The organism is Micromonospora sp. NPDC049801, from assembly GCF_040656575.1.
Taxonomy (GTDB): Bacteria; Actinomycetota; Actinomycetes; order Mycobacteriales; family Micromonosporaceae; genus Micromonospora.
Genome location: NZ_JBFAMS010000008.1, coordinates 220,509 through 278,179, shown reverse-complemented (window position 1 = coordinate 278,179; position 57,671 = coordinate 220,509). Strand labels below are relative to the sequence as shown.

47 protein-coding genes and 1 tRNA gene are annotated in these 57,671 nt (G+C 72.0%); 21 read left to right on the top strand and 27 right to left on the bottom strand.

Going from position 1 to position 57,671, the window contains the following annotated elements:
• Nucleotides 1-97: 97 nt before the first annotated feature.
• The gene (gene uvrB / locus AB0I89_RS17500; RefSeq protein WP_357127231.1) at nt 98-2,206 is read right to left on the bottom strand and encodes an excinuclease ABC subunit UvrB; all 2,109 of its coding nucleotides are present in this window, start codon (nt 2,204-2,206) and stop codon (nt 98-100) included.
• Between the two features lie 314 nt (nt 2,207-2,520).
• Between uvrB and AB0I89_RS17495 the strand changes: the two genes are divergently transcribed.
• Nucleotides 2,521-4,146, top strand: a complete 1,626-nt coding sequence (locus AB0I89_RS17495; protein WP_357127228.1) for a hypothetical protein — start codon at nt 2,521-2,523, stop codon at nt 4,144-4,146.
• Between the two features lie 7 nt (nt 4,147-4,153).
• Here the strand turns inward: AB0I89_RS17495 and coaE are convergent, their stop codons facing one another.
• Both coaE and rpsA read right to left on the bottom strand, forming a co-directional pair.
• Nucleotides 4,154-5,338: a dephospho-CoA kinase gene (gene coaE, locus AB0I89_RS17490; protein ID WP_357127225.1), complete on the bottom strand. Its 1,185-nt coding sequence runs from the start codon at nt 5,336-5,338 to the stop codon at nt 4,154-4,156.
• 196 nt (nt 5,339-5,534) lie between these two features.
• Nucleotides 5,535-7,034, bottom strand: a complete 1,500-nt coding sequence (gene rpsA / locus AB0I89_RS17485) for a 30S ribosomal protein S1 (protein ID WP_357127222.1) — start codon at nt 7,032-7,034, stop codon at nt 5,535-5,537.
• Nucleotides 7,035-7,476: 442 nt separating this feature from the next.
• Between rpsA and AB0I89_RS17480 the strand changes: the two genes are divergently transcribed.
• The 4 genes from AB0I89_RS17480 (at nt 7,477) to AB0I89_RS17465 (ending at nt 9,516) form a co-directional block, all read left to right on the top strand.
• Complete coding sequence (locus AB0I89_RS17480; protein WP_357127219.1) at nt 7,477-8,283, top strand: class I SAM-dependent methyltransferase; 807 nt, start codon at nt 7,477-7,479, stop codon at nt 8,281-8,283.
• Nucleotides 8,284-8,385: 102 nt separating this feature from the next.
• Nucleotides 8,386-8,925, top strand: a complete 540-nt coding sequence (locus tag AB0I89_RS17475; RefSeq protein ID WP_357127216.1) for a Uma2 family endonuclease — start codon at nt 8,386-8,388, stop codon at nt 8,923-8,925.
• A 35-nt stretch (nt 8,926-8,960) separates the two neighbouring features.
• On the top strand, nt 8,961-9,179 hold the full coding sequence (locus tag AB0I89_RS17470) for a DUF2945 domain-containing protein (RefSeq protein WP_357127213.1): 219 nt from the start codon (nt 8,961-8,963) through the stop codon (nt 9,177-9,179).
• Nucleotides 9,166-9,516, top strand: a complete 351-nt coding sequence (locus AB0I89_RS17465; protein ID WP_357127210.1) for a DUF3140 domain-containing protein — start codon at nt 9,166-9,168, stop codon at nt 9,514-9,516. Before AB0I89_RS17470 ends, AB0I89_RS17465 begins: the two co-directional genes overlap by 14 nt.
• 351 nt (nt 9,517-9,867) lie before the next feature.
• Here the strand turns inward: AB0I89_RS17465 and polA are convergent, their stop codons facing one another.
• The 8 genes from polA to AB0I89_RS17425 form a co-directional block, all read right to left on the bottom strand.
• Nucleotides 9,868-12,567, bottom strand: coding sequence for a DNA polymerase I (polA, locus tag AB0I89_RS17460; RefSeq protein WP_357127207.1), 2,700 nt, complete (start codon nt 12,565-12,567; stop codon nt 9,868-9,870).
• Nucleotides 12,568-12,668: 101 nt separating this feature from the next.
• Nucleotides 12,669-13,379 carry an ABC transporter ATP-binding protein gene (locus AB0I89_RS17455; RefSeq protein WP_357127204.1) on the bottom strand — a complete coding sequence of 237 codons (711 nt, stop codon included), beginning with the start codon at nt 13,377-13,379 and terminating at the stop codon, nt 12,669-12,671.
• Nucleotides 13,369-14,289 carry an ABC transporter ATP-binding protein gene (locus AB0I89_RS17450; protein WP_357127201.1) on the bottom strand — a complete coding sequence of 307 codons (921 nt, stop codon included), beginning with the start codon at nt 14,287-14,289 and terminating at the stop codon, nt 13,369-13,371. Before AB0I89_RS17450 ends, AB0I89_RS17455 begins: the two co-directional genes overlap by 11 nt.
• A complete protein-coding gene (locus AB0I89_RS17445; protein WP_357127198.1) occupies nt 14,282-15,472 on the bottom strand; it encodes a branched-chain amino acid ABC transporter permease in 1,191 nt (396 codons plus the stop codon). Before AB0I89_RS17445 ends, AB0I89_RS17450 begins: the two co-directional genes overlap by 8 nt.
• Nucleotides 15,469-16,419 (bottom strand): branched-chain amino acid ABC transporter permease, encoded by a 951-nt coding sequence (locus tag AB0I89_RS17440; protein ID WP_357127195.1) that lies wholly within the window; start codon nt 16,417-16,419, stop codon nt 15,469-15,471. Before AB0I89_RS17440 ends, AB0I89_RS17445 begins: the two co-directional genes overlap by 4 nt.
• Nucleotides 16,420-16,530: 111 nt before the next feature.
• Entirely contained in the window at nt 16,531-17,697 is a 1,167-nt protein-coding gene (locus AB0I89_RS17435; RefSeq protein ID WP_357127192.1) for a branched-chain amino acid ABC transporter substrate-binding protein, read from the bottom strand.
• Between the two features lie 208 nt (nt 17,698-17,905).
• Entirely contained in the window at nt 17,906-19,087 is a 1,182-nt protein-coding gene (locus tag AB0I89_RS17430; RefSeq protein WP_357127189.1) for a hypothetical protein, read from the bottom strand.
• A gap of 50 nt (nt 19,088-19,137) precedes the next feature.
• Complete coding sequence (locus tag AB0I89_RS17425) at nt 19,138-19,761, bottom strand: response regulator (protein WP_355049623.1); 624 nt, start codon at nt 19,759-19,761, stop codon at nt 19,138-19,140.
• A 97-nt stretch (nt 19,762-19,858) separates the two neighbouring features.
• On the opposite strand from AB0I89_RS17425, the gene AB0I89_RS17420 reads away from it, so the two are divergent.
• A tRNA-Leu gene (locus tag AB0I89_RS17420) sits at nt 19,859-19,935 on the top strand.
• A gap of 31 nt (nt 19,936-19,966) precedes the next feature.
• A complete protein-coding gene (locus tag AB0I89_RS17415; RefSeq protein ID WP_357127185.1) occupies nt 19,967-20,716 on the top strand; it encodes a helix-turn-helix domain-containing protein in 750 nt (249 codons plus the stop codon).
• A 6-nt stretch (nt 20,717-20,722) separates the two neighbouring features.
• On the opposite strand, the gene AB0I89_RS17410 is transcribed toward AB0I89_RS17415, so the two are convergent.
• Complete coding sequence (locus AB0I89_RS17410) at nt 20,723-21,574, bottom strand: alpha/beta hydrolase (RefSeq protein ID WP_357127182.1); 852 nt, start codon at nt 21,572-21,574, stop codon at nt 20,723-20,725.
• Nucleotides 21,575-21,670: 96 nt separating this feature from the next.
• Between AB0I89_RS17410 and AB0I89_RS17405 the strand changes: the two genes are divergently transcribed.
• Nucleotides 21,671-22,339, top strand: coding sequence for an NAD-dependent epimerase/dehydratase family protein (locus AB0I89_RS17405; RefSeq protein WP_357127179.1), 669 nt, complete (start codon nt 21,671-21,673; stop codon nt 22,337-22,339).
• Here the strand turns inward: AB0I89_RS17405 and AB0I89_RS17400 are convergent, their stop codons facing one another.
• Entirely contained in the window at nt 22,340-23,518 is a 1,179-nt protein-coding gene (locus AB0I89_RS17400; RefSeq protein ID WP_357127176.1) for an aminotransferase class I/II-fold pyridoxal phosphate-dependent enzyme, read from the bottom strand.
• 83 nt (nt 23,519-23,601) lie between these two features.
• Here AB0I89_RS17400 and AB0I89_RS17395 point away from each other — a divergent pair, with 83 nt between their 5' ends.
• Entirely contained in the window at nt 23,602-24,081 is a 480-nt protein-coding gene (locus AB0I89_RS17395) for an Lrp/AsnC family transcriptional regulator (RefSeq protein WP_357127173.1), read from the top strand.
• Between the two features lie 33 nt (nt 24,082-24,114).
• On the top strand, nt 24,115-25,137 hold the full coding sequence (locus tag AB0I89_RS17390) for an LLM class flavin-dependent oxidoreductase (protein WP_357127170.1): 1,023 nt from the start codon (nt 24,115-24,117) through the stop codon (nt 25,135-25,137).
• A 199-nt stretch (nt 25,138-25,336) separates the two neighbouring features.
• Here AB0I89_RS17390 and AB0I89_RS17385 read toward each other — a convergent pair whose 3' ends face one another.
• A complete protein-coding gene (locus AB0I89_RS17385) occupies nt 25,337-27,637 on the bottom strand; it encodes a cellulose binding domain-containing protein (RefSeq protein ID WP_357127167.1) in 2,301 nt (766 codons plus the stop codon).
• A 240-nt stretch (nt 27,638-27,877) separates the two neighbouring features.
• On the opposite strand from AB0I89_RS17385, the gene AB0I89_RS17380 reads away from it, so the two are divergent.
• Complete coding sequence (locus AB0I89_RS17380) at nt 27,878-29,317, top strand: pyridoxal-dependent decarboxylase (protein ID WP_357127164.1); 1,440 nt, start codon at nt 27,878-27,880, stop codon at nt 29,315-29,317.
• A gap of 351 nt (nt 29,318-29,668) precedes the next feature.
• Here AB0I89_RS17380 and AB0I89_RS17375 read toward each other — a convergent pair whose 3' ends face one another.
• Nucleotides 29,669-30,679 carry a sulfite exporter TauE/SafE family protein gene (locus AB0I89_RS17375; protein WP_357127161.1) on the bottom strand — a complete coding sequence of 337 codons (1,011 nt, stop codon included), beginning with the start codon at nt 30,677-30,679 and terminating at the stop codon, nt 29,669-29,671.
• Nucleotides 30,680-30,811: 132 nt separating this feature from the next.
• On the bottom strand, nt 30,812-31,276 hold the full coding sequence (locus tag AB0I89_RS17370) for an Rrf2 family transcriptional regulator (RefSeq protein ID WP_030334362.1): 465 nt from the start codon (nt 31,274-31,276) through the stop codon (nt 30,812-30,814).
• 223 nt (nt 31,277-31,499) lie between these two features.
• Here AB0I89_RS17370 and AB0I89_RS17365 point away from each other — a divergent pair, with 223 nt between their 5' ends.
• Nucleotides 31,500-32,162, top strand: a complete 663-nt coding sequence (locus AB0I89_RS17365; RefSeq protein WP_357127158.1) for a YceI family protein — start codon at nt 31,500-31,502, stop codon at nt 32,160-32,162.
• Between the two features lie 9 nt (nt 32,163-32,171).
• Here the strand turns inward: AB0I89_RS17365 and AB0I89_RS17360 are convergent, their stop codons facing one another.
• The 3 genes from AB0I89_RS17360 to AB0I89_RS17350 all read right to left on the bottom strand — a co-directional run bounded on the left by AB0I89_RS17360 (nt 32,172) and on the right by AB0I89_RS17350 (nt 35,236).
• Nucleotides 32,172-33,056, bottom strand: coding sequence for an acyl-CoA thioesterase II (locus AB0I89_RS17360; RefSeq protein ID WP_357127156.1), 885 nt, complete (start codon nt 33,054-33,056; stop codon nt 32,172-32,174).
• Nucleotides 33,053-34,501, bottom strand: coding sequence for a pyruvate kinase (gene pyk / locus AB0I89_RS17355; protein ID WP_355049534.1), 1,449 nt, complete (start codon nt 34,499-34,501; stop codon nt 33,053-33,055). The genes AB0I89_RS17360 and pyk overlap by 4 nt, the downstream gene beginning before the upstream one ends.
• 369 nt (nt 34,502-34,870) lie before the next feature.
• Nucleotides 34,871-35,236 carry a YciI family protein gene (locus AB0I89_RS17350; protein WP_355049533.1) on the bottom strand — a complete coding sequence of 122 codons (366 nt, stop codon included), beginning with the start codon at nt 35,234-35,236 and terminating at the stop codon, nt 34,871-34,873.
• Between the two features lie 227 nt (nt 35,237-35,463).
• Here AB0I89_RS17350 and AB0I89_RS17345 point away from each other — a divergent pair, with 227 nt between their 5' ends.
• Nucleotides 35,464-35,778, top strand: a complete 315-nt coding sequence (locus tag AB0I89_RS17345) for a hypothetical protein (RefSeq protein WP_357127151.1) — start codon at nt 35,464-35,466, stop codon at nt 35,776-35,778.
• On the top strand, nt 35,775-36,233 hold the full coding sequence (locus AB0I89_RS17340; RefSeq protein ID WP_355049531.1) for a hypothetical protein: 459 nt from the start codon (nt 35,775-35,777) through the stop codon (nt 36,231-36,233). Before AB0I89_RS17345 ends, AB0I89_RS17340 begins: the two co-directional genes overlap by 4 nt.
• A 21-nt stretch (nt 36,234-36,254) precedes the next feature.
• Here the strand turns inward: AB0I89_RS17340 and AB0I89_RS17335 are convergent, their stop codons facing one another.
• On the bottom strand, nt 36,255-40,247 hold the full coding sequence (locus tag AB0I89_RS17335; RefSeq protein ID WP_357127147.1) for a CHAT domain-containing protein: 3,993 nt from the start codon (nt 40,245-40,247) through the stop codon (nt 36,255-36,257).
• 197 nt (nt 40,248-40,444) lie between these two features.
• Between AB0I89_RS17335 and AB0I89_RS17330 the strand changes: the two genes are divergently transcribed.
• A complete protein-coding gene (locus tag AB0I89_RS17330) occupies nt 40,445-41,317 on the top strand; it encodes an aldo/keto reductase (protein ID WP_357127143.1) in 873 nt (290 codons plus the stop codon).
• Nucleotides 41,318-41,341: 24 nt separating this feature from the next.
• Here AB0I89_RS17330 and AB0I89_RS17325 read toward each other — a convergent pair whose 3' ends face one another.
• The 3 genes from AB0I89_RS17325 to AB0I89_RS17315 form a co-directional block, all read right to left on the bottom strand.
• Nucleotides 41,342-41,734: a hypothetical protein gene (locus AB0I89_RS17325; RefSeq protein WP_357127140.1), complete on the bottom strand. Its 393-nt coding sequence runs from the start codon at nt 41,732-41,734 to the stop codon at nt 41,342-41,344.
• Between the two features lie 14 nt (nt 41,735-41,748).
• Complete coding sequence (locus tag AB0I89_RS17320) at nt 41,749-43,977, bottom strand: M48 family metalloprotease (protein WP_357127137.1); 2,229 nt, start codon at nt 43,975-43,977, stop codon at nt 41,749-41,751.
• A gap of 172 nt (nt 43,978-44,149) precedes the next feature.
• The gene (locus AB0I89_RS17315; RefSeq protein WP_357127134.1) at nt 44,150-44,923 is read right to left on the bottom strand and encodes an alpha/beta fold hydrolase; all 774 of its coding nucleotides are present in this window, start codon (nt 44,921-44,923) and stop codon (nt 44,150-44,152) included.
• 233 nt (nt 44,924-45,156) lie between these two features.
• On the opposite strand from AB0I89_RS17315, the gene AB0I89_RS17310 reads away from it, so the two are divergent.
• The gene (locus AB0I89_RS17310) at nt 45,157-46,518 is read left to right on the top strand and encodes a pentapeptide repeat-containing protein (RefSeq protein ID WP_357127130.1); all 1,362 of its coding nucleotides are present in this window, start codon (nt 45,157-45,159) and stop codon (nt 46,516-46,518) included.
• Nucleotides 46,519-46,524: 6 nt separating this feature from the next.
• On the opposite strand, the gene AB0I89_RS17305 is transcribed toward AB0I89_RS17310, so the two are convergent.
• Complete coding sequence (locus AB0I89_RS17305) at nt 46,525-47,103, bottom strand: helix-turn-helix domain-containing protein (RefSeq protein WP_357127127.1); 579 nt, start codon at nt 47,101-47,103, stop codon at nt 46,525-46,527.
• Between the two features lie 217 nt (nt 47,104-47,320).
• Here AB0I89_RS17305 and AB0I89_RS17300 point away from each other — a divergent pair, with 217 nt between their 5' ends.
• From AB0I89_RS17300 to AB0I89_RS17290, 3 genes are all read left to right on the top strand, one after another.
• Nucleotides 47,321-48,787: an MFS transporter gene (locus tag AB0I89_RS17300; protein WP_357127124.1), complete on the top strand. Its 1,467-nt coding sequence runs from the start codon at nt 47,321-47,323 to the stop codon at nt 48,785-48,787.
• Nucleotides 48,788-48,882: 95 nt separating this feature from the next.
• Complete coding sequence (locus AB0I89_RS17295) at nt 48,883-49,860, top strand: SEC-C domain-containing protein (protein WP_357127121.1); 978 nt, start codon at nt 48,883-48,885, stop codon at nt 49,858-49,860.
• Nucleotides 49,861-50,094: 234 nt separating this feature from the next.
• The gene (locus tag AB0I89_RS17290) at nt 50,095-50,505 is read left to right on the top strand and encodes a hypothetical protein (protein WP_357127118.1); all 411 of its coding nucleotides are present in this window, start codon (nt 50,095-50,097) and stop codon (nt 50,503-50,505) included.
• A 102-nt stretch (nt 50,506-50,607) separates the two neighbouring features.
• Here the strand turns inward: AB0I89_RS17290 and AB0I89_RS17285 are convergent, their stop codons facing one another.
• Nucleotides 50,608-50,871 (bottom strand): DUF6244 family protein, encoded by a 264-nt coding sequence (locus tag AB0I89_RS17285; protein ID WP_007462863.1) that lies wholly within the window; start codon nt 50,869-50,871, stop codon nt 50,608-50,610.
• Between the two features lie 268 nt (nt 50,872-51,139).
• Here AB0I89_RS17285 and AB0I89_RS17280 point away from each other — a divergent pair, with 268 nt between their 5' ends.
• Nucleotides 51,140-52,183, top strand: coding sequence for an aminoglycoside phosphotransferase family protein (locus AB0I89_RS17280; RefSeq protein ID WP_357127115.1), 1,044 nt, complete (start codon nt 51,140-51,142; stop codon nt 52,181-52,183).
• A gap of 26 nt (nt 52,184-52,209) precedes the next feature.
• On the opposite strand, the gene AB0I89_RS17275 is transcribed toward AB0I89_RS17280, so the two are convergent.
• Both AB0I89_RS17275 and AB0I89_RS17270 read right to left on the bottom strand, forming a co-directional pair.
• Entirely contained in the window at nt 52,210-53,175 is a 966-nt protein-coding gene (locus tag AB0I89_RS17275) for a hypothetical protein (RefSeq protein ID WP_357127112.1), read from the bottom strand.
• A gap of 2 nt (nt 53,176-53,177) precedes the next feature.
• Nucleotides 53,178-55,733 carry an FtsK/SpoIIIE domain-containing protein gene (locus AB0I89_RS17270; protein WP_357127109.1) on the bottom strand — a complete coding sequence of 852 codons (2,556 nt, stop codon included), beginning with the start codon at nt 55,731-55,733 and terminating at the stop codon, nt 53,178-53,180.
• A gap of 189 nt (nt 55,734-55,922) precedes the next feature.
• On the opposite strand from AB0I89_RS17270, the gene AB0I89_RS17265 reads away from it, so the two are divergent.
• Nucleotides 55,923-57,455: a M1 family metallopeptidase gene (locus AB0I89_RS17265; RefSeq protein ID WP_357127106.1), complete on the top strand. Its 1,533-nt coding sequence runs from the start codon at nt 55,923-55,925 to the stop codon at nt 57,453-57,455.
• Nucleotides 57,456-57,671 lie beyond the last annotated feature (216 nt).

The following is a 57,671-nucleotide window of genomic DNA, read 5'->3' as shown; positions in this document are numbered from 1 at the left end:
CCAACCGTGCCACACCCGCCCACACCAAGCGCCAACCGTGCCACACCCGCCCACGCCGCTCGTGACCGTGTCGGTCGTGCGTGGGCGGGCCCGGCTGTCACTTCACGCCGGCGGCGTCCATCCCGCGTAGCTCCTTCTTCAGGTCGGCGACCTCGTCGCGGATCCGCGCCGCCAGCTCGAACTGCAGCTCACGGGCGGCGGCCAGCATCTGGTCGTTGAGCTCCTGGATGAGCTGGGCGAGGTCGGCGCGGGCCATCCCCTCCCGCGACGTGGTGGCGGCGGTCGACCGGCTGCGACTGCGCGTCTCCTTGACCGGCGCCTTACCCCGGGAAAGCTGGCGGACCGCACCGCCGACCCGGGAGCTCTCGGTGTCCTCCGCCTCGCGGTAGATGTCGTCCAGGATGTCGTGGATCTTCTTGCGCAGCGGCTCCGGACTGATGCCGTGCGCCTCGTTGTGCGCGATCTGCTTGGCGCGACGCCGGTCGGTCTCGTCGATCGCCGCCGCCATCGACGGCGTGATCTTGTCGGCGTACATGTGCACCTGGCCCGAGACGTTACGGGCGGCCCGCCCGATGGTCTGGATCAGGGACCGGCCGCTGCGCAGGAAGCCCTCCTTGTCGGCGTCGAGGATCGCCACCAGTGACACCTCGGGCAGGTCCAGACCCTCACGGAGCAGGTTGATGCCGACCAGCACGTCGTACTCACCCTTGCGCAGCTCACGCAGCAGCTCGACCCGGCGCAGCGTGTCGACCTCGGAGTGCAGGTAGCGCACCCGGACGCCGTTCTCCAGCAGGTAGTCCGACAGGTCCTCGGCCATCTTCTTGGTCAGCGTCGTGACGAGCACCCGCTCGTCCCGGTCGGTCCGCAGCTTGATCTCGTGCATGAGGTCGTCGATCTGGCCCTTGGTCGGCTTGATCACGACCTCCGGATCGACCAGACCGGTGGGGCGGATGACCTGCTCGACGAACTCGCCCTGGGCCTGCTCCAACTCCCACGTGCCCGGGGTCGCGGAGAGGCAGACCATCTGGCCGACCCGCTCCAGGAACTCGTCGAACCGCAGCGGCCGGTTGTCGGCCGCGCTGGGCAGCCGGAACCCGTGGTCGATGAGCATCCGCTTACGGGAGGCGTCACCCTCGTACATGCTGCCGATCTGCGGGATCGTCACGTGCGACTCGTCGACCACGGTGAGGAAGTCGTCCGGGAAGTAGTCGAGCAGGCAGTGCGGTGGGCTGCCGGGCAGCCGCCCGTCCATGTGCATCGAGTAGTTCTCGATGCCGGAGCAGAAGCCCACCTGGCGCATCATCTCGATGTCGTACGTCGTGCGCATCCGCAGTCGCTGCGCCTCCAGCAGCTTGCCCTGGCGCTCCAGCTCGGCCAGCCGCTCGGCCAGCTCCGCCTCGATGTCGCGGATGGCCCGCTCCATCCGCTCCGGGCCCGCCGCGTAGTGCGTCGCCGGGAAGATCACCAACTGGTCGACCTCGCGGACCACGTCACCGGTCAGCGGGTTGAGGTAGTAGAGCTTCTCCACCTCGTCGCCGAACAGCTCGATGCGGACCGCCAACTCCTCGTACGCCGGGATGATCTCCAACGTGTCACCGCGGACCCGGAACGTGCCTCGCTGGAAGGCCATGTCGTTGCGCGTGTACTGGATGTCGACGAGCCGGCGCAGCAACTGGTCGCGGTCGAGATCCTGACCGACCTTCACCTTCACCGCCCGGTCCAGGTACTCCTCCGGGGTGCCCAGGCCGTAGATCGCCGAGACGGTGGCGACCACGATCACGTCACGCCGGGTGAGCAGCGACATCGTCGCCGAGTGCCGCAGTCGCTCGACCTCCTCGTTGATCGAGGAGTCCTTCTCGATGTAGGTGTCGGTCTGCGGGATGTACGCCTCGGGCTGGTAGTAGTCGTAGTACGACACGAAGTACTCGACCGCGTTGTGCGGCATCAGCTCGCTGAACTCCTTGGCGAGCTGCGCGCAGAGCGTCTTGTTCGGGGCGAGCACCAAAGTCGGGCGCTGCAGCCGCTCGATGAGCCACGCGGTGGTGGCGCTCTTGCCGGTGCCGGTCGCGCCGAGGAGCACCGAGGTCCGGTCGCCGCGCCGCACCCGGCGCTCAAGGTCGTCGATGGCGGCCGGCTGGTCGCCGGCCGGCTGGTAGTCGCTGACGACCTGGAAGCGGCCGTCGAGCCGAGGAATGTCGAGCGCCATGACATCAACGGTACGCCGAAGGTCCGACATGTTCGGCTGTCGCGCAGGGTACGTGATCGGCTTCAATATTCCCATTGTGTGGCCCATGTCACCGGGACTACCCTCTTCGTGTAGGCCGCTCGCGGCGGCCGACCGGGCCGGTGGCCAGGCCGTCACATCACGGCCGGCCGCCCCCGGCACAGCGGTCGCAGCACCCGGCTCGTCCGGCGTGCGCACCCGTGTGGTCGCGCTCACGGCGCAGACCGGCCGCCGCGAGCGCCCCTGCTCCGCACTCCGGGCTCGTCACCCGATGCCGTCCCACCCGTTTCACATCCGTGGACACCTCTGGAGCCCCGGCGCCCTCCCCCGACACCACCCGGGTCGGCATCCCGGACCGCAGGGCTCGGCACGGCGTCAGGGACGGCCGGCCCAGCCGTGCCGAGGTCAGGGACCGGAGCACCCCCGTCGGCGATACCGGCCGCGGCGTCGGGTCGGCCCGGGCCAGGCGACGCCGGCGTACGCTGCTGCTCCTGCTCGCCCTGACCGCCGTGACGTCGGCGTCGGCGCTGGTGCTCGGGCTGCTGAGTTGGGCGCCCGACCCACCCGCGCCGGCCCGGCCGCTGACCGTCGCCGAGGCCGAGCGGCTGGCCGCCATGCGGGTCACCAACCTGCGGGACCTGCGCGCCGGTGTGCGCGTCACCGCCGGCGAGGGCGCCGCCCGTACCGAGCTGGTGGGCTGGGTGGACTGGTCGCGTTCCCTGCTCTACCTGGACGTCGGCGGGCCGGGGGCGGGCGCCGACCGGGGCCTGGTGCAGAGCGCCGGCCCGGTCCTGGTGGTCCGGCCGGACCCGACGGCCGTACCCACCCCGGCCGCGCCTCCGCTGGTGCCGCCGACGGACCGCTGGCGGCTGCGTCACCTGACACCCGGCACGCGCCTGGCGTCGGTCCTCGACCTGCTCCTCGGCCTCGCGGCCGACCGCCCGGACCCGATCCCGACCGCCGGTGACGCGCGCTGGATCGCCCAGGAGGTGGTCACGGCCGGGACGCTGGACGTACTCCAGGCGTCGCTGGGCGCCGCGACGCCCACCGCCGCCAGCACCGCGGCACCGGCCAGCACCGGGGCACCGGCCAGCACCGCGGCAGCCGCCAGCACCGGGGCCGGCACGCCGGCGGCCGGCAGCCACGAGGCCCGGTACTGGCTCGACCGGGACGGCCGACTGCACAAGCTGGTGACACGTCTACCCGGCGTCGGGCCGCTCACGGTGCTCCTCGACCGGATCGACCGTCCCACGCTGCATCCGGTGGACGCGCTCGGCGGCCGACCCGGCCTGCCCCGGGCGCTCACGGAGGCCGAGCAGCGGAGGTGGAACGCGCTGCCGGCCCGGCTGCGCGGCCAGGGCGGCGCCACGCTGACGCTGGCCGCGCCGGTGGGCGTCGAGGTCAACCTGCGGGGCGCCGGTTGGCTGGGCTGGTCCGCCCGTACCGCCTACCTGGCGGTCGCCGACCTGGGCGTACCCGATCGCCGGACCCTCCTGCACCGCGACGCCGCCGGCCTGTCCCGTACCGACGTGCCCGCCGACGCCGGTGGCGGTGGCACGGCCGAGACGCCCGGTCGGCCGCCGTTCCCGGTCCCCGCCGGCACGTGGCGGACCACCCGGTCCGCCCGCGACGACCTGGACCTGCTGGTCGACGCCGCGGTGGCCGCCGCCGACCCGGCGGCCCGGCGTGGCGCCCCCGTGCGCCTCCGTGAGGACCTCGCCGACGGGCGGACGGTGGACGTCGTGGAGTTCCGCAGTGGCGCCGCGCGGCTGCGCTACTGGATCGACCGGGACGGGTTGCTGCGCCGGGTGGAGCTGCTCACCGGCCCCGGCGCGTGGGCACAGCTGGACCTCTCTCCCGCCGTGGTGCCCCGCCTCCCGCCGCCACCGCGCGCCGCCGGTCGACCGCCCGCAACACGCTGACCAGGGGTCAGGGCCGCCAGTCGGTCTGCGCGGCCCACCGCTCGGCCCGCAGGTGCTCCTCGTCGAACCAGGGGTCGCGGGCCGTGCCGGAGTCACCGACGTGCGGCGCCGCGTCCACCAGATCGCGCTTGAGCAGCAGGTACGCCGCCCGTCGATCCGGGTCGGCGCGCAGGTGGTCCCGCACCAGCAACGCGTACCGCCAGCCGGGCGAGTCCGCCGCCCGTACGTGCAGCCGCACCGGGCGACCTGGGTCGGCGCTGCCGTGCAGCCGCTTCTCCCACCGCCCCCGGCCGGCCGGACGCGGATCGTCCCACCAGTGCCCCGGGACCCGGGGGAACCCCGCGCCCGCCAGCCGCTCGGCCAGCGGCCCGTCGGCGTCCGCGAGGCTGGGCACGGCGAGCTGCACGTCGATGACGTCGGCGGCGGCCAGGCCGGGCACCGCCGTCGCGCCGATGTGGTCGATCCGCAGGTCCGCCGGGGCGACCGCGTGGCGGATCCGGGCGGCCAACCGCGCGTACTGCTCGGGCCAGCTCGCGTCGGCCTCCGCCGCGTCGTCGCGCGCGGGCGGCGACGCGACCCGCCGCTGCCGCAGATTGTGCTCGTAGGGTCGCAGCCGCTGCCGCCACAGCGTGTCCACGGCGTCGTGCAGCGCCGCCAGACTGCCGTCGTTGGTCACCACCACGTCGGCGACCGCCCGCCGGCGATCGTCATCGGCCTGCGCGGCGATCCGCCGCTCGGCCTCCGCGCGGGTCATGCCCCGGTCGCGCGTCAGTCGCTCCAGCCGGGTCCGCACGGCCGTCTGCACCACGACCACCAGGTGGTACGTCGGCGCGAGCCCCACCTCCACCAGCAGCGGTACGTCGTTGACGACGATCGCGTCCGGCACCGCCGCCGCGACCAGCTCGGCGGTACGCGCCCGTACCCGCGGGTGGGTGATCGCCTCCAGCCGGCGGCGGGCGGCCTCGTCGGAGAACACCAGCGCGCCCAGCGCGGCGCGGTCCAGCGCGCCGTCGGCGTCCAGTACCCCGGCGGAGAAGGCGGTGACGATCTCCGCGAGGCCCTCGGTGCCCGGCGCGACGACCTCCCGGGCGACCTGGTCGGCATCGACGAGCACCGCGCCCAACTCCACCAACCGCGCGGCCACCGCGCTCTTGCCCGACCCGATCCCGCCGGTCAAACCCACCCTCAGCACCAGGACAGTCAACCGGATCGCGGGCCACCGGCCAAACAGGCCCGTCCCGCCCGGTGCCGTCGCACACCCCGGGCCAGACCCCGCGCCGCTCGCGAGAGCGCGGCGCCACGTGCGACACGGCCGGTGGGTACGACGAAGGCCCCGCCTCCGGCGATCCGAGGATCGCGGGAGACGGGGCCTGCCGTCGTTCAGCGGGTCACTTACCGCCGGCGAGCTTCTCCCGCAGAGCGGCGAGCGCCTCGTCGGTGGCCAGGGTGCCGGCCGGCTCCTCGTTCTGCCGGCTCGGGGCCGGGCTGGACGAGGAGGTGGTGCCGCCAGTGGCAGCCGGGACGGCGGGGGCCGGGTTGGCAGCGGCCTCGGCGTCGGCGGCGCGAGAGGTCTGCACCTGCTTGGTGTGGGCCTCCCAACGCTGACGGGCCTCGGCGTACTGGTTCTCCCAGGTCTCGCGCTGCTTGTCGTACCCCTCGAGCCACTCGCCCGTCTCCGGGTCGAAGCCCTCCGGGTAGATGTAGTTGCCCTCGGTGTCGTACGTCGCGGCCATGCCGTAGAGGGTCGGGTCGAAGTGCTCCTCGCCCTCGACGAAGCCCTCGTTGGCCTGCTTGAGCGACAGGGAGATCCGGCGACGCTCGAGGTCGATGTCGATGACCTTGACCATGACCTCGGAGCCGACCTGGACGACCTGCTCCGGGATCTCCACGTGGCGCTCGGCCAGCTCGGAGATGTGGACCAGGCCCTCGATGCCGTCGTCCACCCGGACGAACGCACCGAACGGAACCAGCTTGGTGACCTTACCCGGCACGATCTGCTGGATCGCGTGGGTGCGGGCGAACTGCCGCCACGGGTCCTCCTGCGTCGCCTTCAGCGACAGGGAGACACGCTCGCGGTCCAGGTCGACGTCCAGGACCTCGACCTCGACCTCCTGGCCCACCTCGACGACCTCGGACGGGTGGTCGATGTGCTTCCAGGACAGCTCGGAGACGTGCACCAGACCGTCGACGCCGCCGAGGTCCACGAAAGCGCCGAAGTTGACGATCGAGGACACGACGCCCTTGCGGACCTGGCCCTTCTGCAGCTTGTTGAGGAACTCGGTACGCACCTCGGACTGCGTCTGCTCGAGCCAGGCACGGCGGGACAGCACCACGTTGTTGCGGTTCTTGTCCAGCTCGATGATCTTGGCTTCGAGCTCACGCCCGACGTACGGCTGCAGGTCACGCACGCGCCGCATCTCGACCAGGGACGCGGGCAGGAAGCCGCGCAGGCCGATGTCGAGGATGAGACCACCCTTGACGACCTCGATGACAGAGCCGCGGACGACGCCGTCCTCGTCCTTGATCTTCTCGATCGTGCCCCAGGCCCGCTCGTACTGCGCCCGCTTCTTGGAGAGGATCAGACGCCCCTCCTTGTCCTCCTTCTGGAGGACCAGGGCCTCGATGTGGTCGCCAACCGTCACAACCTCGGCGGGGTCCACGTCGTGCTTGATCGACAACTCACGAGAGGGGATGACACCCTCGGTCTTGTAGCCGATGTCGAGCAGGACCTCGTCCCGATCGACCTTGACGACGGTGCCTTCGACAATGTCGCCGTCGTTGAAGTACTTGATGGTCTCGTCGATCGCGGCGAGGAAAGCCTCCTCGGAACCGAGATCGTCGTGGGTGACCCGGGTGGCGCTCGAGGGGGCCTCGATGCTGCTCGTCATGTGGGCGGTTGCTCCGGTCGGTGGGTTGTCACAGCAGGCTGGTGTGTCGCAGTGACCTGTTCGCGCCAGCGGATCCGCCGCCGGGCACACCGAACGATCGCCTAGTGAGATCATGATGTGGCTCCGACGACCGCGCACCTGCTCCCTGCCGAGGCAACGCGATCCGCGAGCGCATCGTCTAGCCTACCGTGCGCATTACCACAGCGTGCAAGCCCTCCCGCCTCCTCGCCGCGCGATGACCTGCGAAAGCCGAACAATCGCCCGGAAATGACCCCTGCTGTCTCGTAGGTCACAGCGGACCCAGCCGTCGGCTGGTCGGACCCGGTTTGACCGACTCGGCTTCCTGGAAACCGGGCCATCCCGCCGCCCCGGAGACCCCGATTTCCCCGAAGCCGGACGCGCCGCCGCACCCAATGGGGTGGGTGGGGCCTAGCGTGAGCGGGTGGATGACGACAGCCGGGTGACCCGGCGCGGCGTGGGTGACGCCGAGGTCCGGCGGGCCAACCGTGGCTGGTGGGACACCGACGCCGACGACTACCAGGCCGAGCACGGCGCGTTCCTCGGCGACGTGGACTTCGTCTGGTGCCCGGAGGGGTTGCGCGAGGCGGACGCCCACCTCCTCGGCGACGTGTCGGGACGACGGGTGCTCGAGGTGGGTTGCGGCGCCGCCGCGGCCGCCCGCTGGCTCGCCACCCAGGGCGCGCGGCCGGTCGCCTTCGACCTGTCCGCCGGCATGTTGCGGCACGCCGCCAAGGCGGCCGAGGCCACCGGGGTACGCGTCCCGCTGGTGCAGGCCGACGCGCTCGCGCTGCCCTTCGCCGACCGGTCGTTCGACGTGGCCTGCACGGCGTTCGGGGCGATCCCGTTCGTGGACGATTCGGCGGCCCTGCTCGCCGAGGTGCACCGGGTGCTGCGTCCGGGCGGCCGGTGGGTGTTCTCGGTGACCCACCCGATGCGCTGGATCTTCCTGGACGACCCCGGCGAGGGCGGGCTGAAGGCCGTGCACTCGTACTTCGACCGCTCCCCCTACGTCGAGCAGGACGAGAACGGCGTGGCGACCTACGTCGAGCAGCACCGGACCCTCGGTGACCGGATCCGGGAACTGGTCGGCGCGGGGTTCCGGCTGCTGGACCTCGTGGAGCCGGAGTGGCCGGAGGGACACGAGGGCATCTGGGGGCAGTGGAGCCCGCTGCGCGGACGGCTCTTCCCCGGCACCGCCATCTTCGTCACCGAGAAGCCCGCGGGGTGAGCGCGTCGCACCCGCGGTCCGACCTGCAGTCCATCGATCGCCGGTAAGCTCGACCCCATGAGCGCCGAGCCGACATCACCTGGCCCCTGGTGTCCGGACCCGATGCGGCAACAGCGTGCCGACTACACGCTGGAGGACCTGCTCACCCTGCCGGACGACGCCCCCCGCGTCGAACTCGTCGCCGGAGTTATCCAGGTGACACCCTCCCCCACCCTGGGCCATCAGAACATCTCCAGCCTGCTGTGGCTCTGGCTACACAGCCACGCGCCGAAGCACCTCGGCGCCGCCCAGGCCATCGGTGTCAGGCTCAGCCACAACACGAGCCGACAGCCCGACGTGCTGTTGCACCGTGCCGGAGTGGCGTCCGCCCGTTCCATCCTGCGATCAGACGACGTCGTACTCGCCGTGGAGATCGTTTCGCCTGGCACCCGCCGCATCGACCGGTTCGCCAAGCCTGGTGAGTACGCCGCTGCCGGCATTCCCTTCTACTGGCGGATCGAGCAGGACCCGGTACACGTGTACGCGTACCGGGTCGGTCCGGGCGGTGAGCGGCAGTACGAGCTGGTCGCCGACGGTGCCGACGTGATCGAGCTGACCGAGCCGTTCGACATGAAGCTGTCGATCGCCGAGATCAGGCCGTAGCCGTTTCGCCCCGGCGGGGTCGGGTAGCCGGGGGCATGGCCGAACAGAGATTCCACCAGGGCGACCGTGTCTCCTGGTCGGCCCATGGCAGCCGCGCGTACGGCGTGGTGCAGGGCACGATCACCGAGCGGACGCGGATTCGCGGGCGGGCGGTGAGCGCGGCCCCCAACGACCCGCAGTACCGGGTCCGCAGTGACGGCACGGGCCGCGACGTGGCCCACCGCCCGGAGGCGCTGCGCCATGAGCAGAGTTGACGAGCAGGGCCGGGACACCTACCGGGAGTTCACCGACGCGGTGAACATGAAGCCCGGCGAGCTGTCGACGTGGCTGGAGACCGACGAGTCGAAGCAGGTCGGCTGGCACAAGGGTGGCCGTACCGGTGGCGGCGAGTCGGTCGGGCACGAGTCCGGCCGGAAGATCATCAACCTGCTCCGCCGCAAGCGCGCCGACCTCTCGGAGGCGGACTACAAGCACATGCGCAAGGTGGTCGGCTACGTCCGCCGGCACATGGCGCAGCGCCCGTCCGGCAACGTGCGCGACACGAAGTGGCGCTGGTCCCTGATGAACTGGGGCCACGACCCGATGAAGTAGCGACCCCGACCGCCTCCGCGGACTCCGTGCCACAGGATCCGCACCAGGCGCCGCCAAGATCCGCGCAACTTCGGCGACGTTGCTGCCTCAGACGTCCCGGATGCAGCACTTTCCCCGAAGTTGCGCGGATCATCGCGCATGCCCACCTCGTCGGGTGCGGGTGCCGCGAGAGCGGACGGGCAGCATGCAACCCGACGGGTATGGCTGCGAGAGAAAACGGACAACGACGGGACTACGCCGACCAGGTCGGGGGTTCCGGGGCAGCCTGACCCGCGCAGGGATCAAGCCTGCCGCCCGGAGCGGGTCGGGCTGCCCCGGAACCCCCACGGCGACCAGCGGACAACCGGAAGATCAGTGATCCGCGCTGTTCCAGTCCCGGCCCACGCCGACCGACACCTCCAGCGGCACCGACAGCGGGTACGCCCCGCCCATCTCGCGCCGTACCAGCGCCTCAAGGGCCTCCCGCTCACCGGGCGCGACCTCGAAGACCAGCTCGTCGTGCACCTGCAACAGCATCCGGGAGCGCAGACCGGCGTCGGCGAGCGCGGTGTCGACGTGCAGCATCGCCACCTTGATGATGTCGGCGGCTGATCCCTGGATGGGGGCGTTGAGCGCCATCCGCTCGGCGATGTCGCGGCGCTGCCGGTTGTCGCTCACCAGGTCGGGCAGGTAGCGGCGGCGGCCCAGGATGGTCGAGGTGTAACCGTCCTGGCGGGCCTTGCCGACCACCTGCTGCAGGTAGTCGCGCACCCCGCCGAAGCCCGCGAAGTAGTTCTCCATCAGCCCGCGCGCCTCTTCGGTGCCGATGCTGAGCTGCTGGGACAGGCCGAACGCGCTGAGCCCGTACGCCAGGCCGTAGTTCATCGCCTTGATCTTGCGCCGCTGGTCCGGCGTGACCTCGTCGACCGGCACGCCGAAGACCGACGAGGCGGTGGCGGCGTGGAAGTCGGCCCCGGAGTTGAACGCCTCGATGAGCGCGTCGTCCGAGGAGAGGTGCGCCATGATCCGCATTTCGATCTGGCTGTAGTCGGCGGTGAGCAGGCACTCGTACCCCGCGCCGACCACGAAGGCCCGGCGGATGCGTCGGCCCTCCTCGGTACGGATCGGGATGTTCTGCAGGTTGGGCTCGGTGGAGGAGAGCCGGCCGGTGGCCGCGACCGTCTGGTTGAAGGTGGTGTGGATCCGAGCGTCGTCGGAGACGGACTTGAGTAGACCGTCCACTGTCGACTTGAGCTTGGCGACGTCGCGGTGACGCAGCAGGTGGGCCAGCACCGGGTGCGGCTGCTGCGCGTAGAGCCACTGCAGGGCGTCGGCGTCGGTGGTGTAACCCGTCTTGATCTTCTTGGTCTTCGGCAGGCCCAGCTCGGTGAAGAGGATCTCCTGCAACTGCTTGGGCGAGCCGAGGTTGAACTCCCGGCCCACCGCCTCGTACGCGCCCTGGGCGGCGGCCTTCACCTCGGCGGCGAAGTGCGCCTCCAACTCGGAGAGGTAGTCGGTGTCGGCGGCGATGCCGGTGCGCTCCATGCCGGCGAGCACCCGCATCAGCGGCAGCTCCACCCCGGCCATCAGCCGCGCGGACTGCTCGCCGTCCCGGGACAGCTCGGCGTCGATGGAGTCGGCGAGGTCGAGGGTGGCGCGGGCCTGGAGCATGAGGTTCTGCTCGGCCACCCCCTCTTCGCCCAGCCCGTCGAGGGTGAGCTGGCCGGTCTCGGGCACGTCCACCCGCAGCTCGCGGTGCAGGTAGCGCAGGGCCAGGTCGGTCAGGTCGTAGGACCGTTGGTCGGGGCGGGCCAGGTACGCGGCGATCTGGGTGTCACGGGCGATGCCGGCCAGCTCCCAGCCGTGCGCGGCGCAGGCCAGCACCGCGGGCTTGCTGTCGTGCAGCACCTTGGGCCGCTGCGCGTCGGCGAGCCAGGACGCGAGGGCGCTCTCGTCGGCGGCGTCGAGCCGGCTGGGGTCGACCCAGGCGGCCGCGCCACCGGCGCTGGCGAGCGCGAGCCCGGTGATTGAGGCGGTGTGCCGGCGGTTGGGGCCGGTGTCGAGCTTGACCGCGAGCCCGACCGGGGTGCCGGTCGGTGCGTGGGCGTCCAGCCAGGCGGCGAGCGCGCCCGACTCGGTGAGCACCTCGCCGGTCAGGTCGAAGCCCGACTCGGCCTCCGGCTCGACGGCCTCCAGGTACTGGTAGAGGCGGTCGCGCAGGATGCGGAACTCGAGGGTGTCGAAGACCTGGTGCACCGCCTCCCGGTCCCACCCTGTCCAGCGGGTGTCCTCCGGGCGCAGCGGCAGCTCCAAATCGGAGACGAGCCGGTTGATCTCGTAGTTGCGGATCACGTCGGCGAGTCGCTCCCGCAGGCTGTCACCGGCCTTGCCCTTGATCTCGTCGGCGCGGGCGATCACGCCCTCCACCCCGCCGTACGTGGTGATCCACTTGGCGGCGGTCTTCGGGCCGACACCGGGCACGCCGGGCAGGTTGTCACTGGTCTCGCCGACCAGCGCGGCGAGGTCCCGATACTGCTGCGGGCCGACGCCGTACTTGGTCTCGATCGCGGCCGGGTCCATCCGGGCCAGGTCGGAGACGCCCTTGCGCGGGTAGAGGACGGTGATCTGGTCGTCGACCAGCTGGAACGCGTCCCGGTCACCGCTGCTGATCAGCACCGACATGCCCTGGTCGCGGGCCTGGCAGGCGAGCGTGGCGATGACGTCGTCGGCCTCGAAGCCCTCCTTCTCCACAACCGGGATCTGGAGGGCGGCCAGGACCTCCTTGACGAGGCTGACCTGGCCCTTGAAGTCGTTGGGGGTCTCGCTGCGGCCGGCCTTGTACTCCGCGTACTGCTCGGTGCGGAAGGACCGCCGGGAGACGTCGAACGCCACGACGATGTGGGTGGGCTGCTCGTCGCGCAGCACGTTGATCAGCATCGAGGTGAAGCCGTACACCGCGTTGGTCGGCTGACCCGTCGTGGTGGAGAAGTTCTCCACGGGCAGGGCGAAGAACGCCCGATATGCCATGGAATGTCCGTCGACGAGGAGCAGGCGCGGCGTCGTAGCTGTCACGGCAGCGACTCTAGTCCGTCGCACCGACAACCCTCGTCGTCGCCTCGCAGACGCGACGAAACGGCCGGCGATCGCCCGCCGGCCGTTTCGTCGTCGGTGACTCAGGCCACCCCGAGGTACGCCTCCTTGACCGCCGGGTCGTGCAGGAGTTCCTGGCCGGTGCCCTCTTTGACGATCCGGCCGGTCTCCAACACGTACCCCCGGTGGGCCCGGGACAGCGCCTGCTGCGCGTTCTGCTCGACCAGCAGGATCGTCGTGCCCTGCTCGTTGATCCGCGTGATGATCTCGAAGATCTGCTGGATCAGCTTGGGCGCCAGCCCCATCGACGGCTCGTCCAGCAGCAGCAGCTTCGGACGGGTCATCAACGCCCGACCCACCGCCAGCATCTGCTGTTCACCGCCGGAGAGCGTGCCACCGGCCTGCTTGCGACGCTCGTGCAGCCGCGGGAACAGCTCGAACACCATCGCCAGGTCCTTGGCGATGTCGGCCCGGTCCTTGCGGGTGTAGGCCCCCATCTCCAGGTTCTCCAGCACGGTCATACCGGGGAAGACGCCGCGCCCCTCGGGCGACTGCCCGATCCCCCGGATCACCCGCAGGTCGGCGCGCAGCCGGCTGACATCGGCGCCGTCGAACTTGATGCTGCCGCCGGAGATGGCGTGCAGCCCGGAGATCGCCTTCATCGTCGTGGTCTTGCCGGCGCCGTTCGCACCGATCAGCGCCACGATCTCGCCCTGGTCGACGTGCAGGCTGATGCCGTGCAGCGCCTCGATACGGCCGTAGAGCAGCTTCAGGTTGTCGATCTCAAGCAGCATCCTCGACACCTCCCAGGTACGCGGCGATCACCTTCGGGTCGTCGCGCACCTCGGCCGGCGACCCCTCGGCGATCTTCTGCCCGAACTCCAGCACCACCAGCCGGTCCACCACGCCCATGACCAGTCGCATGTCGTGCTCGATCAGCAGGACGGTGACGCCCGAGTCGCGGATCTTGCGGATCAGCTGGAGCAGGGCCACCTTCTCCGCCGGGTTGAACCCGGCGGCCGGCTCGTCCAGGCAGAGCAGCGTGGGATCGGTCGCCAGCGCTCGGGCGATCTCCAGCCGACGCTGGTCACCGTACGACAGGTTACGGGCCAGGTCGCCGGAGCGACCCTGGATGCCGACGAAGTCCAGCAGCTCAAGGGCCTTGGCCTTGCCCTGCCGCTCCTCCCGCCAGTGCCGCGGCAACCGCAGCAGGGCGCTCGGCACGCTGGTCCTGTGGTTGGCGTCCGCGCCGACCTGCACGTTCTCCAGCGCCGTCATCTCCGGGAAGAGACGGATGTTCTGGAAGGTACGCGCGATCCCGAGCTTGGTGATCTGGAACCGCTTACGGCCACTGACCTTCTCGCCCCGGAACCGGATCTGGCCGGTCGTCGGGGTGTAGACGCCCGTCATCGCGTTGAAGCAGGTCGTCTTGCCCGCGCCGTTCGGCCCGATCAGCCCGAGGATCTCCCCCTCGTAGAGGGTGAAGTTGACGTCGTTGAGGGCAACCACGCCACCGAACCGCAGCGTGACATGGTCGACCTCCAGCAGCGGCTTGCGGCCGTCGACCGGGGTGGCCGGCTCGCTGACGGCCTCGTCCGGCGTCGACGAGGTCTCCGCCGGGCTGCCCACCGTCGTCCGCGCGTCGATCGCCATGTCACGCTCGCTGGTGACGTCGCGCTCGCTACCCATCCGTGGCTCACTCAACGACAGCCACCTCCTTCTGCCGGTCCTTGAGCTCGGCGGCACGCCGCCGGTTCGGCCACAGACCCTGCGGGCGGAAGATCATCACGATGATCAGCAGGACCCCGAAGATGAAGTACCGCAACGACGTCGGGCTGACGTCGAAGTCGTTGCCGAAGACGGTGGCCGTCTCCGGCAGACCGAAGACGTCACCCACCGACCGCAGCCACTCCGGAATGTAGATGACCAGGAAGCCGCCGAGGATCGCGCCACCGATGCTGCCGGCGCCACCGAGCAGCACCGCCGCCAACACCAGAATCGAATTCTCCAGGGAGAACGTGGACGAGTTGACGAAGTTGGCCTGACCGGCCCACAACGTGCCGGACAGTCCGCCGACCGCCGCGCCGATCGCGAACGCCCAGAGCTTGAACCGGAACGTCGGCACGCCCATCAGCTCCGCCGCGTCCTCGTCCTCACGGATCGCCACCCAGGCGCGACCCACCCGGCTGTTGGCCAGGTTCCGGATCAGGAAGACCGCACCGATGATCACGGTGAGCAGCAGCCAGTAGTACGGCTTGAACTCGAACTGGAAGATGGCCGTCCCGTCCGGGTACTTGCCCGGCGGGTGGCCCACCTGCGGGATGCCCCGGTCGCCGTTCAGGACCCAGTCCTGGTTCTTGGCGACGATCCGGATCATCTCCGCGAAACCGAGGGTCACGATCGCCAGATAGTCACCCCGCAGCCGCAGCGTCGGAGCCCCGAGCAGCACACCGGACAACAGCGCCAGCGCGATCGCGATCGGCACCGTGACCAACCACGGCCACGGGCTCTCCAGCCAGTTGTACTCGGTGATGAGCTTGCTCTCCGGCGACGTCAACAACGCCACCGTGTACGCGCCGACGGCGAAGAAGCCAAAGAATCCCAGGTCCAGCAGACCCGCGTAGCCCACCACGACGTTGAGACCGAGCGACAGCAGCACGATCCACGCGCAGTAGAACAGCACCGCCGCCATGTCGTTGCGCGTGGTGTACAGCGGAATCCACAGACCCGGGATGTTCAGGTACTCGTAGAACCACTTGTTCGGCAGGATGTAGAGGAAGGCGAGGAAGGCCAGCAACCCGGTGATCCGGGCGGACTTCGGCAGCCCGTCGACCCGCCGACCGATGGCACTCGAAGCGGAGTGCCAGCGCTCTCGCAGAGCGGTCATGCCCGCGCCCTCCCCAACGACTCGCCAAGCAGGCCGGTCGGCCGGAACATCAGCAGGACGATCAGCACCACGAACGCGATGAGATCCCGCCACTGCGAGCCGAAGAGCGCCGACCCGTAGTTCTCGACCAGACCCAGCAGGATGCCGCCGATCGCCGCACCCCGCAGGTTGCCGATACCGCCCAGCACTGCGGCGGAGAACGCCTTGAGCCCGAGCAGGAAGCCGATGTTGTAGCGGGTGTTTCCGCTCTTCATGTCACTGAAGACGGCGGCGACGCCGGCCATCAGACCGCCCAGCACGAAGACCAACGCGATCACTCGGCTCTTGTTGACACCCATCAGCGCGGCGGTGTTGGCGTCCTGCGCCACGGCGCGGATGCCCTTGCCGAACCGGGTCTTGTTAACGAACCAGTCCAGCCCCACCATCATGATGATGGCCACGCTCAGCGTCAGCATCTGCACCGGCGTGACGCTCCAGCCACCGATCTTGAACAGCGTGTCGGCGGGCAGCAGGGCCGGGGCGCCGATCTGACGCCGCTGGGTCAGCGTTCCCATCAGCTCCATCAGCGCGTACGAGGCGCCGATGGCCGTGATCAGGAAGGCCAGCGGCGGCGCGTTACGCCGTCGCAGCGGCCGATATGCGGTAACCTCGATGAGCAGAGCGACACTGCCGGACAGCAGCGCCGCGACGACGATCGCCAGCGCGATCAGCAGCAGCGAGCGGCCTACCGACGGAGCGCCGCTGTTACTGTCGAGCCCGAAGGCCGCCCAGGTCCAGATGGCACCGAAGGTGCCGATCATGAAGACCTCGGAGTGCGCGAAGTTGATCAGGCGGAGTACGCCGTAGACGAGGGTGTAGCCGAGGGCGATGAGCGCGTAGATCGCGCCTTGCACCAACCCGGTTGTGGTCAGTTCCGGGAAGCCCCGGACGAGTTCTGCAAAGTCCACCGATGCTCCGAAGGGTGTTGCGTTGAGCCAATGCGGCCGGGATTTCGCAACCCCGGCCGCATTGAGACAACTCTTATCGTCACGCCCTCAAACCTGTGACCCTGGCGGGGATCAGGCCTTCGGGATCTCCACGTCCGGAGCCCACGCGCCGGCCTTCGCCTTGAAGGCCCACACCTTGACCTGGGCCGGGTCCAGCTCGCCGGTCGGCTCCCACTTGTAGGTCACGCCAGAGGCGGAACCGGCCTTGTTGTAGGTCGAGAGGAAGGCCTGGATGTCGGCGCGGGTGGTCTTGCCGGCCTTGATCGCCTCAAGGTAGATGTTGGCCAGGTCGAACGAGACGTCGGCGTACACGCCCGGGTCCACGCTGTACTTGGCCTTGAAGTCGGTCACGAAGGTGCCCTTGGCAGCGGTCGCCGGGCCACACGGGCAGGTGGCGATGGTGCCCTCGACGTCCTTCTGACCGGCGACCGACAGCATGTTCGCGTCGTTGATGCCGTCACCACCGATGAACGTGCCGGTCCAGCCCGCAGCCCGCAGCTGCTTCAGGAACGGCGCCGCCTCCTCGGTGTAACCGCCGTAGAAGAGAACAGCGGCACCGCTGGTCTTGACCTTGGAGATCTGCGCACCGAACTCCTGCGCGTTGTCGACCACCTTGTCGGTGCCGATGACCACCGAGCCGAGGCCCTTCTTGACCTCGTCGGCCAGACCCGCGCCGTACGCCGACTGGTCGTCGATGACGAACGCCTTGTCAGACTTCAGCACGTTCTTGATGTAGCTGGCGACGGCCGGGCCCTGGGAGAAGTCGTTACCCACACCGCGGTGGAAGACCTTCCAGCCCTTCGTCGACAGGCTCGGTCGCGTGGCCGACGGGCTGATGACGGACAGACCCGCGGTGTCGAAGATCGGCAGCGCGACCTCGCTCTCACCGGAGAACGCCGGCCCGACCATCGCCACGATCTTCGTGTCGGCCGCCGCGCTGGTCGCGAGACCACCCGCGAGGTCGGCCTTGCCCTGCGAGTCGAACGCCTGAACGGTGACCTTGCAGTCCGCGTTCTCCGCGTTGTACTTCTCCACGGCCAGGTCGGCACCCTGCTTCATCGGGGTGACCAGGCCGGCGTCGGCGCCCGAGAGCGCCCCGAAGAAACCGATCTTGAGGTCGCACGCCTTGCTGGCGGAACCACCCGACGTGCCCTCGTCCTTCTTACACGCGCTGGCGCCGCCGGCAACAAGCGCCACGATGGCGACGCTGCCGAGGACGCGCACGAAGTTTTGCCTCAAGGCTGGAACCCTCCTCCGTCCAGAAGCCCGGTGGCGCCTCGTAGAACGCCAAGGCCACACCGGACCGGACCGTTCACCCGGTCTGGGGCGGGACGTTATCCCACAACCACTACTCCCCGTAAGGTGTCGTAGGCGGCGTTGACTCAACCGTTACCAGAAGCGGAAAAGCTCGCGTTTAGATGTCACATCGGCGCCTGTCGACAACTCGTCAAACGGGCCCAGAAGGCCCGAACCACACCCGCGCCGCCACCCCGTCGTCGACGGTGACCACCATCCGACCGTCCGCTGCCGCGACCGCCGCCGACGTGTCCCCACCAGCGGAAACGTGACCTGGCAGGGTCACCGGCACCCACGACGAGGCGTCCTCGGCGGACCGCCACAGCCGGTGCCCGTCGCTCGCCACCGTCATCGCCAGCACCACGCCGCCGTCGCCGGCAACCGCCTCCACCCCCGCCACCGCGCCCGCGCCCGTCGCCCCGAAATCCGCGACGGCCCGCCATTCTTCGGCGCCAACCGTCGCCCCAGGCGACCATTTCCAGGCCTGGAATGCGCTCCCGCGCACCCCCAGGGCGTACACCACGGCACCCACCCGGACGAGACGCTGCGCGACCTCGTCCGCACCCGTCGCCGGCAACGCCGTCCGCGTCCACGCCCGGCCGTCGGCCGACGACCAGACGTACGGATCACGGTCCGCCCGACCCGCCGGCCGACCCCCGCCCGCGACCAGCCAGCCATCGGGCGCCGCCACCACATCCGTGGCGATCGTCGTCAACCCCGCGTCACTGGCCAGCCCCGGAGCATCGTCGACCAGCGCGAAGTCGGTCGCGTCCGCGGAACGCCACACCGCCGCCCCACCCGTGCGGGCGCCCGCGATCAGCCACCCGCCAGCGCCACCCGCGATACGACTCGCGCTGACCGCCTCCGGTCCGCCGTACAGCTCGAACTCCGCCGGCACCTCGGACAGACCACCGTCGGCGTCCTGCCGCCACGTCCGCACCCGCGGATTGCCGTGCGCGCCACCCGACCGTGCCCCGATGACGGCGATCCGACCCTCGTGACAGCCGACCGCGTACATGATCGCGCGCTCGCCGTAGTAGCTGATCGGCCGCAACGGCAACGACGTCCACCCGCGACCGTCCACACTCCGCCAGGCGGCCGGCCGGGTTCCACCATCGGGCGCGCCCACCGCGCCGACGGCGTACCACCGACCCGCGCAGGCGGTCACATCACGTGCGATGAGCCGACCCGGCGCACCCGGGGGCACCGGCAGATCGGCCATCTCCCACCGTGGACGCACCGGTTCGGGGAGCCGCCCGTCGTCGGCGGCCCGGCAGCCGGCGAGCAGCGTGACGACAACCCCGACCACCGCGACCGTACGCCGGACCGACACGCAACTGATGCTATCGATCCGATCACCCGCCGCCGAGGGTCGACCAGGGTTCAGACGGACGGTTGCTGCGCCACCTCGCCGCCGGCGGTCTCCGCGAGGATCCGCTCGGCGACCTCCTTCATGGTCATCCGGTGGTCCATGGCCGTGCGCTGGATCCACTTGAACGCCTGCGGCTCGGTCATCCCGTACGTCGTCATCAGCGCGCCCTTGGCGCGCTCCACCGTCTTGCGGATCTCCAGGCGGTCGGTCAGGCTCGCGACCTCGGCCTCCAGGGCCGCGACCTCCGAATACCGCGACAACGCGATCTCCACCGCCGGGACCAGGTCACTCTTCTGGAAAGGCTTCACGAGGTACGCCATCGCGCCCGCCGCCCGCGCCCGCTCCACCAGATCCCGCTGGCTGAACGCGGTGAGGATGATCACCGGAGCGATCCGCGCGCCCGCGATCCGCTCGGCGGCGGCCAGCCCGTCCATGATCGGCATCTTGATGTCGAGAATGACGAGGTCGGGCTTCAGCTCCTCGGCGAGGCGCACGGCGGTCTCGCCGTCGCCGGCCTCCCCCACCACCTCGTAGCCCTCTTCGACCAGCATCTCGGCGAGGTCCAGCCGGATCAGCGCCTCGTCCTCGGCGATCAGTACGCGCCTGCGCTCGGCATCCGTCGGCGTCTCAGCCACCAGCCCTACCCCCACCAGTTAGAACCCGACACCCGCCCAGCCGGGTGTCACCGCTCTCAGCGTAGTGGGTATCCTGTCAGGGCCGAATCAGGGAAGCGTCCCCGTATTCCAACTGGCAGAGAAACGGAGCTCAAACCTCCGACAGTGTGGGTTCGAATCCCACCGGGGGCACCAAATTGTCGTACGGGTGTTCGAGAATCCTCTCGTGCACCCACCTGAGATTCGCGCACGAGCACGGCAGATGTTCCTCGCCGGCAGCACGGTTGCCGACACCGCCCGCGCGACCGGAGTGCCGTACCGGACAGTCTGGCACTGGTGTACCGATCGCCCGGAGGCTCGCCTCCGAGGCACGCAGCTTCGGTGCTTCCGCTGTCGCGACGGTGTCGACAGTCCGACAGACCCCGCCGCCTACGTCTACCTGCTCGGCCTCTACCTGGGCGACGGCCATCTGGCCGTCTCACCGAAGGTGCCGGTACTACGAATCGCCTGCACGGCTAGCTATCCACACCTCGTCGACGCGTGCGAGTCAGCCATGCTCTCCGTGCTCGCGTCACGCGTACAGCGAGTCCCCAAGCAGGGCTGCGTCTCGGTCGAGAGCAGCGGCATGCACTGGCCGTGTCTGTTTCCGCAGCACGGTCCCGGCAAGAAGCACGAGCGACCGATCGTTCTGGCCGACTGGCAACTGTCGCTCGTCGAGAGCCACCCCGGCGACTTCCTGCGCGGTCTGTTCCACTCCGACGGCTGCCGGTTCGCCAACCGGGTGACCGTGCGGGGCAGGGACTACGTCTACCCGCGCTACATGTTCGTCAACGAGTCGACCGACATCATGGGGCTCTGCCAGTGGAGTCTGGACCTGCTCGGTATCGCCTGGCGGATGAACCGCCGCAACTGCCTGTCGGTGGCGCGGCGTGACGCCGTCGCCACCCTCGACCGACACGTCGGCCCGAAGTCCTGAGCACGGTCACGCGCGGGCCATGGCCGGTGCGCCGATGAAGTCCATAATCGCCTTGTTGACCTCGTCGGCGTGGGTCCACGGGATGCCGTGCGGGGCGCCCTTGAGGGTGACGAGTGTGCCGTCGGGCAGCATCGGGGCGAGCCGTTGGCCGGTCACCGGGTAGGGCAGCACGGCGTCCTGGTCGCCCTGGACGATGAGGATCGGCACGTCGAGTCGGGGCACGTCGGCGCGGAAGTCGGTGGGAATGACGTCGATGCACTGGTACATGGCGCGGGCGGAGGCCAGCGCGCCGATGGCCCAGTGCGCCTTGAACGCTTCCTCGCTGACCTGCTTGCCCCTGGTCTGCTCGTAGTTGAAGAAGCTGGTGCAGAAGGCGGTGAGGAAGGCGAACCGGTCGGCCACGACGGCCTGCTTGAAGCCGTCGAAGACGCTGCCGTCGACGCCGTCGGGGTTGTCCGCGGTCTTGAGCAGGAACGGCGCGAGCGGGGCGAGCAGGATTGCCCGGCTGACCCGGTCGGAGCCGTACCTGCTGAGGTAGCGGGTCACCTCGCCGGTGCCCATGGAGTGGCCGGCGAGGATGGTGTCGCGCAGGTCCAGCTCGGTCATGAGGGTGTCGAGGTCGGCCGCGAGGGTGTCGTAGTCGTACCCGGTGTCGGGTTGGCTGGAGGCCCCGAATCCGCGACGGTCGTAGGTGATGACCCGGTAGCCGGCCTGGAGCAGGGGGTCGGCGAGCTTCTCCATGGTGGCGCCGTTGAAGGGGAAGCCGTGGATGAGCACGACGGGTTGGCCGGAGCCGTGGTCCTCGTAGTAGATGTCGATGGCGGTGTTGTTTTCGGGGCCCACGGTGATGAACGGCATGTTCGTCCCCCTTGAGTCGGTTCGGCGTTGTCGGCCGAAGTGGGTTTCCCCGGGCCTTGACGGTCATGCCGATCGTGGGAGCCTGTGGCGGGACCGATGACAGGGGTGGATCTGATGCGGGTGGTCATCTTCGGTGCGACCGGCATGGTCGGTCAGGGCGTGTTGCGCGAGTGCCTGCTCGCCGAGGACGTGCGGGAGGTGCTCACCATCGGTCGCCGGCCGACCGGTCAGCGGGACCCGAAGCTGCGGGAGTTGACCGTCGCCGACGTCGGTGACCTGGAGTCGGTACGGGCGGAGCTGACCGGCGTCGACGCCTGCTTCTACTGCCTCGGTGTGTCGTCGCTGGGTCTGGACGAGGCGGCGTACACCCGGATCAGCTACGACTTCCCGATGGCTGCGGCGCGACTGTTGGCCGAGGTGAGCCCGCAGGTCACGTTCGTCTACGTCTCCGGCGTCGGCACCGACTCGACCGGTCAGGGTCGGGTGATGTGGGCGCGGGTGAAGGGCCGCACCGAGAACGCGGTCATGGACCTGCTGCCCAACGGGTACGCGGCGCGGCCGGGGTTCATCCAGCCGACGTACGGGGCGGTGTCGCGGACCCGGGCCTACCGGATCGGGTACGCGGTCACGCGTCCGCTGTTCCCGGTGTTGCGGGGGCTGCTGCCGAACCACGTGACGACCACCGACGGGATCGGCCGGGCGATGTTGCGGGTGGCGCGGGAGGGCGCGCCGACGCGGGTGTTGGGCAACCGCGAGCTGCGCTGATCAGGCGATCGCGTCGAGCGCGCGGGCGAGGTCGGCGCGCAGGTCCTCGGGATCTTCGAGGCCGACGGAGAGGCGTAGCAGCGCGCCGTCCGGCTTCGCGTCACCCTCGACGGGGCGGTGGGTGAGCGAGGCGGGGTGCTGGATGAGGGTGTCGACGCCGCCGAGGGACACGGCGTGGGTGATGAGCCGGCAGCCGGCGGCGACGGTGGCGGCGGCGGACGCGCCGCCGCGTACCTCGAAGGCGAGGAGGCTGCCGGGTCCGGACATCTGCCGGCCGACGAGCGCCGCCGGGTCGTACACCGAGGGGTGGTGCACCCGGTGTACGCCGGGGTGGTCGGCGAGCCAGCCGGCGAGTTTCTCGGCGGTGGCCTGTTGGGCGCGGACCCGCAGCGGGAGTGTCTGCAGGCCGCGGTGCAGGAGGTAGCCGCCGAGGGGGTGCAGGATCGCGCCGGTGACGGCGCGGACCTGGCGCAGGCGCGCCGCCCATGCCTCGTCGCAGGCGACGACGCCGGCGAGGACGTCGCCGTGTCCGCCGATGCTCTTGGTGGCGCTGTGCAGGACGAGGGCGGCGCCGTGGCGGGCGGGTTGTTGCAGAACGGGGGTGGCGACGGTGTTGTCGACGAGCAGGGGCACGTCGCCGGCCGCCGCGGCGAGGGCGGCGATGTCGACGAGGTCGAGGGTGGGGTTGGCCGGTGTCTCGATGACGACCATCGCGGTGTCGGGGCGGAGGGCGGTGGCGACCTCGTCGGGGTGGGCCCAGGTGACGGTGGTGCCGAGCAGACCGGTGGCGAGGACGTGGTCGGTGCCGCCGTAGAGCGGGCGGACGGCGACGATGTGGCGGTGGCCGTCGCGGGTGGCGGCGAGCAGGGTGGCGGTGAGGGCGGCCATGCCGCTGGCGAAGGCGACGGCCTGTTCGGTGCCTTCGAGGGTGGCGAGGGCGGTTTCGAAGCGGGCGACGGTGGGGTTCCAGAGCCGCTGGTAGACGGCGCTGGCGTCGGCGGGCAGGGTGCCGCCGGTCGCGAGGTGCTCGTAGGCGTTGCCGCCGTCGTCGACCGACGGCAGTGGGTTGGTGGTGGAGAGGTCGATCGGTGGTACGTGCACGCCGAGCGTGCGCAGGTCGTCGCGGCCGGCGTGTACGGCTCGGGTGTCCACCGTCGTCATGCGGGTAGGGTCGAACATCTGCCAACCTGGGTGCAACAGTTTGGTAGATGATTCTGTTGAGAGCCCTGGTTTTGGCCGGTGGTTCGGAGGACGATGCTCGGATGCCCTCTGAGTCGAACGATGTACGGCCGTATCCGGCCCTGGACGAGGTGGACCGCGCGATCCTCGCCGAGTTGGTGGCGGACGGCCGGTTGCCGAACAACGCGCTCGCCGAGCGGGTGGGGGTGGCGCCGTCGACGTGTCTGACGCGTACCCGGGCGTTGCGCGAGCGTGGGGCGATCCGGGGCTTCCACGCGGAGGTGGATCCGGCGGCGTTGGGCCTGCCGTTGCAGGCGCTGGTGTCGGTGCGGTTGACGGCGCACGAGCGGGCGGCGGTGGACGCGTTCCGGGCGCGGTCGGTGCGGCTGCCCGGGGTGGTGTCGGTGTTCCACGTGGCGGGCGCCGAGGACTACGTGCTGCACGTGCGGGCCGCGTCGGGTGACGCGTTGCGGGACTTCGTGCTGGACCAGCTGGCGGTCGATCCGGTGGTGCAGCACACGCAGACCAGCCTGATCTTCGAGCAGGCGCGTGGGGTGGGCTGAGCGGCCGTCGGAATGAACGGGCAGGCCGGGGAGTTGGCACTGCGTGTGATCACCGTACCGTTGTCTGTCCTTGATCTTGCCCCGGTCGCCAAGGGCGCCACCGCCGGCGCGGCCTTGCAGGCCACCACCGAGCTGGCCCGACGCACCGAGGAGCTGGGCTATCACCGCTTCTGGGTGGCCGAGCACCACAACATGCCGGCGATCGCCAGCTCCGCGCCGGCGGTCCTGCTGGCGCACCTGGCGGCGAACACGTCGACCATCCGGCTGGGTTCCGGTGGAGTGATGCTGCCGAATCACGCGCCGCTGGTGGTGGCCGAGCAGTTCGGCACCCTGGAGGCGCTGCACCCGGGCCGGATCGACCTGGGCATCGGCCGGGCCCCGGGCACCGACCAGGTGACCGCGCTGGCGTTGCGCCGCACCATGGAGGGCCTGTCGGCGGAGGGTTTCCCGCGTGAGCTGGCCGATCTGATGAACTACTTCAGCGGTGAGAAGCCGGGGCAGATCATCGCCACCCCCGGTCGGGGCGAGCAGCCGGCCGTCTGGCTGCTCGGTTCCAGCGGCTTCAGCGCCCAGCTGGCCGGTCTGCTGGGTCTGCCGTTCTCGTTCGCGCACCACTTCAGCGCGGCGAACACGCTGCCGGCGCTGGCGCTGTACCGGCAGAACTTCCGGCCGTCGCAGTGGCTGGACAAGCCGTACGCGATGGTGGCTGTCAACGCGGTCTGCGCCGACACCGACGAGCGGGCCGAGTGGCTGGCCGCGCCGAGCGCGCTGTCGTTCCTGAAGCTGCGTTCCGGTCGGCCGGAGCCGTTGTCGACGCCGGACGAGGCGGCGGCGTACCCGTACACGGAGTTCGAGCGGGAGTTCGTGCTGCAACGGCGCGAGGGTCAGGCGATGGGCTCGCCGGAGACGGTGCGGCGGCAGCTGACCGAGTTGCAGGAGCGCACCGGCGCGGACGAGCTGATGCTCACCACGCTCGTGTACGACGTGGCCGACCGGGTGCGGTCGTACGAGTTGATCGCCGAGAAGGTGGCCGGGGGCCTGCGCCGGGACGCGTGAAACACGATCTTCACGTCAGCGTCACTCCCGCGACCCGGACGGTGCCTAATGTTGGTGCCGGTGGTGGTACGGCATTCCCGGTCGGGACGGGTCGGGGATGCCGCGGTGTGGAGCACCGGGCTGTAGCTGTGCGGATTCCGCGGCTGCGGCCCGGTGCCTGCCACCTTAGGCGAACTCGATCAGTACCGCCAGGGTCAGATCAGCGTAGGTAGATGTTCGGGGTGGGTGGGCCCGCCATCTGATCACCGATGAAGAACCCCGGGTGCGGCGGCTGGTTGTAGGCGGTGTTCTGCCACGCGATCGCCACCCGGTACTGCGGGTCGTGCATCAGGGTGTAGATCCGGGTGCTGGTCGGAGTGGGTGTGCTGTAGATCCGCAACGCCCGACTGTCGGTGGTCCGCCAGATCACCTCCTCGCGCCAGTCACCCAGGATGTCGCCGGAGAGCGACGGCGTGGACTTGGTGCCGTTGTTGGACGCGACCCCGCTGCCGTCGAGCAGTCGGGTCTCGCCCCCGGCGCCGTACTTGTCGATCCTCGTGGCGTCCAGCAACTCCCGGACGGGGTCACCGTCCCACCAGGCGAGGAAGTTCGTCGACGACGGCTTGCGGCCGATGTTCTGCCCACGGGTGTTGGCGAGGCCGGAGACCGCCGCCGACCAGGACTCCGCGCCGGGGCTGCCGGCCCAGATGTCCGCCGAGACGCCCCGGCCGTTGTCGCCGGAGGCCGGCGTCGACCACAAGATCTGACCGGTACGGGCGTCCGCGAACCACGAGCTGGGCTTGCTGCCGTCCTCGTCGACCTTGAACACCTCCAGGCCGGCGCGGCCCGGGTCGAGATCCCCGACGTGCAGGGCGTCGCCGTGCCCGTTGCCCGTCGAGTAGAGCAGCCGCCCGTTGTCGTCGATGGTGGCGGCGCCGTAGACGATCTCCTGGCGGCCGTCGCCGTCGACGTCGGCCACGGAGAGCTGGTGGTTGCCCTGGCCGGCCGCCGCGCCGTTGCCGGAGGAGTTCGAGTCGAACGTCCAGCGCTTGGTCAGCGAGCCGTTGCGGAAGTCCCAGGCCGCGATCACCGCCCGGGTGTAGTAGCCCCGCGCCATGATCAGTGACGGGCGCTGGCCGTCCAGGTACGCGGTGCCGGCGAGGAACCGGTCCACCCGGTTGCCGTACGAGTCGCCCCAGGACGACACGGTGCCGCGCGGCGGGTCGTAGTTGACGGTGGATGCGATCGCGCCGGTCTGGCCGTTGAACATGGTCAGGTACTCCGGGCCGGACAGCACGTAACCGCTGGAGTTGCGGTAGTCCGCCGACGACGAGCCGATGAGCTGGCCGGTGCCGGAGCGGGTGCCGTCGGCGGTCTTCATGGCCACCTCGGCGCGACCGTCGCCGTCGTAGTCGTACACCTGGAACTGGGTGTAGTGCGCGCCGGCCCGGATGTTGCGGCCGAGGTCGATGCGCCACAACCGGGTACCGGTCAGGGTGTACGCGTCGACGTAGACGTTGCCGGTGTAGCCGGACTGGGAGTTGTCCTTGGCGTTCGACGGGTCCCACTTGAGGACGATCTCGTAGCTGCCGTCGCCGTTGAGGTCGCCGACGGAGGCGTCGTTGGCGCTGTAGGTGTAGCTCTCCCCGCTGGGTGTGGTGCCGCCCGCCGGCACCTGCAGGGGCACGTCCAGGTAGCCGTTGGCGAACTGCAGGGCCGGCGCGGACGCCGCCTGCTCGACGCCGCCCACCACGGCCCGCACGGTGTACGTCGAGCCGGCCGCCGCGCCGCTGTCGAGGTAGTTCGTGGCGCCGGTGATGGGGTTGGCGTTGACCCTGGTCGAGCCGCGGTAGAGGTTGAACGACACGCCGGAGGCCTCGGTGCCGAGCAGACGCCAGGAGACCAGGTTGCCGTTGCCGGAGCGGACGCTGACCAACCCTCGGTCCAGGTTCTCCAGCTGTTTCGCCCCGGCCGGAGGCGTGGTGGGTGGCGGCGTGGTCGGCGGGGGCGTGGTCGGTGGGGGCGTCGTGGGCGGTGGCGTCGTGGGCGGCGGGGTGGTCGGCGGTGGCGTGGTCGGGGCCGGGGTGGTCGGGTCGCCTGTGGGGGGCGCTCCGGTGCAGGTGACGCCGTTGAGCGTGAAGCTGGCCGGGGCCGGGTTGCTGCTCGTCCAGGAGGCGTTGAACCCGAACGAGGCGGTGCCGTTGGTGGCGAGCGCGCCGTTGTAGTCGACGTTGCGCGCGCTCACCTGCGCGCCGGACTGGCTGACGGTGGCGTTCCACGCCTGGGAGACCTGCTGGCCGGCGGCGTAGGACCAGGCGAGGGTCCAGCCGTTGATCTCCTCGCCGAGGTTGGTGATGGTGACGTTGGCGCCGAAGCCGCCCTGCCACTGGTTGGTGACCTGGTAGTCGACGCGGCAGCCGACGGCGGCGGCCGAGGCGACGACCGTGCCGACGGTGCCGGCCACGACGACTGCCGCCGTCGAGGCGGCGAGCAGGGTCAGCCGTTGTCTTGACGGGTGCATGAACTGCCTCCGGGGGATCCGGTGGTGACCGCTGTTGGCCCACCTGCCCTGCCCGGGAAGCACGGTGGACGGTCCGCCGCGGCGGCGACGGAACGGCGGTCTGGTCGGGGGTTGACGCCCTGGAACTCGGATCCGGCTCAGCCGCATCGTAGGGCAAGCGCTTTCCGGTCCGCAATATCGACGACCGTCACCCCGTACGGCTCTTGACCCCGCCCCACACCGCCTGATCGACTCGACCGGATGAGCGCCCCGCACATGGACCCGGACGAGTTCCGCCGCGCCGGCCACGCCGTCGTCGACTGGATCGCCGACTACTGGACGACGCTGCACCAACGACCGGTCACCTCCGCCGACCCGCCGGGCACGGTGGCGAAGGCCCTACCGGGTTCGCCGCCCACCACCGGCGGCGAACCGGTCGAAGCGCTCCTCGCCGACCTGGACACCATCGTCCTGCCCGGGCTGACGCACTGGCAGCACCCCGGCTTCTACGGCTATTTTCCGGCGAACACCTCCGGTCCGAGCCTGCTCGGTGACCTGGTCAGCTCCGGGCTCGGAGTGCAGGGCATGATGTGGGCGACGAGCCCGGCCTGCACCGAACTCGAGACGGTCATGATGGACTGGCTGGCCGAGCTGCTCGACCTGCCGCCGCGCTTCTCCTCCACCGGACCCGGTGGCGGCGTCATCCAGGACTCGGCGTCCTCGGCGACACTGGTGGCCACCCTCGCCGCTCTGCATCGCGCCAGCGGGGGTCGTTGGCGCGCGACCGGCATCGACCGGCGCTACCGCGCGTACACGTCGGTGCACGGGCACTCCTCGATCGAGAAGGCCGCGCGGATCGCCGGACTGGGCGCGGACGGCATCCGGTCGATCGACGTCGACCCGGACACCCAGGCGCTGCGTCCGGACGCGCTGCGCGCGGCGATCGAGGCGGATCTGGCCGTCGGGGTCATACCCGCCATCGTGGTCGCGACCATCGGCACGACCTCCACCACCGCCATCGACCCGGTGGCGGAGATCGGGGCGATCTGCGCCGAGTACGGCATCTGGTTGCACGTCGACGCGGCGTACGCGGGCTCCGCCGCCGTCTGCCCCGAACTGCGCTGGTCGCACACCGGCCTGGAGTACGCCGACTCCTACTGCTTCGACCCGCACAAGTGGCTGCTCACCGGCTTCGACTGCGACGCGTTCTGGGTGGCCGACCGCCGAGAACTGGTCGAGGCGCTGACCGTGCTCCCCGAGTTCCTGCGCAACGCCGCCTCAGATTCGGGCGCGGTGCTCGACTACCGGGACTGGCAGGTGCCGCTGGGTCGCCGTTTCCGGGCCCTGAAGCTCTGGTTCGTGCTGCGCTGGTACGGCGTCGAGGGGCTGCGGGCGCACATCCGCTCGGGCGTGGCCTTGGCCGCCCGGTTCGCCGATCACCTGCGCGCCGACGACCGGTTCGAGCTGGCCGCGGCGCACCCGTTCTCGCTGGTCTGCTTCCGGCTGCGGGCCGACGACGGCACGAACGCCGAGCTGCTGGCCCGGGTGAACGCCAGCGGGCGGGCACATCTGACCCACACCCGGGTGGCCAGCCGGTACACGCTGCGGCTGGCCGTCGGCTCACCGCAGACCACCGCGGCGCACATCGACGAGACGTGGGCGCTGCTCGCCGAGGCAGCGGACAAGCTGCTGACGCGCTGACGGCCCGGACGCTACCGCCCGCCAGGTCGCCGATGTGGCGGCATCGCGACGCGGAGACCCCGCCAGATCGCCGACGTCGCGGCGTCGCCGCCTGCAGACACCGCCACATCACCGATCCGCAGTCGACCTCCCGCCGCGACGGCGGCAGAGGAGCCGCGTCCCGGCAGCCCGCCGGCAGGGCTGATGGCCGGCGGCAGCGCCGCCTGCGGGGCGAGGACCCAAATGAGCGTGATGCCTGTGAGTCATCAAGATGACTCACAGGCATCACGGTCACAGGGGGTAGGCACTCCGCCGCGAACAACGACGGGAGAGCACCAAGTCGACCGACGTCACCGGAAGCCGCCGCGCGGGTCAGCGCCCTCCCGGGGTGCCCGCCACGCTGAGATCGGCCGGTGCGCTGCCGTCGGCAGCGCCGGTGATGACAGAGACCGACTCAGGAAGCACCGGCAAGACAGCGCCGGCTGCCGTGGCCGTCTCGGTGGCGGTGGCAGCGGTGGCGCGGGCTCGACGGGTGCGGCGCAGGGCGCGTACGGCGAAGAGCAGCGCGGTCAGCCATCCGGCGGCCAGCAGGACGTAGAGGGTGGGGCGGAGCGGGCCGCCCAGCTCGGCCGACCGGATCAGGGTGCGGGCGTTGGTCAGCACGATGACGCCACCGACCGCCGCGCCCAGCAGTTGGGCGGGCACGATACGCACCAGCCAGGCGGCCAGCGGGGCGGCGACCAACCCGCCGATCAGCAGGGCGACGACGGTGGGGAGGAGGAACCCCTCCGTTCCCAGCCCGATCAGGAAACCGACGCTGGCGGCTCCGGCGACCACGAACTCGGCGGTGTCGACCGAGCCGATCACCTTGCGGGGCTCCAGGCGACCGGAGACCAGCAGCGCCGGGGTGGCGACCGGGCCCCACCCGCCGCCGCCGGTCGCGTCGACGAAGCCGGCGACCAGGCCCAGCGGGCCGAGGAAGCGTCCGCGCAGCCGTCCGCCGACCCGACCGGTACGCAGCGGTCGGGCGAAGCGCACCAGCAGGTACGCGCCCAGGGTGAAGAGGATGGCGGCCATCCACGGCGCGGCCGACTCGGTGGAGATCGAGCTGAGCAGGGTGGCCCCGGCGAACGCGCCGATCGCGCCGGGCAGGGCGATGCGGGTGACCACCCGCCAGTCGACGTTGCCGAACCGCCAGTGCGCGATCCCGGCCGCGAGCGTGGTGCCGATCTCGGCCAGGTGCACCGACGCCGAGGCGGCGGCGGGCGCGACCCCGACTACCAGCAGCAGGGTGGACGAGGTCAACCCGTACGCCATGCCGAGTGAACCATCGATCAACTGCGCGACGAGCCCGACCAGAGCGAGGACCAGTAGCTTGCGCACGAGCGCCCCCTGACTTTTCGGTATCTCCTATCGACTTGGTCGACAATGCGGCACGGCAGAGCCGGGGTCAAGTGTCTGATCGGTGGATGGGACGCCCGCAGGTCGGCGTCGAGGCGTCCGCCCGGGGAGGCGTCAGATCCAGGCGCGCGGGTCGGCGGCCAGCTCGGTGACCCGCGCGGGCAGCGCCCCCGCGGCCACGTCGGCGACGCTGACCAATTCCAGGATCTCGCGCTCGCTGGCGCGCAGCGCGATCCAGACCTCCTGGAGGGCGCGGGCCGGACCGTGGTAGCCGAGCTGTTCGGGGCGCTGCCCCCGCACGTGCGCGAGCGGCCCGTCGATCACCCGGATCACCTCCGCGAGAGAGATCTCCTCGGCCGGGCGGGCCAGCCAGTAGCCACCCTCCGGACCGCGCTGGGCGTGCACGATGCCACCCCGGCGCAGCTGCAACAGGATGCTCTCCAGGAACTTCGGCGGGATCTCCTGCGCACGGGCGATCTGGTCGGCGGTGACCGGCCGGCCCCGCCCGGGGCCGCTGGCCGTCGCGGCCAGCTCGGCGGCCGCGCGGAGGGCGTAGTCGACCCGGGCGGAGAGACGCATGCCGGCAAGGTTAGCCCGCAGGTCATCCGCCGGTACCGGCGACCCTCAACCGATCGGCCACGCATCGACCGACAACCAATTACGCCGCGCACCTTGATCCATTAACCGGTGGGGCCCGAAAGGCCGATTCCGAACGTCCCTATGCTGGGCGGGTAGTACGCCTGTCCGGCCGGTTGATGGAGTTCGGACCGGACGTTGATTAACCCCGGGGGAAGGCAACACGATGACCGATGTCGCCACACGCACCTGGGATGGCATGACCATCCCGATCGCCGGCACCTACCGCCTCGATCAGGCGCACAAGCGGATCGGTTTCCTGTCCCGTCACATGATGGTGAGCCCCGTGCGCGGCGAGTTCGCCGAGGCGACCGCAGAGATCACGGTCGGGGAGGATCCGCTGCGTTCCGGGGTGACCGCCACGATCGCGTCGGCGAGCATCTCCACCGGCAGCGCCGACCGGGACACTCACCTGAAAAGCGCCGATTTCCTCGACGTGGAGCGTTATCCCACTCTCGAATATCGAAGCACGGGCATCACGTGGCAGAGCAACGACGACCCGATTTTCTACTGGGCGCGCCTGCGCAACCACCGACTCGGCGGACGAGGCAGAAGTCACAATCCGCCGCCGCAGTCCGAGCCCAATCGTTTCGTGCTCGCCGGTGAGTTGACGGTGAAGGGAATCACCCGTGCGGTGGACCTACAGGTGAATTTCGGCGGCGCGCGGCGTGATCCGTACGGGCAGAACATCTTCGGATTCAGCGCGACCGCCGAGATCAACCGTGAGGACTACGGCCTGCTCTGGAACGTCGCCCTGGAGAGCGGCGGCGTCCTCGTCGGCAAGACCGTGCAGATCGAGATCGCCGGTGAGGCCATCCACCAGGCGTGACCGGTCGGGTCAGGCGCCGACGCGGCGCAGCAGACCCTCCTGGACGGCGCTGGCGATCTGCCGGCCGTCCGTGGTGAACATCCGCCCGGTCGCCAGCCCTCGCGCGCCGGACGCCGACGGGCTCCAGCAGTCGTAGAGGAACCACTCGTCGGCACGGAACGGCCGGTGGAACCACAGCGCGTGGTCCAGGCTCGCGCCGACCACGCCGCCCGGCCCCCACACCTCGCCGTGCACGGAGAGCACCGAGTCCAGCAGGGTGAGGTCGGAGGCGTAGGTGAGCGCGCACGCGTGCAGCAGCGGGTCGTCGGGCAACTTGCCGTCGATGCGCATCCAGACCCGCTGGTGCGGGTCGGCCGGTCGGTCGCCGGGGCGGACCCAGCCGGGCTCCCCCACGTAGCGCACGTCGATCGGGCGGGGGATCTGCCCCCACATGCCCAGGCGCTCGGGGTAGCGGGAGAGCCGGTCGGACATCGTCGGCACGTCCTGCGGCGGCGGCACGTCCAGCGGGGCCGGGGCCTGGTGGTCCAACCCCTCCTCGGCCCGCTGGAAGGACGCCGACATGAAGAAGATCGGCCTGTCGTGCTGGAGGGCGACCGCGCGACGCACCGAGAACGACCGGCCGTCGCGGATGTTCTCCACCTGGTACTCGATCGGCTCGGCCGGATCGCCGGGGCGGACGAAGTAGCCGTGCAGCGAGTGCACGAAGCGCTCCGGATCCACCGTGCGGCCGGCGGCGACCAGGGCCTGACCGGCAACCTGGCCGCCGTACACCCGCTGTGGACCGACCGGGGGGCTCATCCCCCGGAAGGTCATCTCCCCGGTCGGGTCGAGGTCCAGCACCTCCAGCAGCTGGTCGACAGCCGCCTGGCCGACCGCGACCCGACCATCGCTCACTGCAGCGCCCGCGCCGACGCCGCGTCGACCAGCGAGCCGAGCTGGTGCACGCGCAGCGTGTTCGTCGAGCCGGGGGTGCCGGGCGGGCTGCCCGCCACGATCACCACGTAGTCACCGGGGTTGGCCCGGTCGAGGCCGAGCAGCGCCTGGTCGACCTGACGGAACATGTCGTCGGTGTGCTGCACGAACGGCATCAGGAAGGTCTCCACGCCCCAGGTGAGGGCGAGCTGGTCGCGCACCTCGGGGACCGGCGTGAAGGCCAGCAGCGGCAGGTCGCAGTGCAGGCGGGACAGCCGTCGCACGGTGTCGCCGGTCTGCGAGAACGCGACGAGCGCCTTGGCGTTGATGGCCCGGGCGATCGACGAGGCGGCCACGGTGAGCGCGCCGCCGTGCGTACGCGGGTCGTGCTGCAGACGCGGCACCCCGATCGAACCGGCCTCGGTGGTCGTCACGATCTTGGCCATGGTGCTGACGGTGAGCACCGGATACTTGCCCACGCTGGTCTCGCCGGAGAGCATGACCGCGTCCGCGCCGTCGAGCACCGCGTTGGCCACGTCCGAGGCCTCCGCCCGGGTGGGGCGGGAGTTCTCGATCATGGAGTCGAGCATCTGGGTGGCCACGATGACCGGCTTGGCGTTCTCCCGACAGAGCTGCACGGCGCGCTTCTGCACCAGCGGAACCTCGTCCAACGGCATCTCGACACCGAGGTCGCCACGGGCGACCATCACGCCGTCGAAGGCCAGCACGATGGCCTCGAGGTGCTCCACGGCCTCCGGCTTCTCGACCTTGGCGAGCACCGGGCGGAAGACGCCCTCCTCGGCCATGATGTTGTGCACGAGCTTGATGTCCTCGGCCGAGCGCACGAACGAGAGCGCCACCAGGTCGACACCGAGGCCCAGGGAGAAGCGCAGGTCCTCGGCGTCCTTGTCCGACATGGCGGGCACGCTGACCGCCACGTTCGGCAGCGAGACGCCCTTGTTGTTGGAGACCGGGCCGCCCTCGGTGACGAGGCAGCGGATGTCGTTGCCGGTGACGTCGGTGACCTCGACGGCGACCCGACCATCGTCGATCAGCAGCCGGTCGCCGGGCTTCACCTCGTGCGGCAGCTTGGTGTAGGTGCAGGAGACCCGCTCCTTGGTGCCGAGGATGTCGTCGCCGGTGATCACGACCGAGTCACCGGTGCGCCACTCGTGCGGGCCGTCGGCGAACTTGCCGAGCCGGATCTTGGGGCCTTGCAGGTCGGCGAGGACCGCCACCGGCTTGCCGGCGGCCTCGGACGCCTCCCGGACCAGCCGGTAGACGGCCTCGTGGTCCTCGTGGCTGCCGTGGCTGAAGTTGAGCCTCGCCACGTTCATGCCGGCCTCGACGAGACCCCGGATGCGCTCCGGGGACGAGGTGGCGGGTCCAAGAGTGCAGACGATCTTCGCGCGGCGTGTCACGCCCATCAGGCTAGTCTCTCCTTCAGGTCGGACTCGGGGCCGACCCCTTGCAGGCAGTGGAACAGGTGTCCAACGACGCGTGGCACGCGTCGGGCCGGCGGGCGCAAGCGCACCGGAACGTTGTGGCGACGGGCAACGGCGACCGCGCGCCGGGAATCGTACGCCTCCGCGCGGAGCCGGTGTCGGGCCGCTCCCGGCGACGGCCCTCTGCGACGCCCCCGGGACGGGCCGAGCGGGCACGGCGGTGAGCAGGTCACGCGGCTCGTGCGTCGCCTGGACGGCCGGGGACGGCCGGCCCACGCCGTACGCGCGACGGTAACACCGGCGCCGGCCCCGACGCCGTCAGCGGCCTGACACCCGTCTCCGGATCGACGGTCAGTTACCGGCCTTGACCAGCGGGAACTCCAGCGAGCCGGCCGGGCAGAGGAAGGTCAACACGTCCACCCGGTAGAGGCCGGCCTGCACCGCCGGGTCGGCCTCCAACACGCTGCGCACGTCCTCGACGCTGCCGGTGCGGGCCAGCCCGAAGCCGATCGGCGGCTCCGGCGTACGGGCCGGGCCGTCCACCGAGCCGGAGACCAGGATGATCCCGCTGCGCTGTAGCGCCCGCATGTGCTCGGCGTGCTCGGCCTGCAACCGCTGCACGGTCTCCGGGGGCAGGGCCCGTCCGGCGGCTCCGGGATAGATCACGATGCACTCGTACGTGTCGAGCGCGAAGTCGACCTGCGGCACCTGCGGCATGGCCCTCCCTCCGCCGTCGCGCCGGCCCGGTCCGACGCCGACGCCCGAGCCGGCGTCACCGGCACGCGCCCAGCCTCGCACGTCGAAAGGGGCGGTACCCGTCGCTCCGCGCAACTCCCCCGGGTCGGTCACCGGGACGGACGGCATCCGGACACGGGCACGTGGGCGCACCCGGTGTGGTCACCGGCTACGGTGGACGGTCCAGATGTCGGTGGCGGGAGGTCGGGATGAGTGACGACGGGCCGACGTCGAGCCCTCTGTCGTACGCCGAGGTGACCGACGAGGCGTACGCCACGCGGGCCGCGGCGGACTTCCGGGCCCAGGAGTTCGAGTTCGCGGTGGTGCTCAGCGGGCGCTGTCCCCGGTGCGGCCACGCGAGCGCCACCACGCTCGTCGACGCGATCTACCGCAAGGACGCGGCGACCTCCGACCCGGGCTACCGGACGCTGCTGTGCGAGTGCGAGGCCGAGCACCCGGGGTGCCCCGCCGGGCTGCGGGGCTGCGGGGCGTACTGGACGCTCTGGCTGGAGGTCGAGGCGTGATCCGTCTCCGTCCCGGCCCGCCCGCGACCGTGGCCGACCTACGCGGCGCGCAGCAGCTCGCCGGACTGCTGCGCGGCGAGCTGGAGCGGGTACGCGCGGCGGCGCTGGCCTGGCGCAACGGCCTGGGTGGCCTGCTGGTGGCGCTGGTCGGGTTCAGCCTGATCCGGGGCCGCTCCGACGTGACCACCCTCGCCGCGGGTTGGGGCGCGCTTGTCGGGTTGCTGCTGCTCGCCGCGCTGGCCGCGGGCGTGGCCGGAGCGCTCGCGCTGCTCCGCGCGGCACACGGGCCGCTGACGGTGACCCCGGTGGCGGCTCTCCCGCCGGCCCCGCTCGGCGATCACCGGGAGGCGATGGCGGCGGTCCGGTCCCTGCGCATCGGGGTGGGGCTGGTGCTGCTGTGCACCACGCTGCTGGTCGCCGCCGTCGGCGTGACCTGGTACGCCCCCGGCCGCTGATCCTCCTACGCTGAGCGGCGCTCAGGGGCCCAGGTGCGCGTAGCCGGCCCAGGTGTCCGGATGGTCGGGTAGGGCGGCGCGCAGGCGGCGGACGGCGGCGTGCAGGGCCACCGCCGCGCGGTCCGGAGCGATCCCTCCGCTGACCGCCAACCCGTCGTACAGGTCGACGCAGAGCCGCACCGTCAGCGCGTCCGAGATGGACCACAACGCGCCGATGACGTGCCGGAAGCCGGCCAGTTGAAAGGCCGTGCCGAGGGTGAGCGCCTCGTCCGGCAGGGCCGCCCCGCCACGTACCGTCTCGCAGGCGGAGAGGACGGCCAGCGCGGCCGGCCGCCCCGCCGGCCGCCACAGGTCGCGGACGCTGAGCGCGCCGCCCGCCAGCTCGAGGCGTCCCCGGGTCGGGAAGCGCAGGTCCTGCGTACCGTGGCAGGACAGGTGCGCGACGGGCTGCTCGGGCAGGGCGTCGAGCACCGTCGCCGGGCCGGCCGCCGGGCCGATGAGCGAACGCACCCGGCCGAGGTGCCGTCGGACGATCTCCTCCTCGCGCGCCACGCCGGGCAGGTCGGCCAGGCCGGGCGTCTGTGGCATGCCGACGAAGAGCGCCGCGTCGACCGGTCCGGGAGCTGTCGGTCCGGCCCGGCGGGCGTGCGTCAGCGCCCGTAGCGAGGCCGTGTAGGACGGCACCACCCGGTCGAGCAGCCCGTCGCCGCCGTCGGCCGGGCCGGCCGCGTGCAGTGGTAGGAGGGTGAGCACGCCCGTGGGGCACCACCACAGCCGGGGCCAGCCACCGTCCGCCGGCTCGGCGTCGGCGGCCGGCGGGGTGGGCAGGGCCACCTCCAGGACGGGTACGGCGATGACGCGCCACAGCCAGTCCAGGGTCTGGGCGACCTCGGCGCGGGCCGCCGCGTGCCGACGTTGTACCTGCGGCGGGGTGACGTCCGCCGCCGAGGGCCCGGTGAGCACCGCGATCGCGCCCAGGAAGCTCGCCGTACGCACGATCAGCTCGGCCAGGGTCAGCTCCGGCAGGGGCACGACGGTGACCCGGCCGCCGGCGACGACCAGCGCGTCGCAGCGCCGGTCGGCGACGTTCACCAGCACCACCGGTCCGTTCGCGGCGGCCCGGGCCAGATCGTCGAAGGGCGGCGGGCGGAGGAAGTCGGCGAAGCCGGGCCGGTCGCGGATCTCGGCCAACAGGTGGCGGCGGCGGGTGGCGAGGTCGTACCGCTGCTCCGGCGTCGTTCCGGTCGCGGCGACCGACCCGCCACGTTCCCACCCGTCCGGCGACACCACCTGGCTCGGCGGCCGCGACCCGAAGCCGTCGAGGGCGGCTTGGAGGTCGGCGAAGCGGTTGGCGAGGCGGGGCGCCCGCGCGCGGAGCGCGGCCAGGTCCGCGCCCGCGTCGTGGGCGCGGGTGAGCAGGACTCCCCGGCCGTATTCGAGCAGCTCGACCGCGCGCTCCGGGCGGTTCAGGGCGATGGCGACCGCCGCCGCGTCGCTGGCCAGGCCGGGGAAGCGTCCGAGCAGGCGGGTCTGGTCGTCGGGGTCCATGCCGTGCCAGGCCACCAGGTCGATCAGCTCGATGGCGGTGGTGTACCCGTCGAGCGCGGCCGGCAGGTCGCCCGCCTGGGCGGCGTGTGCCGCGTACCGGCCGGCGGCTGTCGCCCGCAGCAGCGACGGCGCGGACTCGACGCGGGCGGCGGCGCGCAGCGCGGCGGTCGCCTCGGCCAGCGCGCCGGAGTCACCCGCGCCGGTCTCGGCGACCCGCTCCAGGGCGGTGGCCAGGTTGCTCAGGCACATGGCGCGGCCGGGATGCTCGGGGATCAGCTCGTCGACCGCCTCCCGGTAGGCGGTCAGCATGGCGCTGGCGTCGGCGTCGGCGTGGCCGGCCTGGTGGCGCAGCAGGAGAGCGCTGCCGAGGTTCGTGAGGATCCGGTGCCGGTCCCCGCCGGCCGACGGCCGCCGGCTCAGCGGATCGAGCAGCCGGACCGCCTCGTCCAGCGCCGGCAGGTCGCCGTTGAGGCGATGCCGCAGCAGGTGGGCCAGCGCGTGGGTGCCGACCGTCTGGGCGTACTCGGTGGGGTCGGCCTCCTGTTCGGCCAGCTCAGCGGCCTCGCGCAGCGCGCCCACGGCGGTGTCGGAGTCCTGGGCGATACCGGTCGCGACCTCGTCCGTGGGCCCGCCGCTCGCGGGCAGCGCGCCGTCGAGGAAGAGTTCGACCCGACGGTTCAGGGCGGAGCCGTAGTTGGTCAGCGCCGGCAGACGGTCCGGATGCCCGGGTGGCGTCGATTCGACCACCCGCGCCAGCACCTCGATCGCCTCGGTCAGGGTCGCCAGGTCCTGCGTCGAGGCGAAGAGCGCCTGCAGCACGAGGCCCAGGTTCGAGCGGTACCGGGGCAGCGACGCGGTGTCCGAATCGGCGGCGGCCACGGCCGATCGCAGCGCGACCGCAGCCGGCTCCAGCAGCGTTGGCTCGCCGGCCAGGTCGGAGAGTTCGCGAAGGGTGTTGCCGAGGTTGTTGAGCACGTGGGGGCGCAGCGGGTCAGCGCGGGGCAGCAGCCGTTCCGCCTCGATCAGCGCGTCGCGGCCGGCGCGCAGCGCGCTCACCCCGCCGAGGTCGGCGTGGCCCAGGGCGAGCGCGTGGCCGAGATCGGCGAGCCGACGCGCCCGCTGGACGGGGTCCCGGGCGGCGCCCACGGTGGCGCGCAGCACCCGTACCGCCTCGGTGATGTCGTCGGCGCGTCGGCGCCGCTCGTACCGGGTCACCAGCAGACCGCCCGCGACGTGCCGCAGGTCGTCGCCGTCCGTCCCGTCGGGCGTCGACCCGGACGCGGTGGCGGCCCGGTACGCGTCGATCGCCGCGTCGAGGTCGGCCGGGGCGGCGGTGGTGTGGTGCCGCTCGGCGAGCAGGGTGGCGAGGCCGAACTGGGCGGTGCCGGCGAGATCCGGGGCGAGGCCACCGAACCCGGTCAACGCCGACCGGTAGGCCTCGATGGCGGTGTCCCGGTCGGCGGGCATCCGGTCGCGCGCGAACCGCTCGGCGAGCGCGGCGCCGTGCAGCGCGGCGACCCGGGGGTCGGCGCTGTCCCGGGCGGCGGCGAAGGCGTTGACGGCCTCGTCGAGGTCACCCGGTCGCCGGTGCAGCCGCCACCGGTCGCGCAGCCGTTGGCCGAGGTTCATCCGCGCCATCGTGCGCACCGGTGTGCCCGGCGCGGCGACCCGGACCGCGTCCCGCAGCGCGGTGATCGTCTCGTCCAGCGCGGCGGGGTCGTGGTCGACGTCGTACGTGTCGCCCAGGACGTTGCCGAGGTTGAACAGCCGTACGGGACGTTCCGGGTCGCCGACGCCGGTCGCCTCCAGGCTCTCCCGGTGCGCCTCGACGGCCCCCGCCAGGGCCCGTCGCCGGCCGAGATGCTGGAACTGGTCGCGGTGGACCCTGCCGAGGGCGGACAGGTAGTGCAGGCGCTCGGGCGCACCTGCCGGCGTACCGGCCAGCGCCTGCCGCAGCAGCGCCTCGGCCTGATCAGCCGCCCGGTAGTCGCGGCTGGTCTCGGCGGCGGCCATCAGGAGGACGGCCTCGACGTACCGGGAACTCGCCGTCGCGTCGCGGGCGGTGGTGTCCACTCGGGCGGGCCGGGGGCGCGGCGGCCGGCCCGCCGCCTCAGCGGAAGCGGGCCGGGAGCGCAGCAGCTCCAGCAGCGGCGGCGGCACCCGTTCCGGCGCGAAGCGCAGCAGAAACTCGGTGAGCCGCAACGCCTGGTCGAGGTCGTCGGCGTCCTCACCCGACGGCAGTAGCTGATAGCGGTACCAGTGCAGGCCGGCCAGGAGGGACATACCCTCGGCGACCCGCTCGGGCAGCGGCCCGTCCGGGGACGTCGCGGTCACCAGGTCGGCGACGGCCTCCGCGTCGCGGATCGCGCCGGAGTCGAGGACCGCCCGTCGATCGCCGGTGGCCCCGAAACGTTCCAGCCGCTCCCGCAGCCGCCCGATCGGGTCGGGTCTGAACCGTCGCCACATCGCGCCTCCCCCGCGCCGGCCGCGCCGACTCGGATCAGGCGTAGCAGACCGGACACGGAGCGCGCTAGCCGTCATCGTGTCCCGGCACACAATTGGGCGGGCCCCGGCATGGCGGACGGATCCCGGGGGACGATCACTGGGGTCGGCGGAGTGTCGTCCGGCCCCCGCCACGGCGAAAGACGATGAAGGATGTGCGTATGGCGACCGACATCAGTAAGCAGCCCGCGAAGGCGTCCGGCACGTACCGGATCGGGGGCGACATCACGGTCAACCGCCTCGGCTACGGGGCGATGCAGATCACCGGCCCGGGCGTGTGGGGCGATCCGAAGGACCCGGCCGAGGCGGTACGGGTGCTGCGTCGGGCGATCGAGCTGGGCGTGACGTTCATCGACACCGCCGACTCGTACGGGCCGTTCGTGTCCGAGATGCTGATCCGCGAGGCTCTGCACCCGTACGCCGACGACCTGGTCATCGCGACCAAGGCCGGCCTGACCCGGTCCGGCCCCGGCGACTGGCGTGCGGTGGGCCGCCCGGAATACCTGCGTCAGCAGTGCGAGCTGAGCCTGCGTCACCTGGGCCTGGACAGCATCCCGCTGTACCAGCTGCACCGGATCGACCCGCTGGTTCCGCTCGCCGACCAGCTCGGCGAGCTGGCGCTGCTGAAGCAGGAGGGCAAGATCCAGCACATCGGGCTGTCCGAGGTCAGCGTGGAGCAGGTCGAGCAGTCGCGGGCGATCACCGAGATCGTCTCCGTGCAGAACCTGTACAACCTCGCCAACCGCAGCGCCGAGGACGTGCTGGACTACTGCGAGCGCAACGACCTGGCGTTCATCCCGTGGTACCCGATCGCCACCGGCGAGCTGGCCCGGCCGGGCGGCCCGCTGGACGCGATCTCCAACGCGCACGGCGCGTCGCCCGCGCAGCTCGCGTTGGCCTGGTTGCTGCGTCGGTCGCCGGTGATGCTGCCGATCCCCGGCACGTCGTCGGTGGCGCACCTGGAGGAGAACGTCGGCGCCGCCGACGTACGGCTCACCGACGACGAGTTCGAGGCGTTGGCCAAGGCGAGCTGATTCGCTGGTCCGGACGCCGCCGGTTCAGTCGACGGCGTCCGGGCCGATCTCGCGGGCGGCGCGCAGCGCCTCGGTGGCCTGGGCCAGCAGACGGGCCGAGTCGGTGCGCCCGCTGACCTGCAACTCGACCTCGGTGTCCCCGGACTGGATCCGGATGCTCGCCTCCGTACGCTGCTGGTCCACCCAGGACTGCAACAGGTTGAACAGCCCCGGCAGCAACCCCTGGGCCAGCACCGCGATGATCACGGCGTCACTGAAGCCGGGCCGTCCCCCGCCACCGCCGGCCGCCCGGACCACCGGCCGGTACTCCGGACGGCGGTGGATCCAGGTCAGCAGGTCGACCGCGGTGGGCTGTCGTTGTCGGGGGTTGATGGTCAGCCGGACGGGCAGCCGCGCGGCGGCGTCGCTGTCGGTCACCGTGGGTCTCCCGGTCAGTCGGAGTCGGAGGCGGCTTGGAAGGTGACGGCATCCCCGTCGGCGGTGGCGAGACCCGCGACGGTCAGCGCGCTGTCGTCGCTGAACGGTGAGCTGGTGCCGAAGTACGTGGTGGTGCCGCTGACCTGCACCCGGCCCTGCCCGTCGACCGGCGTGGACACCCGGGCGGTGCTCGGGCCGGTCAGCTCGACGGCGACCTTCGGGTACTCCAGGATCTTCCAGGTGACCTTCTGCGCCGACCCGCCGTAGTAGCGGAACGGGCAGCCCGGCGGTGCGGCGACCGTCTGTTTGGCGCACTCGTCCAACCAGGCGCGTACCCGGGTCTGGACGGCCTCGACCGCCGTCGGCTTGAGCACCGGGGCCAGTTCCAGGATCGCCGATCCCTCCCCCGGGCCGACCAGCAGGGTCTCGGCGGGCGTCTCGCTCAGCGCGCTGGACGGGCCGGTCGCCGTGTACAGGCCGGGCAGCAGCACCAGCGGCGGACCCTCGGTGGCGACCGGTAGCTCCACCCCGTTGAGGCGTACGCCCGGCTCGGCGATCGACGAGTTGAGCGGGATCGGCCCACCGGCCAACCGCCAGCCGTGGAACAGACCGGCGGTGGTCTCCTCCTCGCGCCGCAGGGTGAGGGTGGCCGTCTTCGGCGCATCACCCAGCCGGTACGCCACCGTGGCGGTGGCCGTGTCGTCGTCACGCTCCAGGGAAGTGATCTCGACGTCGGTCGGTGGCTGGTAGCCCTTGCCGCGCAGCAGTTGGGCGAGGAGCCTGTGGTCGGTGCCGTCGCCGGAGTCGGCGAGGTGGTCGAGCGCGGCCTCGCTGTCGCGGTCGGCGAGGGCGGAGAAGAATCCGTCGACCGTCGCCTGGGGGCGGAAGAACGCCCACTGCACCACGCTCAGCCCGCTGGCGCCGAGGCAGGCGACGAGGGCGAGGATGCCGACCAGCAGCCAGGTGCGGCGGGTGCCGACCGGGCCGCTGTGGCCGAACAGCCGCTCGGCGGTGACCGACGCGGCGACGTCGGCGGGTACGCCGGCCTGGGCGGGCGCACCCGCCACCGACGCCCGCTCCAGCGCGTCGAGCCGCAGCTCGTGCGGCGGGTGGGTGGCGCAGACAGCCTCGTCCCAGCCGCTGCGCCCGCTCTCGAAGGAGAGCCGCCGCTCCAGGATGCGTCGCAGCCCGTCGACGTGCCCGGTCAGCACCGCGCCGAGGTCGGCCCGGTACTCGGCAGCCCGTACGTCGCGGGCGTGCAGGGGCAGCACCACGTACCGCATGGTGAGCAGCACCGGCCAGAAGAACAGGAACACCACGAAGTTGGTGGCCGGGTGCGGGAACGTCCGCATCAGCCAGGTCGGCAGGGCGTGGGCGAGGGTGAGTGGCAGGCCGACGCCGCGCACGAAGGCGCTGGTGATCTCGTCCCCGGTGCGCCAGTGCACCAGCTCGTGGCTGAGCAGCGCCGCGACCTCGTCGTCCGGCTCGCCGAGCACGGCGGTGGTGACCACCACGTGTCGGGCGTACGTGCGGGCGTTGCTCAGGACCGGGTCGTCCTCCATGAGCAGCCGGGGCACACTGGGCAGGCCGAGTCGTCGCGCGCAGTCGTCCAGGATCGGGCGCAGTCGTGCGTTCTCGCGGCGGCTGGGCTGGCGCGCGCCGGACACCACCAACAGGCTCGGCTCGAGCAGCACCCGGTACAGCGTGTAGACGACGCCGATCAGCGCCGCCGCGACGACCGTGCCGATCAGGCCGGTGAACAGGGCGAGAGGCTCGTCCACAACGGTCAGCCAGGGCAGCACCAGCACGGCGAGGAAGCCGGCGAGGAAGCCGACCACGAACCCGGCCACGCCGCCCAGCATCCCGCCGGAGCGGCTGAGGAACGCGTCCAGCAGCGAGCCGATCAGTGGCGCGTCGCGCAGCACCGTGGGGAGCTGGTCGTCCGCGCCGGCGCCGCCGGCGAAGAGGCCGACGACGGCGAAGCCGAGACCACCCCAGAACGCCAGGAGCAGCGCGATCGGCAGGTAGAACCAGGTGGCGACGAACGCGCCGAGCACGCCCCGCCAGTCCCGCAGGATTCCGGCGCGCAGCCAGACCAGGGCGTTCGGGTAGCCCGGTGGCCGGTCGGCGAACCCGCCGGTGGGTGGCGGGGTGTCGGCGGCCGGGGGTTCGGCGGCCCGGACGTCGAGCTGCGGCACTGTCGGCGGTGTGCTCTCCGGCGGCACACGCTGCGGCTCGGTCATGCCTGCTGCTCCCTCTCGACGGGTGACGCCCACTGTCGGCAGTGGACGGCCGGAGCAGGTTATCGAGGACGTCTGATGTCTGCCACACCGTTTCCGAGGATCGTCACGCAACCGACACTCGTCGTCGCGGGCCCGGTGCGGCGGTCCCCGCAGGACCGCCGCACCGAAGGGCTCAGACCGCGAGGCAGTTGGGTCGCACCGGGCCGTCGACCAGGGCGCCGCGCACGATGGTGTACGCCGTGCCGTCGAGCACCAGGCCCAGGTGCCCCACCACCCGCAGCGGGCAGTACGCCTGGACGAGAACGTTCGTCGCGCCGTCGTTGACGACGGCGTTGCCGGTCGGCCGCACCAGTTCGTCCTGGAGCGTGCGGATGGTGGTGTAGCGCACCGAGCCGGGGGTGTCGTCGCCGGAGTTGAGGTCGGCGAGGAACGCCGATCCGATGGTCATCTGTTGGCAGGCGACGATGCCCGCGCAGCTCCCGAGGCCGAGGAACGCCACGATGTTGGCGACGTACGTGCCGTACTGGGGTGTGCCCAGGCTGACGTAGCGGCCGATGGTGGCGGTGCCGCCGAGTCGTTTGAGGTAGTAGCGGCTGACCAGCCCGCCCTCGGAGTGGGCGACGACGTCGACGCTCGCCGCGCCGGTGCTGGCGCGCACCTGCTCGACGTACCCGGCGAACGCGCGGGCCGAGGCGGGGATGTCACCGAGGCCCAGTCCGGGCAGCTGGTAGATGAAGGTCCGGTAGCCGTCGGCGCGCAGCCGGGCGGCGATCGGTTCGTACGCGACAGCGACGCCGCTGAGCCCGCCGACCACGATGACCGGGTTGGCGACGGCGGCGGCGGTGGTCGCGGCCGGGACGACGGGGGCGGCGATCGCGGTTCCCGCCGAGGCGAGGAGGGCGGCGGTGGCCAGGGACACGACGAGGACGGTCTTTCGGAGCAGCATGGCTGCACCTCCGGGGGGAGGCGCCCGACGATCCGGGCAGGTGGGTGGGGGTTTCCGGTCGACCGTGCGACGATGATGCCCGCAACAATTCGGCAACGTCAATGACTTGTTACGCGCCAGTAACCCGTTGTCCCGTCGACGGCGCAAACCGGCAAATCGGTCGCACTCCACAACGGACACCGAGGGGCACCCGCACACCCCCGCCCGTCGACGACCGGTGGCATGCTGTGGCCGTGGCCGCCGACGAACCCCCCGACCGCCAGTTGCGGGTGATGCCCTGGTGGCTGGTCCTGGTCGGCCTGCTGCTCGCCGCCGTACTGGGCTGGCTGGTGCTCGGCCTGCTGCTCACCGAGGCCGACCGGGCCGTCCAGCAGGACACCCGGGCCACGCTGCGCATCGACGCGATCCGCACCGGCCTGACCGTGGTCGCCGGCACCGGCGGCGGGCTGGCCCTGCTGCTGGCCGCGCGCCGGCAGTGGATCGCCGAGCGGGCCCAGCGCCACCAGGAGACCGTCGCCGCCCGCGACCAGGCCCACCGGGACCGGGTGCAGGCACACGCCGAGTCGGTGGCCGAGGCCGCACAGCGCCAGCAGGACCGGCAGTCGACGGCCGCCGAACACGACGCGGCCGAACGTCGGCTCACCGAGCTCTACACCCGGGCGGTCGAGCTGCTCGGCAACGACAGCGCGGCGGTACGCCTCGGCGGGCTGCACGCGCTGGAGCGCCTCGGGCAGGACAATCCGTCACAGCGGTCGACGATCGTGGCGGTGCTCTGCGCGTACCTGCGGATGTCCCCGCCGGACGACGAGCCGCGCGAGACGGAGGTCCGGCGCACCGCGCAGCGGGTCCTGACCCGGCACCTGCGCGAGCACGACGAGACGGCGCACTGGCCGGGCGTCGTGCTGGACCTGAGCGGCGCGGCGCTCGTCGACTTCGACGCGGCGGGCTGCACGCTCACCGACGCGACCTTCACGGGAGCGGCGTTCACCGGCGCGACCAGCTTCGCGGGCGCGACGACGACGGGACGGCTGCTGCTACGAGCGGCGAGCTTCGGCGACCTGGCCCTCGACGGCCTCACGGCCGGCGGCGAGGTGGTCCTGGACGACGCCCGCGTCCAGGGCCTCGCGAGCTTCGAGGGGGCCGATTTCGCCGACGGACTGTACTGCCGGCGGTCCCGCTTCGCCGGGCAGACCTCGTTCCGCGGGGCGACGTTCGGTCAGCCCAGCAGCTTCGACGCGACCCGCTTCGAGAACGACACCACCTTCCGGGAGTCGGTCTTCGACGGCGCCCTGTCCATGGAGCACAGCGAGTTCGGCGAGTCGGCCAGCTTCTACTCCGCCCGTTTCGCGAACATGGCGCTGTTCCGCTGGACGGTCTTCGAAGGGGAGGCGTCTTTCGACCGTGCCCGCTTCACCGACGCCGCGAACTTCGGCCGGGCCCGGTTCCACCGCATGGCCAGTTTCCGCGACACGCAGTTCAGCCGGCCACCCCAGGTGGAGCAGGCCCGGGCGGTCGTCGATCCCGGCCACCGGTGGCCGACGGGCACGGTGGTCAGACGCTTGGACGACGAGTGGCTGGTGCTCGTCGACGAGTGAGCCCCGTCAGCGGGTGGCGGCCTTCGGGCGCAACCCGTCGAGGGCCACACCGAGGACCCGGTCGCGCTGCTCGGGCGAGGGGAACTGGGCCATCGTGAGCCCGCTGATCAGGCGCACCACGTCGTCGAAGCCGACGTCGTCGCGGACCACGCCGGCCGCCTGGGCGCGACGCATGAGCGGCTCGCCGGCGGCGTAGATCTCCGTCCGGCAGGTCCCGAAGATCTCCGAGTCGTGCAGCAACTGCTCGGCGAGCGCCCGCTTCGTGGCGACGTACGCGACGAAGCGGTGCAGCCAGGCGACGAGGGCGTCCCACGGGGGCAGCTCGGCCAGGTCCTCCGCCGACCGACTGAGCGCCCGGACCTCCTCCACGTAGACGGCCTCGAAGAGGTGCCGCCGGGTCGGGAAGTTGCGATAGAGGGTCCCGATGCCCACCCCGGCCCGGCGGGCCACGTCCTCCAGGGAGGCGGCCGCGCCGTTCTCGGCGAACGCGTCACGTGCCGCGGCGATCAGGGCGTCGTAGTTGCGCCGCGCGTCGGCCCGCTTGGGCCGCTGGGCGAAAACCTCGGGCACCCCCGCGCTGGTCATGACGTGCGTCACCTCATCCTGGTTGCATCCGGAGGCAACCCTCCGCTAGCTTAGTGGAGGCACCCCTCCGGAACTCCCGGAGGCCTGCCTCCGGATAGCTTACCTCGGGAACCGCCCGATCCGCCTGGCCACCCGATCGCCCGGACCCGACAACCCGCCCGCCGCCGACGACGGGTGACAGACGCCTCCTTCCGTACCATTTCAGGAGTTTTCTCTCGTGGCAGTGACCTCCCGACGCAGCTCGCGTCGGCTCACCTTCACCGTGCTCGCGGCCGGCGCCGGATTCTTCGCGATGCTCCAGTCGCTGATCACCCCGGTGCTGCCGACCATCCAGCAGGATCTGCACACCTCCCAGAACACCGTGACCTGGGTCCTGACCGCCTACCTGCTCTCCGCCTCGATCTTCACGCCGATCCTCGGACGGGTCGGTGACATGGTCGGCAAGGAGCGGATGCTCGTCGTCTCGCTCGCCGCCCTCGCCCTCGGCTGCCTGGTGGCCGCCATCGCGCCGAACATCGGCGTGCTCATCGTCGCCCGGGTCGTGCAGGGCATTGGCGGCGCGGTCTTCCCGCTGTCGTTCGGCATCATCCGCGACGAGTTCCCCGCCGCGCGGGTCTCCGGCGCGGTCGCCGCCATCTCGGCGATCGTCGCCGCCGGCGGTGGCCTGGGCGTCGTCCTGGCCGGCCCGATCGTCACCGCGCTGGACTACCGGTGGCTGTTCTGGATCCCGCTGGTCGTGGTGGGGCTGACCGCCGTCGCCGCGTACCTGTTCATCCCCGAGTCCCCGGTGCGTACCCCCGGTCGGATCGACTGGCGGGCCACCCTGCTGCTCTCCGGCTGGTTGGTCGCGCTGCTCCTGCCGATCAGCCAGGGCGCGGCCTGGGGCTGGACCAGCACCCGGGTGCTCGGCCTGCTCGCCCTCGCCGTGGTGCTGCTGGCCGGCTGGCTGACCGCCGAACTGCGCTCGGCCAACCCGCTGATCGACATGCGGATGATGCGCCTGCCCGGCGTCTGGACCACCAACCTGGTCGCCCTGCTCTACGGCGGATCGATGTTCTCCGTGTACGCGTTCCTGCCCCAGTTCGTGCAGACCCCGACCGCGGCCGGCTACGGCTTCGGCGCCAGCATCAGCCAGGCCGGTCTGCTCATGCTGCCGATGCTCGTCGCGATGTTCGTCGCGGGCATCCTCGCCGGCCGGCTCCAGGCCGTGTTCAGCGCCAAGGCGCAGCTCGCCACCGGCGCGGCGTTCAACGTGGCGGCGTCGGCGATGCTCGCCGCCGCGCACGCCACCCGCTGGGAGGTCGCCGTCGCCGGTGGCCTGGTCGGCCTCGGCATCGGCCTGGCCTTCGCGTCGATGGCCAACCTCATCGTCGCCAGCGTGCCCGCCAGCCAGACCGGCGTGGCGACCGGCATGAACGCCAACATCCGGACCATCGGCGGCGCGATCGGCGCGGCCGTGGTCAGCGGCGTGATCACCGCCCACCCGCAGGCCAGCGGCCTGCCCCGGGAGGCCGGCTTCACGGCGGGGTTTCTCCTCCTCACCGCGATCGCCCTCGCCGCCGCGCTCGCGGCCCTCGCCGTCCCGTCCGCCCGGCGGGCGTCGGCCGGTCGCCGGCCGTCCGCCACGACGATCGTCGAGTCCGAGCTAGCCGGCGAGTTCGCCACCATGCCGGCCACCCGCTGAGGCCCGCGTCGCAGCCCGGGCGGTTCGCCGCCCGGGCTGCGCCGTGTGTCGGAGTACGCTGGCCGGTCGTCACCCGTCGTTCGTCAGGATGTGCCATGCCCGACTTGCTCACCGCCGACCGTATCGACGAGATCGGCGCCCTCGGATCGGGGAGCCCCGACCCGGCGGCGCTGGTCACCGAGCTGGTGAGCGCCGTCGACGAGGGACGGGTGGCCGACCCCGCCGACACCGGGTACGCCCTGCTGGTCGCCGCGGACATCCTGGACCGGGCGGGTGACCTGGCCGACGCGCTCGCCCTGGCCACCCGCGCCATCGCCGAACAGCCCGACGACAACACCCATGTCCGCGCCGTGCGCGGCGGCCTGCTGCTGCGCCTCGGCCGAGTCGACGAGGGCCTGGCGGAGCTGTCCGAGCTGCGTCCGCTGCTGGAGACCGACCCCGACGCCGTCCACCTGGTCGACAAGCTGACCGAAGCCGGCCACGCCGAGATGGCGGTCGAATGGCTCACCGCGGCGCTCGACGCGATGGTGGACCGCAGCCGCACCCACCAGCACGAGTCCGAGGACGCCCAGGACACCGCCGCCGCAATGATCTACGGGTTGGCCCAGCGGCGGCACGACCTGCGCGAAGAGTTGGGCCTGCCGCACGACGAGCACGACACCCTCGCCGACCGGCTGCGCGACGTGGCCAGCCATGCCGCAGACACGCTCGACGACGGTCCGGCGACGCTGCTGTTCTGGCCGAAGCCGGAGTTCGACGCGCTGCTGGCGCGCTGGCCGGCCCTGGCCGAGAGCTATCCGAGCACCTGGGACGAGCACCGCGCCCAGATCGAGCGCGCCCTCGTCGACGCGTCCGGGCTCGGCGGCGGCGACCTTGGCATCGTGGCGGGCAGCGTCGAGACTCTGGCGGCCTTCGCGGGCGCCGACCCCATCGACGAGGAGACCCTCGACGAGTACGCCGACAGCCTCGACGACGCGGGCATCACCTCCTGGCCACCGGGCCGCAACGACTCCTGCTGGTGCGGATCGGGCACCAAGTACAAGAAGTGCTGCCTGCCCCGCTCGCGCGCCTGACCGCGCGCCGCGCCTGATCGCTGCCGCGCCGTTGCGCGGCTCCCGGGGAAGCGATGTCCCCCGAGTCTCTGATGCCTGTGAGTCATCAAGATGACTCACAGGCATCACGCTCACCCGTCCAACCGCCCCCAGCCGACGGCCAGCCAGCACCGGCACGATCGATCGATGGTGGCGAGTCCCGGCGATGGCTACCGTGACCGTGGAAACGCACCCACTCCATCGAGGAGGACCGCCGTGCGCCGCGTCACCACCACCATCGCCCTGCTCTGCCTGTCCCTGTTCGCGCTGCTCGTACCGACCCCGGCGAGCGCGGCCAGCACCGTCGAGGTCACCTCGGCGAAACTGATCGCACGCGGCGTCGCCGTCGACCTCACCCTCACGGTGACCTGCGAGGCCGGCCGATCCGCCGGCGCGGAGATCAGTTTGCGTCAGCGCTCCGGCGACAACGTCGCGTACGGCAGCGGCGGGCTGCTCTTCACCTGCACCGGCGTTCCGCAGGCCGTGACCGGCCGGGTGTACGCGGAGAGCGGCGGCTTCGCCTTCAACCGGGGCATCGCGCTCGCCACCGGGAGCGTGTCGCTGTGCACCCCAATCGACTGCGACTACTCGCCGCGCATCGAGGGCGAGGTCCGCGTCACCCGCTGACCGTCACCGGAGTGCTCGCGGCAACTCCCCCGCGAGCACTCCGGCCTCGTCAGCTATCCGTCGGCTGAGGTGGTGGGTGGGTTGTGCCACCACCACTCGTGCTCAGTTCCCCAGCGCGCGGACCTTGGCGATCGTCTCCTGGACGTGCTGCTTGGCCGGCTCGCCGCCCTGGGAGGCCTGCGCCAACGCCTGCCGGTACGCGTCGATCATGCCGACCAGCGGCCCGGCGGCGACGCCCTCCAGCGCGCCGGCCACGAGGCTCCGCGCCTCGGCCGCGTCCTGTGCCGCCGCTGCCGTCTTGGCCTTCGCCTCGTCGAGCTTCTGCGACGCGGCCGCCAACCTCGCGATGATCTGCGCTGCGCTCACGCGCACCCTCCCCCTGGTCGACCATCGCCTCCACCACCACACCGGCGGAGACCACAAGGGAGCGTACGAGATCCGCGCACAGAGTGCGACCGCTCGATCGCCCAGTCGTTCGCGAAGATCACCTGATGCTGACCAGTCACCGCCGGCGTCCGACGAACTGGTACGCATCAAGTGATCAAGACTCGCATCACCGGGTGGCGGCGCTCGGCCATTTTCCGCCGGATCTGGCACTCTGGCGGGCGTCACGACGGGGAGGAAGGTACGCCGGGTGGAAGCGCTGAGCCCCACGCAGCGGCCACTGGACCGCGATCAGGTGCGTCGCTACGTGCAGGCGTCCTTCGGCGCGGGCCACCCGATGGCGGACTGCGGGCCGATCACGGGTGGCGGCTTCGCGTCGGTGTGGTGGGTGGCGCTCGACGACGGGCGCGAGGTGGTGCTGAAGGTGGCGCCCCGGGCCGACGTGCCGCTGCTGCGCTACGAGCAGGGTCTGTGCGCGGCCGAGGCGCGGTACTTCCGCCTCGTGTCCAGGCGCGTGCCGCAGGTGCCCGTGCCGCCGTTGCTGCACCACGGCGACGATCCGGAACTCGGCGAGTGGCTGGTCAGTGGCCTGATTCCCGGCCGTTCGCTGCGGGAGTGGGCAGAGTCGGAACAGCACCTCGACGACGCCCCCGCCCGGTACGAGTTCGGAGCCGCGATCGCCGCGCTGCACCGGGTCAGCGGCGACCGCTACGGGTACGACGGTGGCCGGGCCAGCGGCGCGACGTGGCGCGAGGCGTTCACCGCCATGCTCGACGGGCTGCTGGCCGACGCGGCGGACTGGGACGTCCCGCTGCCCACCTCGCCGGAGAAGATTCGGAAGCTGCCCGAGCGGTACGCGTCGGTGCTGGACGAGGTACGCCGGCCGGCGCTGCTGCACTTCGACGGCTGGGACGGCAACGTGCTCGCCGAACCCGAGGCCGAGGCCGACGGCAAGCTGCGCCTGCGCGGGATCGTCGACGGTGAACGGTTCCTCTTCGGCGACCCGCTGATGGACCTGGTGTCGCCCCTGATCTACCGGCGGGTGGAGGACGAACCGGACAACCCGTTCCTGCGGGGCTACCGGGCCGCCGCGACCGATACGGTGGTCTTCGACGAGGCCACCCTGCGTCGGCTCAGCCTGTACCGCCTGCACCTGTACCTGTTGATGACGGTCGAGATGCCCAGCCGGGGAATCACCCGCCAGAACCGGCCGGACCGGTTCGAGCGACTGGCCGACCTGTTGGATCACGAGCTGACCGAGCTGCGGCGGGCAAGCCCGTCGGCCCTCGGCTGACGGCAGCGCGGCTCGGACGACGGTCGTCAGCGCAAGGCGCGGAACAGTAGCAGGTAGCCGCAGTAGCCCAGCGGCACCAGCAGGAAGCAGATAGCGAACCCGAGCGGCAGGTACCGCGGCGGCGTGCCGGCGACCATGGCGGGCCTCCCCCACCGCCCCAGCACCAGATAGCCCGCGAAGAACGCCAGCGCCGGCAGGCCCGCGCAGATCCACGCGCCGAGGGTGAAGCCGTCGACCAGGCCGATCCCGGACGCGAGCACCAGCGTCAGCATGAACACCCCGGCCGCCGCCCCGCAGGCCGCGTAGACGGCGACCGCCCGCGCCAGCGGCGACCACGTCGGCAGCAGCGCCGGTCGCTGGGCCAGCAGCTCGGCCTGCTGCCCGTGCCGGTCGGCCTCGTCGGCCATCCGCCGGGCCAGCTCCAGCTCCACCACCGGGTCGACCGCCGCCGCGCGCTGCGTGGGCACCCCGCCGCCCGCCGGGCTCACGGCCGTCGGCAGCGCCAGCCGCGCCTGGCCCGCCGGCAGTTCGGGGTACGCCCCGACACCCGACCGCCCCGGCGCGCCGGCTGCGCCGGCGGAATCCCCGTCCCCAGCCTCGGGCGCCGCGGGCGGACCGGACCCGACAGGCGGGCCGGGCGCCGCAGACGGACCGAACCCGACAGGCGGGCCGGGCGCCGCAGAGGGACCGAACCCGGCAGGTGGGGCCGGCCAGGTGGCGGGGTCACTCGGTGGGCCGGGCGGGAACGGTGGGCCGGGCGGGGCACCGGCGGCACCGGCGTCCGGCGGCGGAGCAGCCGGCGGCTGGTCGACGCCGATCGCGCGACCGAGCTGGTCGAGACGCTGCCCCTGGGCGGTCAGCCGCTGGTGCAGGTAGTCGGCGGCGGCGTGCAGGTCGCGGCGGCGCGCGGACTCGGCGGCGGCGTCCCGCTCACCGGCGCGGCGGTGCTCGGCGAGCTGTCGGGCCAGCGCCGCGTACTCCTCGAAGGACACCGTCAGCGCTCCCCGTCCGGCTCGTGCCCGTCGCGGGCGAACGGCACGATCAACCTGGTCCGCTGGTCGTGCCGGTCGACCAACAGCGCCCGGTCGGCGCGGGGCGTGTAGGCCAGGTCATGCACCCCGAGGTGCAGGGCCAGTTCCGCACCGGGCACGTTGAGCGCGACGAGGCAGGCGACGTCGTCGCGGTTCTGGGTGCCGCCGAGGTCGTCGGAGAGCCGGCGCAGGCCACGCCACCAGGCCAGCAGGTGCACGCCCTGGGCGGGCCCCTGGCGCAGCACGGCCCGCAGGTCGTCCAGGCCGGAGCGGAACGTCACCGGGTCGGCCGCCCCGAGTACCGGCGCGGCGGCGTCCATCCCGAACACCACCAGGTATTCCCGGCCGGCCGGTTCGGCGGCCAGCGCGGCGATCCGGTCGCGCAGCCCGGCCGCGTCGAGGCGGTGCACCGGATGACCGGCGGCCCGGAGCGTGGCCTCGGTCTCGGCGGCGACCGGGTCGGCGGCGGTGACCAGGGAGGCCACCTGGAACCGGACGTCACCGGGGTTGTGTTGACGGGCCAGGCTCAGGGCGGCGGCGCGCAGCACGTCCGCGCCGGCCGGTGCGGTGCCGACGACGGCGAGGTGCCGGCCGGGGGTGGTGTCCATGAGGAACAGCGCGGTGGTGCCGTGCACGTCGACGGTCCGGCCGACCAGCGCCATGGGGCGTCGGCCACCGGGGCGCAGCCCGGCGAAGGTGGGATCGTCCTCGACACGGGCCGCCTCGTACCCCTTGAAGACCGCCGGTGCCCGCGAGCCCGGCGGGCGGGCCTGCCACAGCTCGTGGCGCAGCGCGGCGAGGTCCCCGGCGGCGGCGTGCGCGTCGGGGAAGCGCAGCACGGTGTCCGCGCCGACCGCGCCGGCGGCGGTGTTGATGACGGCGGCGCCGATGGGCAGGGCGGCGGCGGCATCGTTGAGCTGGTCGAGGACGCCGCCACCGCCGGGCAACGCCACCCGCAGGGCGAACTGCCCGAAGATCGCCTCGGCCCGACCGTAGAGCGCCTCGATCCCGGTCATGCTCTGGCTGGCCAGCACCAGGTGGATGCCGTACGAGCGGCCTTTGCGGGCCAACTCCTCCAGCAGGTCGACCGATTCGCGGGCCAGGGCGTCGTTGCCGGCCAGGAGCACGTGGAACTCGTCGATGACGGCCACGATGCGCGGCAACGGGCTGTCTCTTGGCAGGTCGGCGAGCTTGGTGACGCCGTGCCGCTTCAACGCGGTGGCCCGCCGCTGTGCCTCGCGGCGCAACTCCCGCAGCACCGCCAGGCCGTACTCGCGGTCGGACTCGATGCCGACCGCGCGGGCGTGCGGCAGCCAGGACGGGTCGCGGCCGGTGGGCACGAACTCGCTGAAGCTCACGCCCTCCTTGAAGTCGAGCAGGTAGAGCTGCAACTCGGCGGGCGAGTACCGCGCGGCGAGGCCGTACAGGACGTCGAGGAGGAAGACCGTCTTGCCCGCGCCGGTACGCCCGCCGACCAGCCAGTGCGGGGTGACGTCGTCGAAGGCGACCGTCAGCAGAGTGTCGAAGGCGACCGTCAGCGGCGTGCCGCCGGCCCGGCCGACCACGGTGCGCAGGCCGTTGGCCGCCGACTCGGCCCAGCGCCGCTCGGGCAGCAGCGCGGCGAAGGGCAGCGCGTCAGCGCGTCGGGCGGCGGCGCCGACGTGCTCGGCGAGCGCGCGGACCGACGCCGGCGGCGGGTCGCCGTCGAGCAGCACGGGGGCGGCGAGGCCGCTGCCGTCGGCGCTGAACGGGGCGCCGGGCGGGTCGCCGACGTGCGCGTACCCGTCGCTGAGCCGGATGGCGGTGGTGCTGCCCAGCGGCGGCGACGTCTCGCCGGGCAACCGGGACGGATGGCCGGCGAGGAGCACGCAGACGGCGGCGGCCGGGCCGGCGTGGGTGAGCGCGGCGAGTCGGGCCAGCTCCCGTGGCGCGGGGGCGGCAGTGGCGACCACCAGCAGCACCTGCCGGGTGGCGGGCTCGGCGTGTTGGGCGGCGCGGGCGTGCCGTTCGGCGGCGTCCAGCAGGGCGGTCACCTCGGCCTCGCTGGTGGCCGGCGGGTCGAGCACCCCGGCGTCGAGCAGCGGGCGCAGCGGGCCGAAGGTCGCGCCCAGCGCCGCGGTGTCGATGCCGGCGACCCGGACCCGGCCGGGCGGCGCGGTGGCCACGAGTCGCAGCACCAACGCCCGCAGCAGCGCGGCGACCCGCCCGTCCCGGGCGTCGGTGTCCAATGCCAGGTGGTGGCCGCCGCCGAGTGGCACGAGCACCGCGAAGCCGCCGTCCTCGGTGGACGCCTCGCCGACGCGCACCGCGACCGGGTCGTCGGTCAGGGTGGCGACGCCGGGAGTCGGTGTGGCCAGCGCGCCGCCGAGGCGCGCGAGCCGGGCGACGAGGTCGACCCCACCGGCGCGGGGCGTCGGAGGCGGCGCCGCGCCGAGCACGGCCCGGGCCGCGTCCAGATGGGTACGGGCCGCCCGGTGGGCGGTGACCGCCTGCCCGTACGCCGACGCGAGCCTGCCCACGCATCGCCTCCCACGCCACGGCTGTCCGGTTCGCGCAAACCCTAACGGACAGCGGTGACGCCGGGACAGTAACCGACCCCCGCTTTCGGATCGTGGCGACGACGCCTCCCCCCGCGCGCCAGGCCAGCGACGTTCACAGTTGTCGATTAGGTTGGCGGTGCGAAAACCCCGATGGAGGGAGTGCACCTCGTGCGTCGAGTCCTCACGGCGGCCACCGCCGCCCTGACCCTCACCACCGCCGGCACCATGCTCACCGGCGCGCCCGCCGCCGCCGCCCCGACGGCCTGGGGCCGACCGGTCGTCACCGCCGCGCCGCAACCCGGAGCGGCGGGCCTGGGCGACACCTATTACCCCGACTACGGCAACGGTGGCTACGACGTCTCGCACTACGACGTCCGGCTGCGCTACGAGCCGGCCACCGACCGACTCACCGGCACCACCACGATCCTCGCCACCGCGACGCAGGACCTCTCGACGTTCAACCTGGACTTCCTGCTCGACGTCGAGTCGGTGCGGGTCAACGGATGGGAGGCCGGCACCAGCACCGCGGGCACGCACGAACTGGTCGTCACCCCGGCCCGCACCATCAGCCGGGGGCAGCAGCTCACCATCGTGGTGCGCTACGGCGGCATCCCGTCCGAGACCCTGGTCGGCGGCTACACCGGCTGGACGCGTACCGACGACGGGGCGCTCGCGGTCAACGAGCCCGAGTCGGCGTGGTGGTGGTTCCCGAGCAACGACCACCCGCTGGACAAGGCCACCTTCGACATCTCCGTGTCGGTGCCCACCGGCGTCGAGGTGATCAGCAACGGCGTGCAGCCGAGGCCGCCCGTGGCCGAAGCCGGCAACCGCACCCGCTGGATCTGGCGGACCACCTCCCCCACCGCGACCTACCTGGCGTTCATGGCCATCGGCCAGTACGACATCGTCACCGACACCACCCCGGGCGGCCAGCCGGTGATCAACGCGTACAGCACGTCGCTGGGCTCGCTCGGGCCGGCCGCGCGGGCCAGCATCGAGCGCACCGGTGAGATCGTCGACTGGGAGAGCGGGATCTTCGGCCCGTACCCGTTCGAGGCGCTGGGTGGCGTGGCCGGCCCGGTGGACGGCATCGGCTTCGCCCTGGAGACGCAGACCCGCCCGGTATACGCCGCGGGCTTCTGGCGGCGCGGCGCCAACACGTACGTGGTGGCCCACGAGAACGCCCACCAGTGGTTCGGCGACTCGGTCTCGGTGGCCGAGTGGCGCAACATCTGGCTGAACGAGGGTTTCGCCTCGTACGCCGAGTGGCTCTGGTCGGAGGAGCAGGGCGAGGGCACCGCGCAGGAGGTCTTCGACTTCACCTACGCGAGCTACCCCGCCGACGACGAGTTCTGGCAGGTGCTGCCCGGTGACCCGGGCGCCGACCGGGTCTTCGACGACGCGGTGTACGACCGGGGCGCGATGACGCTGCACCAGCTCCGGCTGGCCGTCGGCGACGACGCGTTCTTCGCGATCCTGCCGGCGTGGACGGCCGAACACCGGTACGGCAACGGCACCATCGAAGAGTTCCAGGCCCTGGCCGAACGGATCTCCGGCCTGGACCTGGACGACCTCTTCACCACCTGGCTGTTCACGGCCGGCCGTCCCGACGTGGCCAGCGCCGCGCGCAAGGCCACCCCGCCGGCCGAGCCGAAGTCCTGGTCCAAGATCCGCGAGTCCCACCAGCTGCTGTCGCACTAGGGTCTGGGGCCGGGAGCGCCCGTCGTGTGGCGGGCGCTCCCGGCCTCTTGCGGTCGTGCGGGGTGTGCTGGGTGCCTGTCGAGCTGCCCCGTTTGTGGGGCAGACGGCGGCACCGACACCACGAGCGTGCATGGAACGACCGCAGCGCACAGCTCGACCCCACCCGCACGGGCACAGGCAAAGCAAAGGCGCGGGTACGGGCACGGGCGCGGGCGC

Coding starts and splice junctions, on each gene's coding strand:
- uvrB (WP_357127231.1), bottom strand. CDS start 2,206: ATGGCGCTCGACATTCCTCGGCTCGACGGCCGCTTCCAGGTCGTCAGC.
- rpsA (WP_357127222.1), bottom strand. CDS start 7,034: ATGACGAGCAGCATCGAGGCCCCCTCGAGCGCCACCCGGGTCACCCAC.
- AB0I89_RS17475 (WP_357127216.1), top strand. CDS start 8,386: ATGCGGCAACAGCGTGCCGACTACACGCTGGAGGACCTGCTCACCCTG.
- AB0I89_RS17470 (WP_357127213.1), top strand. CDS start 8,961: ATGGCCGAACAGAGATTCCACCAGGGCGACCGTGTCTCCTGGTCGGCC.
- AB0I89_RS17465 (WP_357127210.1), top strand. CDS start 9,166: ATGAGCAGAGTTGACGAGCAGGGCCGGGACACCTACCGGGAGTTCACC.
- AB0I89_RS17455 (WP_357127204.1), bottom strand. CDS start 13,379: ATGCTGCTTGAGATCGACAACCTGAAGCTGCTCTACGGCCGTATCGAG.
- AB0I89_RS17445 (WP_357127198.1), bottom strand. CDS start 15,472: ATGACCGCTCTGCGAGAGCGCTGGCACTCCGCTTCGAGTGCCATCGGT.
- AB0I89_RS17410 (WP_357127182.1), bottom strand. CDS start 21,574: ATGCCGTTCATCACCGTGGGCCCCGAAAACAACACCGCCATCGACATC.
- AB0I89_RS17405 (WP_357127179.1), top strand. CDS start 21,671: ATGACAGGGGTGGATCTGATGCGGGTGGTCATCTTCGGTGCGACCGGC.
- AB0I89_RS17400 (WP_357127176.1), bottom strand. CDS start 23,518: ATGTTCGACCCTACCCGCATGACGACGGTGGACACCCGAGCCGTACAC.
- AB0I89_RS17395 (WP_357127173.1), top strand. CDS start 23,602: ATGCCCTCTGAGTCGAACGATGTACGGCCGTATCCGGCCCTGGACGAG.
- AB0I89_RS17385 (WP_357127167.1), bottom strand. CDS start 27,637: ATGCACCCGTCAAGACAACGGCTGACCCTGCTCGCCGCCTCGACGGCG.
- AB0I89_RS17380 (WP_357127164.1), top strand. CDS start 27,878: ATGAGCGCCCCGCACATGGACCCGGACGAGTTCCGCCGCGCCGGCCAC.
- AB0I89_RS17370 (WP_030334362.1), bottom strand. CDS start 31,276: ATGCGTCTCTCCGCCCGGGTCGACTACGCCCTCCGCGCGGCCGCCGAG.
- AB0I89_RS17365 (WP_357127158.1), top strand. CDS start 31,500: ATGACCGATGTCGCCACACGCACCTGGGATGGCATGACCATCCCGATC.
- pyk (WP_355049534.1), bottom strand. CDS start 34,501: ATGGGCGTGACACGCCGCGCGAAGATCGTCTGCACTCTTGGACCCGCC.
- AB0I89_RS17350 (WP_355049533.1), bottom strand. CDS start 35,236: ATGCCGCAGGTGCCGCAGGTCGACTTCGCGCTCGACACGTACGAGTGC.
- AB0I89_RS17345 (WP_357127151.1), top strand. CDS start 35,464: ATGAGTGACGACGGGCCGACGTCGAGCCCTCTGTCGTACGCCGAGGTG.
- AB0I89_RS17335 (WP_357127147.1), bottom strand. CDS start 40,247: ATGTGGCGACGGTTCAGACCCGACCCGATCGGGCGGCTGCGGGAGCGG.
- AB0I89_RS17330 (WP_357127143.1), top strand. CDS start 40,445: ATGGCGACCGACATCAGTAAGCAGCCCGCGAAGGCGTCCGGCACGTAC.
- AB0I89_RS17320 (WP_357127137.1), bottom strand. CDS start 43,977: ATGACCGAGCCGCAGCGTGTGCCGCCGGAGAGCACACCGCCGACAGTG.
- AB0I89_RS17315 (WP_357127134.1), bottom strand. CDS start 44,923: ATGCTGCTCCGAAAGACCGTCCTCGTCGTGTCCCTGGCCACCGCCGCC.
- AB0I89_RS17305 (WP_357127127.1), bottom strand. CDS start 47,103: ATGACCAGCGCGGGGGTGCCCGAGGTTTTCGCCCAGCGGCCCAAGCGG.
- AB0I89_RS17295 (WP_357127121.1), top strand. CDS start 48,883: ATGCCCGACTTGCTCACCGCCGACCGTATCGACGAGATCGGCGCCCTC.